Source organism: Streptomyces sp. NPDC102462, from assembly GCF_044765425.1.
Taxonomy (GTDB): Bacteria; Actinomycetota; Actinomycetes; order Streptomycetales; family Streptomycetaceae; genus Streptomyces.
Map to the genome: position 1 here is coordinate 1 of NZ_JBIWKB010000030.1, position 57,671 is coordinate 57,671.

The 57,671-nt window shown below is 70.6% G+C and carries 43 protein-coding genes (1 of these 43 running past the window's edge); 13 read left to right on the plus strand and 30 right to left on the minus strand.

Annotated features, from left to right (window positions below; genetic code table 11):
- Positions 1 to 94: 94 nt before the first annotated feature.
- Positions 95 to 1,261: a citrate synthase/methylcitrate synthase gene (locus ACIRFL_RS24655; RefSeq protein WP_404032157.1), complete on the minus strand. Its 1,167-nt coding sequence runs from the start codon at positions 1,259 to 1,261 to the stop codon at positions 95 to 97.
- Positions 1,262 to 1,371: 110 nt separating this feature from the next.
- On the opposite strand from ACIRFL_RS24655, the gene ACIRFL_RS24660 reads away from it, so the two are divergent.
- The 4 genes from ACIRFL_RS24660 (at position 1,372) to ACIRFL_RS24675 (ending at position 6,204) form a co-directional block, all read left to right on the plus strand.
- Positions 1,372 to 2,625, plus strand: coding sequence for a citrate/2-methylcitrate synthase (locus tag ACIRFL_RS24660; protein ID WP_404032160.1), 1,254 nt, complete (start codon positions 1,372 to 1,374; stop codon positions 2,623 to 2,625).
- Between the two features lie 64 nt (positions 2,626 to 2,689).
- A complete protein-coding gene (locus ACIRFL_RS24665) occupies positions 2,690 to 3,631 on the plus strand; it encodes a sucrase ferredoxin (protein WP_404032163.1) in 942 nt (313 codons plus the stop codon).
- A 201-nt stretch (positions 3,632 to 3,832) separates the two neighbouring features.
- Positions 3,833 to 5,527: an ATP-binding protein gene (locus ACIRFL_RS24670; RefSeq protein ID WP_404032165.1), complete on the plus strand. Its 1,695-nt coding sequence runs from the start codon at positions 3,833 to 3,835 to the stop codon at positions 5,525 to 5,527.
- Positions 5,524 to 6,204 (plus strand): response regulator, encoded by a 681-nt coding sequence (locus ACIRFL_RS24675; RefSeq protein WP_404032167.1) that lies wholly within the window; start codon positions 5,524 to 5,526, stop codon positions 6,202 to 6,204. The genes ACIRFL_RS24670 and ACIRFL_RS24675 overlap by 4 nt, the downstream gene beginning before the upstream one ends.
- Before the next feature lie 19 nt (positions 6,205 to 6,223).
- Here the strand turns inward: ACIRFL_RS24675 and ACIRFL_RS24680 are convergent, their stop codons facing one another.
- The 3 genes from ACIRFL_RS24680 to ACIRFL_RS24690 are packed head-to-tail and all read right to left on the minus strand — an operon-like array spanning position 6,224 to position 9,026.
- Positions 6,224 to 7,297 carry an ABC transporter substrate-binding protein gene (locus tag ACIRFL_RS24680; protein WP_404032169.1) on the minus strand — a complete coding sequence of 358 codons (1,074 nt, stop codon included), beginning with the start codon at positions 7,295 to 7,297 and terminating at the stop codon, positions 6,224 to 6,226.
- Between the two features lie 60 nt (positions 7,298 to 7,357).
- Positions 7,358 to 8,221 (minus strand): ABC transporter permease, encoded by an 864-nt coding sequence (locus tag ACIRFL_RS24685; protein ID WP_404032172.1) that lies wholly within the window; start codon positions 8,219 to 8,221, stop codon positions 7,358 to 7,360.
- Positions 8,211 to 9,026: an ABC transporter ATP-binding protein gene (locus tag ACIRFL_RS24690; RefSeq protein ID WP_404032174.1), complete on the minus strand. Its 816-nt coding sequence runs from the start codon at positions 9,024 to 9,026 to the stop codon at positions 8,211 to 8,213. The genes ACIRFL_RS24685 and ACIRFL_RS24690 overlap by 11 nt, the downstream gene beginning before the upstream one ends.
- Positions 9,027 to 9,186: 160 nt before the next feature.
- Between ACIRFL_RS24690 and ACIRFL_RS24695 the strand changes: the two genes are divergently transcribed.
- Complete coding sequence (locus ACIRFL_RS24695) at positions 9,187 to 9,879, plus strand: response regulator (RefSeq protein WP_404032177.1); 693 nt, start codon at positions 9,187 to 9,189, stop codon at positions 9,877 to 9,879.
- A gap of 44 nt (positions 9,880 to 9,923) precedes the next feature.
- On the opposite strand, the gene ACIRFL_RS24700 is transcribed toward ACIRFL_RS24695, so the two are convergent.
- The 6 genes from ACIRFL_RS24700 to ACIRFL_RS24725 form a co-directional block, all read right to left on the minus strand.
- Positions 9,924 to 11,516 carry a cation acetate symporter gene (locus tag ACIRFL_RS24700; protein ID WP_404032179.1) on the minus strand — a complete coding sequence of 531 codons (1,593 nt, stop codon included), beginning with the start codon at positions 11,514 to 11,516 and terminating at the stop codon, positions 9,924 to 9,926.
- Positions 11,513 to 12,061 carry a DUF485 domain-containing protein gene (locus ACIRFL_RS24705; protein WP_404032181.1) on the minus strand — a complete coding sequence of 183 codons (549 nt, stop codon included), beginning with the start codon at positions 12,059 to 12,061 and terminating at the stop codon, positions 11,513 to 11,515. Before ACIRFL_RS24705 ends, ACIRFL_RS24700 begins: the two co-directional genes overlap by 4 nt.
- Before the next feature lie 69 nt (positions 12,062 to 12,130).
- Entirely contained in the window at positions 12,131 to 12,811 is a 681-nt protein-coding gene (locus ACIRFL_RS24710) for a response regulator (protein WP_404032184.1), read from the minus strand.
- Positions 12,808 to 13,959, minus strand: a complete 1,152-nt coding sequence (locus ACIRFL_RS24715) for a sensor histidine kinase (protein WP_404032187.1) — start codon at positions 13,957 to 13,959, stop codon at positions 12,808 to 12,810. The genes ACIRFL_RS24710 and ACIRFL_RS24715 overlap by 4 nt, the downstream gene beginning before the upstream one ends.
- Positions 13,956 to 14,480 carry a DUF1453 domain-containing protein gene (locus ACIRFL_RS24720; RefSeq protein WP_404032189.1) on the minus strand — a complete coding sequence of 175 codons (525 nt, stop codon included), beginning with the start codon at positions 14,478 to 14,480 and terminating at the stop codon, positions 13,956 to 13,958. Before ACIRFL_RS24720 ends, ACIRFL_RS24715 begins: the two co-directional genes overlap by 4 nt.
- Before the next feature lie 594 nt (positions 14,481 to 15,074).
- Positions 15,075 to 17,198, minus strand: a complete 2,124-nt coding sequence (locus ACIRFL_RS24725) for a type IIA DNA topoisomerase subunit B (RefSeq protein WP_404032191.1) — start codon at positions 17,196 to 17,198, stop codon at positions 15,075 to 15,077.
- 440 nt (positions 17,199 to 17,638) lie between these two features.
- Here ACIRFL_RS24725 and ACIRFL_RS24730 point away from each other — a divergent pair, with 440 nt between their 5' ends.
- Complete coding sequence (locus ACIRFL_RS24730) at positions 17,639 to 17,869, plus strand: hypothetical protein (protein ID WP_404032193.1); 231 nt, start codon at positions 17,639 to 17,641, stop codon at positions 17,867 to 17,869.
- A gap of 108 nt (positions 17,870 to 17,977) precedes the next feature.
- Here the strand turns inward: ACIRFL_RS24730 and ACIRFL_RS24735 are convergent, their stop codons facing one another.
- The 6 genes from ACIRFL_RS24735 to ACIRFL_RS24760 form a co-directional block, all read right to left on the minus strand.
- Entirely contained in the window at positions 17,978 to 18,835 is an 858-nt protein-coding gene (locus ACIRFL_RS24735) for a serine protease (RefSeq protein WP_404032196.1), read from the minus strand.
- A 196-nt stretch (positions 18,836 to 19,031) separates the two neighbouring features.
- Positions 19,032 to 20,576 carry an RNA polymerase sigma factor gene (locus ACIRFL_RS24740; protein ID WP_404032198.1) on the minus strand — a complete coding sequence of 515 codons (1,545 nt, stop codon included), beginning with the start codon at positions 20,574 to 20,576 and terminating at the stop codon, positions 19,032 to 19,034.
- Between the two features lie 444 nt (positions 20,577 to 21,020).
- Positions 21,021 to 21,908: a FadR/GntR family transcriptional regulator gene (locus ACIRFL_RS24745; RefSeq protein ID WP_404032201.1), complete on the minus strand. Its 888-nt coding sequence runs from the start codon at positions 21,906 to 21,908 to the stop codon at positions 21,021 to 21,023.
- 163 nt (positions 21,909 to 22,071) lie between these two features.
- Positions 22,072 to 24,282, minus strand: a complete 2,211-nt coding sequence (locus ACIRFL_RS24750; RefSeq protein ID WP_404032204.1) for an ATP-binding cassette domain-containing protein — start codon at positions 24,280 to 24,282, stop codon at positions 22,072 to 22,074.
- Between the two features lie 159 nt (positions 24,283 to 24,441).
- Positions 24,442 to 25,200, minus strand: coding sequence for an NUDIX domain-containing protein (locus tag ACIRFL_RS24755; RefSeq protein WP_404032207.1), 759 nt, complete (start codon positions 25,198 to 25,200; stop codon positions 24,442 to 24,444).
- 259 nt (positions 25,201 to 25,459) lie between these two features.
- Complete coding sequence (locus ACIRFL_RS24760) at positions 25,460 to 26,968, minus strand: DUF4192 domain-containing protein (protein WP_404032210.1); 1,509 nt, start codon at positions 26,966 to 26,968, stop codon at positions 25,460 to 25,462.
- Positions 26,969 to 27,109: 141 nt separating this feature from the next.
- Here ACIRFL_RS24760 and ACIRFL_RS24765 point away from each other — a divergent pair, with 141 nt between their 5' ends.
- Both ACIRFL_RS24765 and ACIRFL_RS24770 read left to right on the plus strand, forming a co-directional pair.
- Positions 27,110 to 29,275, plus strand: coding sequence for a RecQ family ATP-dependent DNA helicase (locus tag ACIRFL_RS24765; protein WP_404032213.1), 2,166 nt, complete (start codon positions 27,110 to 27,112; stop codon positions 29,273 to 29,275).
- Positions 29,276 to 29,555: 280 nt separating this feature from the next.
- The gene (locus ACIRFL_RS24770) at positions 29,556 to 30,176 is read left to right on the plus strand and encodes a hypothetical protein (protein ID WP_404032215.1); all 621 of its coding nucleotides are present in this window, start codon (positions 29,556 to 29,558) and stop codon (positions 30,174 to 30,176) included.
- Between the two features lie 283 nt (positions 30,177 to 30,459).
- Here ACIRFL_RS24770 and ACIRFL_RS24775 read toward each other — a convergent pair whose 3' ends face one another.
- The 3 genes from ACIRFL_RS24775 to ACIRFL_RS24785 all read right to left on the minus strand — a co-directional run bounded on the left by ACIRFL_RS24775 (position 30,460) and on the right by ACIRFL_RS24785 (position 32,568).
- Positions 30,460 to 31,092, minus strand: coding sequence for a hypothetical protein (locus tag ACIRFL_RS24775; RefSeq protein WP_404032217.1), 633 nt, complete (start codon positions 31,090 to 31,092; stop codon positions 30,460 to 30,462).
- Between the two features lie 68 nt (positions 31,093 to 31,160).
- Positions 31,161 to 31,862 carry a ribonuclease HII gene (locus ACIRFL_RS24780; RefSeq protein ID WP_404032220.1) on the minus strand — a complete coding sequence of 234 codons (702 nt, stop codon included), beginning with the start codon at positions 31,860 to 31,862 and terminating at the stop codon, positions 31,161 to 31,163.
- A gap of 82 nt (positions 31,863 to 31,944) precedes the next feature.
- Positions 31,945 to 32,568 carry a TetR/AcrR family transcriptional regulator gene (locus ACIRFL_RS24785; protein WP_404032222.1) on the minus strand — a complete coding sequence of 208 codons (624 nt, stop codon included), beginning with the start codon at positions 32,566 to 32,568 and terminating at the stop codon, positions 31,945 to 31,947.
- A 187-nt stretch (positions 32,569 to 32,755) separates the two neighbouring features.
- Here ACIRFL_RS24785 and ACIRFL_RS24790 point away from each other — a divergent pair, with 187 nt between their 5' ends.
- Entirely contained in the window at positions 32,756 to 34,303 is a 1,548-nt protein-coding gene (locus ACIRFL_RS24790) for an MFS transporter (protein WP_404032225.1), read from the plus strand.
- Positions 34,304 to 34,590: 287 nt separating this feature from the next.
- Here ACIRFL_RS24790 and ACIRFL_RS24795 read toward each other — a convergent pair whose 3' ends face one another.
- The 3 genes from ACIRFL_RS24795 to ACIRFL_RS24805 all read right to left on the minus strand — a co-directional run bounded on the left by ACIRFL_RS24795 (position 34,591) and on the right by ACIRFL_RS24805 (position 36,889).
- Positions 34,591 to 35,493: an ADP-ribosylglycohydrolase family protein gene (locus ACIRFL_RS24795; protein ID WP_404032228.1), complete on the minus strand. Its 903-nt coding sequence runs from the start codon at positions 35,491 to 35,493 to the stop codon at positions 34,591 to 34,593.
- Between the two features lie 12 nt (positions 35,494 to 35,505).
- Positions 35,506 to 36,165 (minus strand): histidine phosphatase family protein, encoded by a 660-nt coding sequence (locus tag ACIRFL_RS24800; RefSeq protein WP_404032231.1) that lies wholly within the window; start codon positions 36,163 to 36,165, stop codon positions 35,506 to 35,508.
- 118 nt (positions 36,166 to 36,283) lie between these two features.
- Positions 36,284 to 36,889, minus strand: coding sequence for a YdbC family protein (locus tag ACIRFL_RS24805; RefSeq protein ID WP_351741681.1), 606 nt, complete (start codon positions 36,887 to 36,889; stop codon positions 36,284 to 36,286).
- A gap of 147 nt (positions 36,890 to 37,036) precedes the next feature.
- Between ACIRFL_RS24805 and ACIRFL_RS24810 the strand changes: the two genes are divergently transcribed.
- On the plus strand, positions 37,037 to 37,585 hold the full coding sequence (locus tag ACIRFL_RS24810; RefSeq protein WP_404032234.1) for a TerD family protein: 549 nt from the start codon (positions 37,037 to 37,039) through the stop codon (positions 37,583 to 37,585).
- Positions 37,586 to 38,148: 563 nt separating this feature from the next.
- On the opposite strand, the gene ACIRFL_RS24815 is transcribed toward ACIRFL_RS24810, so the two are convergent.
- Together ACIRFL_RS24815 and nrdR are read right to left on the minus strand one after the other, a co-directional pair.
- Entirely contained in the window at positions 38,149 to 41,034 is a 2,886-nt protein-coding gene (locus ACIRFL_RS24815; RefSeq protein ID WP_404032236.1) for a vitamin B12-dependent ribonucleotide reductase, read from the minus strand.
- Positions 41,035 to 41,198: 164 nt separating this feature from the next.
- Positions 41,199 to 41,750 (minus strand): transcriptional regulator NrdR, encoded by a 552-nt coding sequence (nrdR, locus tag ACIRFL_RS24820; RefSeq protein WP_404032239.1) that lies wholly within the window; start codon positions 41,748 to 41,750, stop codon positions 41,199 to 41,201.
- Positions 41,751 to 42,255: 505 nt separating this feature from the next.
- Between nrdR and lexA the strand changes: the two genes are divergently transcribed.
- Positions 42,256 to 43,035, plus strand: coding sequence for a transcriptional repressor LexA (gene lexA / locus ACIRFL_RS24825; RefSeq protein WP_404032241.1), 780 nt, complete (start codon positions 42,256 to 42,258; stop codon positions 43,033 to 43,035).
- Positions 43,036 to 43,183: 148 nt separating this feature from the next.
- Here lexA and ACIRFL_RS24830 read toward each other — a convergent pair whose 3' ends face one another.
- The 3 genes from ACIRFL_RS24830 to ACIRFL_RS24840 form a co-directional block, all read right to left on the minus strand.
- Positions 43,184 to 45,160 (minus strand): ATP-dependent DNA helicase, encoded by a 1,977-nt coding sequence (locus tag ACIRFL_RS24830; protein ID WP_404032244.1) that lies wholly within the window; start codon positions 45,158 to 45,160, stop codon positions 43,184 to 43,186.
- A gap of 684 nt (positions 45,161 to 45,844) precedes the next feature.
- Complete coding sequence (locus ACIRFL_RS24835; protein ID WP_404032247.1) at positions 45,845 to 46,807, minus strand: GNAT family N-acetyltransferase; 963 nt, start codon at positions 46,805 to 46,807, stop codon at positions 45,845 to 45,847.
- Between the two features lie 66 nt (positions 46,808 to 46,873).
- Positions 46,874 to 48,871 carry an IucA/IucC family protein gene (locus tag ACIRFL_RS24840; protein WP_404032250.1) on the minus strand — a complete coding sequence of 666 codons (1,998 nt, stop codon included), beginning with the start codon at positions 48,869 to 48,871 and terminating at the stop codon, positions 46,874 to 46,876.
- A gap of 1,283 nt (positions 48,872 to 50,154) precedes the next feature.
- Here ACIRFL_RS24840 and ACIRFL_RS24845 point away from each other — a divergent pair.
- On the plus strand, positions 50,155 to 51,378 hold the full coding sequence (locus ACIRFL_RS24845; RefSeq protein WP_404032253.1) for a trypsin-like serine peptidase: 1,224 nt from the start codon (positions 50,155 to 50,157) through the stop codon (positions 51,376 to 51,378).
- Positions 51,379 to 51,512: 134 nt separating this feature from the next.
- Positions 51,513 to 52,718 (plus strand): trypsin-like serine peptidase, encoded by a 1,206-nt coding sequence (locus ACIRFL_RS24850; RefSeq protein ID WP_404032256.1) that lies wholly within the window; start codon positions 51,513 to 51,515, stop codon positions 52,716 to 52,718.
- 67 nt (positions 52,719 to 52,785) lie between these two features.
- Here the strand turns inward: ACIRFL_RS24850 and hflX are convergent, their stop codons facing one another.
- From hflX to ACIRFL_RS24865, 3 genes are all read right to left on the minus strand, one after another.
- A complete protein-coding gene (gene hflX / locus ACIRFL_RS24855; protein WP_404032259.1) occupies positions 52,786 to 54,279 on the minus strand; it encodes a GTPase HflX in 1,494 nt (497 codons plus the stop codon).
- Positions 54,280 to 54,425: 146 nt separating this feature from the next.
- Positions 54,426 to 56,105, minus strand: a complete 1,680-nt coding sequence (locus ACIRFL_RS24860; RefSeq protein ID WP_404032261.1) for a M1 family metallopeptidase — start codon at positions 56,103 to 56,105, stop codon at positions 54,426 to 54,428.
- 727 nt (positions 56,106 to 56,832) lie between these two features.
- Positions 56,833 to 57,671, minus strand: the end of a protein-coding gene (locus ACIRFL_RS24865; protein ID WP_404032264.1) for a RelA/SpoT family protein. The gene runs 1,456 nt beyond the window's last position; the window shows 839 of its 2,295 coding nt (coding positions 1,457-2,295); its start codon lies beyond the right edge, outside the window; the stop codon is at positions 56,833 to 56,835.

Here is a 57,671-nt window from a genome sequence, read left to right on the forward strand (position 1 = left end):
ACCTCCACGGACGCACCGGATCTACCTCACCCGCCCCGGCATCACGCCTGACCAGCGCAAACCCAGCCACCACATTCGGTTTCGAGAAGCCCTCTCAGGCCATCGCCGGGACCGCCACGGGCGGGGGCGGTCCGACATACCGGGCCACCGGCCTGATGATCTTGGAGTCGGCGGCCTGTTCCAGGATGTTGGCGCTCCAGCCGACCACACGCGCCGCCGCGAACGTGGGCGTGAACATCTCACGCGGCAGTCCGCACAGTTCCATGACCACGCCCGCGTAGAACTCGACGTTGGTGTGCAGTTCGCGGCCGGGCTTCAGCTCGGCGAGGATCGCCTCGATGCGGCGCTCCACCTCCACGGCGAAGGACACGCGGGGGCCGCCGAAGCCCTCGGCGATCTCACGGAGCATCCGCGAACGGGGGTCCTCCGTACGGTAGATCGCGTGGCCGAAGCCCATGATGCGATCACCCGCCAGGACGCGTTCGCGGACCCAGCCGTCGATCCGGTCGGGGGTGCCGATCGCGTCCAGGGTGTCCAGGGCACGGCTGGGCGCACCGCCGTGCAACGGACCGGACAGCGCTCCCAGGGCACCTACGAGACATGCCGCCACATCGGCGCCGGTGGACGCGATGACCCGTGCGGTGAAGGTTGATGCATTGAATCCATGGTCAATGGTTGAGATCAGGTATTGCTCGACGGCACGGGCCCGCCGCTCGTCCGGCTCCTGCCCGGTCACCATGTACAGGTAGTTGGCCGCGTACGAGAGGTCGTCGCGCGGTTCCACCGGCTCCTGGCCCCGCCCTAGCCGGTACAGGGCGGTGAGCAGGGTCGGTACTGCCGCGCAGGCGGCGACGGCATCCGCGCGGCGCCGGTCGGTGTCGATGTCGTACACGGGCCGGAAGCCCTGGGCCGCGCCGAGCAGCGACAGCGCGGTGCGCGCCCCGGCCGGCGGACCCGAGGCGCGGCTCGCGGCGGCGACGGCGGGCAGGGCGGCGCGGACCTCGGCGGGCAGCCGGCGCGCCGCCACGGTCTCGGCGAGGAAGGCGGCGTGCCGCTCCGCGTCGGGGAGTTCGCCGTACGCGAGGAGGTGCCAGACGTCCTCGAAGCCGCGGGTCCGCGCGAGTTCGACAGCCGAGTACTGACGGTAGTGGTAGAAGCCCTCGGTCCCCCGGACGTCGCCGATCTCGGTGTCGGCGACGACGACGCCCGCGAGCCCGCGCGGCACATCGACAAGGGTGGATGCGGACCTATTGATGGACATGATTTCCTCCCTGGACTTGATCCGACTGTCCATGCTTGACTATTTCTCTGTCAATATTGATTGAATCAATGTCCAGTCCATACGCCACCAAGGCGACTACGGTGACCCCCATGCGCGATCAAGAACCCGCTCCCCACGGCCCCGAGCGGAGGCTGAGCACCAAGGAGACCGCCGAACTGCTCGGCGTGAAGCCGGAGACCGTGTACGCGTACGTGAGCCGCGGTCAGCTCAGCAGCCGGCGCGAGCCCGGCGGCCGGGGCAGTACCTTCGACGCCGCGGAGGTGGACGCCCTCGCCCGGCGCCACAGGCGGGAGAGCCAGGTCACCCAGGCCGTCGGCGCGGAGATGTCCGTCCGTACCGGCGTCACCCTGATCGACCAGGACCGGTACTACTTCCGCGGTGTCGACGCCGCGGAACTCGCCGCGCTCCACTCCTACGAGGAGGTCGCCGAGTGGCTGTGGACCGGGCGGCTGAGCCCAGGTGTCACGTTCACCGCCCCCGAGGCCACGGCCGAAGTCGCCCGTCGGGCGGTGGCCGCCCTGCCCGAGCATGCCGAGCCCACCGACCGGCTGCGGGTCGCGGCGGTCGCCGCCGCCACCGAGGACCCGCTGCGCTTCGACCTGTCCGAGGAGGCCGTCCTCGCGACGGCGCGGATCCTCATCCCGACGCTCGTCGCCGCCCTGCCGCCCCGCCCGCACGCCCGGGACGAGGGCCCGCTCGCCCTGCGCCTGTGGGGCCGGCTGACCGGCCGTGAGCCCGACGAGGCGTCACTGCGCGCCCTGGATACGGCGCTTGCCCTGCTGGTCGACCACGACTTGGCCGCCTCGACGCTCGCGGTGCGGGTCGCCGCATCGGCCCGGGCCCATGTGTACGCGGCCGTCTCGGCCGGACTGGGCGTAATCGAGGGCCCGTTGCACGGCGCCGCCAGCGGACTGGCCCACCGGCTGCTGCTCGACGTGCTGGACGAGGGCAGCGCCGTTCCGGTGATCGCGGCCGAACTCCGCGCCGGCCGCCGCATTCCCGGCCTCGGCCACCGGCTCTACCCGGGCGAGGACCCACGCGCGCGTGCCCTGTTCGCCCTCCTGGAGCACGTCCCGCGCGCGGAACCCGCCCTCCTCGCGGCCCGCGACATCGTCGCCACCACGGCCCGGCACACCCCGCTGCACGCCAATGTCGACCTGGCCCTCGCGGTGCTCACCGTCGCCTGCGGCATGCCCGCGACCGCGGGCGAGACGGTCTTCGCCGTCGCCCGGACGGCGGGCTGGATCGCGCACGCCCTGGAGGAGTACGGCGAGCGCCCGCTGCGGATGCGCCCCAGCGGCCACTACGTGGGCCCGCGACCGCCGCAACCCGCGCCGCAGTAGCACACGGGCAGCAGACGACCGGGCCGGAAGTCGCCCCGGGCAAAGTCAGGTTAGGCTCACCTCTGTGAGTAGGTGCGCAACCGTCTCCCGGAACCTCGACGAGCCCGTATCCGGTACGGCGGCCACAGCGACGACATGGCTGCTGCTCGAACAGCCCGGCCCCTGGGGTGCCAAGGCGCTCACGTCGAGCCACCTGGACCGCGCGCTCGGCCGCGCCCTGGAACTCGCCGCCGACGGCACCGGCGTACGGATCGCGCTCATCCGGCGCCCCGGGCGCCACGCAGACCCCGGGACCCCCGCCGAGCGGCAGGTGTACGCAGCGCACACCGTTCCGGGAAAGGTATGGCTGCGCGCCGCCACCACCCGCGACCCGCGCACGCTCCTCGACCTCGACTACGCCGCCCTCGGCGCGGGCGACCACCGTACGTTCGACACGGCGCTCGGCGCTCGCGCGCACGAGGCGGGCCCGCTCGCGCTCGTCTGCACCAACGGCAAGCGCGACCGCTGCTGCGCGCTGCTCGGCCGGCCCCTCGCGGCCGAGCTCGCCGCCTCCGGCGTACCGGGCGTCTGGGAGGTCACCCATTTGGGTGGACATCGCTTCTCGCCGACGGTGCTCGTCCTGCCGTACGGCTACGCGTACGGACGGGCCGAGGCGCACACCGTCAAGGAGGTCCTGCAGGGCGTCCGGGAGGGACGCGTCGTCGTGCAGGGCTGCCGCGGGAACTCGGCCTGGGACAAGCCCGGTCAGGCGGCCGAACTGGCCGTGCGCACGGCGGCGGGCGAGTACGCGGCAGGCGTGCTGAGCGTCGTGCGCACCGACGGTGCGGCGCCCCGCTGGGAGGTGACCGTGGCCCACGCCGACGGCCGCCGCTGGCGCGTCATCGTGGCCCGGGGCGCCTCGCTCCCGCCGCGCCCGGAGAGTTGCGGCGCCTCTGTGCTGGGGGCGCCGGCGCGGATGGACGTGGTGTCCGTGCGCGAACTGACAGCCGCGGTCCTGGCGGGCTGACCCCGTCGCCCGCCGAGAGGCGGGCCCGTCGGCCCGGGAGCCGCCAGCCCCATCCGCCGAGAAGCGGCCGACACCGTTCCGCCGAGAACCGCCAGACGCCGATCCACCGGGAGCCCGTCGGCCCGTTCGCCAAGAATCGGTCAAGAGATCCGCGCCACACCCCCTACGGCTCGGTCCGCCCGCCCACGTACCGTCATGGGCATGAGCCCCAGTCCCCCCGCACGCCGTCTGCGTCTCGGTCTGCCGCGGCGGGTGTTCTCGCAGGTTCTGCTGATGCAGGTGGCGATCGCCGCCGGAGTCGCGGTGCTCGCCACCGGGCTGTTCCTGGCACCGTTGAGCAAGCAGCTCGACGAGGAGGCGATGCGCCGGGCGCTGGCGATCGCGGAGACCACGGCGCAGGATCCGCAGATCGCCGAGGGCGTGCAGCACACGCGGCCGTCCATCGACGGCCCGGTGCAGGTGGAGGCCGAGCGGATCCGGCACGCCACGAACGCCGAGTACATCGTGGTGATGGACCTGCGCGGCGTGCGCTGGTCGCACACCACGCGCTCGGAGATCGGCGGCCTCGTCTCCACCGACCCGAGCGCGGCCCTGGCCGGACGACAGGTCATGGAGATCGACAACGGCACCCTGGGCCGCTCCGCGCGCGGCAAGGTGCCGCTGTACGACGCCGACCACCGGATCATCGGGGCCGTCTCCGTGGGCATCGCCTACGACAGCGTGCGGGCCCGGCTGCTCAGCGCGATCCCGGGGCTGTTCGCCTACGCCGGCGGCGCCCTCGCGGTCGGCGCCCTGGCCGCCTGGCTGATCTCCCGCCGGGTGCAGCGGCAGACCCAGGACCTGGCCTTCTCCGACATCTCGGCCCTGCTCGCGGAGCGGGAGGCGATGCTGCACGGCATCCGGGAGGGTGTCGTCGCCCTCGACCGCACCGGCCGTGTACGTCTGCTCAACGACGAGGCGCGGCGCCTGCTGGGCATCGGCGACGAGTCCGTCGGACGGACCCCGGACGAGGCGCTGGGCGAGGGACGCACGACCGATGTCCTGGCCGGCCGGGTGACCGGCACCGATCTGCTCACCGTCCGCGGCCAGCGGGTCCTGGTCGCCAACCGGATGCCCACCGGCGACGGCGGCGCGGTGGCCACCCTGCGCGACCGCACCGAGCTTGAGCAGCTGGGCCGCGAACTGGACTCCACGCGGGGCCTGATCGACGCCCTGCGCGCCCAGGACCACGAGCACGCCAACCGCATGCACACGCTGCTCGGCCTGCTCGAACTGGAGATGTACGACGACGCGGTGGAGTTCGTCGGAGAGGTCGTCGGCGATCACCGGGTCACCGCGGAGCAGGTCACCGAGAAGATCCAGGACCCGCTGCTCGCCGCCCTGCTGGTCGGCAAGGCGACGGTCGCGGCCGAGCGCGGGGTCGCCCTGTGGGTCTCGGACCGCACCCGGCTCCCGGACCGGCTGATCGAGCCGAGGGGCCTGGTCACGGTCGTGGGCAACCTGGTCGACAACGCCCTCGACGCCGTCGCCGGAACCCCGCACGCGCGCGTGGAGGTCGAACTGCGCGCCGAGGGACGCACGGCCGTGCTCAGGGTGCGCGACACGGGACCCGGTGTCCCGGCGGACCGGCGCGAGCTGGTCTTCACCGAGGGGTGGTCGACCAAGGAGCCGCCCGCGCACGGCAAACGCGGTCTCGGGCTGTCCCTGGTGCGCAGGTTCGCCGAGCGGCAGGGCGGGAGCGCGACGGTGGGCGAAGCGGGCGGCGGGGGCGCGGAGTTCACGGTCGTACTGCCCGAGGCCCTGGCCGAGCCGGAACTCGAACCGGGGCCGCAGCCGCAGCCCGCACCGGCGCTGACGGCGCCCGCGCGGACCGCCACCGAGGAGGATGCCCGATGATCGAGGTCCTGGTCGTGGACGACGACACCCGGGTCGCCCGGGTCAACGCCGCCTACGTGCAGAAGGTGCCCGGCTTCCGCGTGGCCGGCGAGGCGCACAACGCGGCCGAGGCGCTGCGCCAGGTGGAGGCGCTGCCGCGGCTCGACCTGGTCCTCCTGGACCACTATCTGCCCGACGAGACCGGACTTGCGGTCGTCCAGGAGATGCGCAGGCGCGGCCACCAGACCGACGTCATCATGGTGACCGCGGCCCGGGACGTGTCCACGGTGCAGGCGGCGATGCGCCACGGCGCCCTGCAGTACCTGGTGAAGCCGTTCGCCTTCGCGGGGCTGCGCACCAAGCTGGAGGCGTACGCGCGGCTGCGCCGCACGCTGGACGGCGGCGGGGAGGCGGAACAGACAGAGGTGGACCGGATCTTCGGGGCGCTGTCCGCACCGTCGGAGCCGGAGCTGCCCAAGGGACACTCCCCCACCACGGCGGAACTGGTGCGCCAGTGCCTGATGAACGCCCAGGGCCCGCTGTCGGCCCAGGAGATCGCCGAGCGGACCGGGGTGAGCCGGCAGACCGCCCAGCGCTATCTGAAGCTCCTGGAGCGCACGGGGCGGGCCCGGTTGACGCTCAAGTACGGCGACGCGGGCCGCCCCGAACACCGTTACGTGTGGGCGACCCGCGCCTGACGGCTCCCGGTCCGGGCGGTCAGCCGGCCGACTTGGCGGCCTTCTCGACGAACTCCGTCGTGTAGGTCTTGCTCAGGTCGACCTTGGCGTTCTTGATGTTGGGGTTGAACGACTTGAGGACCTTCTCGACGGTCTCCGGGCCGTTCTTCGGCATCACGCCGTCGTCCGTGAACATCGGCAGCGTGCTCTTGATCGCCTCCGCGTAGAGGGCTTTGTTGCCCTGGGAGTAGTCGGCGGGCATCTTGGCGGCGATCTCGTCGGCGCTGTGTGTGGACATCCACGTGAGCGTCTTGACGAATGCATTGACCAGCTTCTGCACGGTGTCCTTGTGGCCGTTCACCCAGTCCGTCTGCATGTACAGACTTGACGATGGGTACGGGCCGCCGAGCGCCTCCTGCGAGCCCTCGGGGGTGCGCATGTCGAGGAGGATCTTGCCGGCCTTCTTGTCCAGGATCGTCGCCACGGTCGGGTCGGTCGTCATACCGCCGTCGATGGAGCCCTGTTCCAGCGCGGAGATGAACGTCGGGCCGGCGCCCACCGCGACGGGCGTGAACTCATGGACGTTCACGCCGTTCTTGACGGCGAGGTACTTGGTGAGGAAGTCGGTGGAGGAACCGAGACCGGTCACGCCGAGCTTCTTGCCCTTGAAGTCCTTGGGCGAGGTGATGTCGCCGGCCGCCTTGTTGGAGACGACCTCCACCTCGCCGGGCGCGTGCGAGAACTGCACGACGGACTCGACGGACTTGCCCTTCACCTGGAGGTCGAGCGTGTGGTCGTAGAAGCCGACCGTCCCCTGGACCTGGCCGGCGACGAGCGCGGTCTCGGCCTGGACTCCGGCGGGCTCGCTCAGGAGCTGCACGTTCAGTCCCTCGGCGTCGAAGTAGCCGAGCCGCTGGGTGAGCATCGCGGGCAGGTAGATGACCTTGTCCAGGCCACCGACCATGATCTTGACCTTCTCCCCCTTGCCCTTGCCGCCGCCTCCGCTGCCGCTGTCGGCGGTCGTGCTGGCCGCTTCGTTGGCGCAGGCGGTGAGCGAGGAGAGGGCGAGCAGGCCGGCGGCGGAGAGCGCCGCGAGTCTGACGGTCTTGCGCATGGCGGTTCACGTCCTTGTGAGAATGCGGTGCGGGGAACGGGGGGTGGCTCTTGGGGGGCGTCAGTGCTCGGAGTCGGCCGGCTTCCAGCGGAAGATGCGCCGTTCCGCGAAGGTCAGCAGCCCTTCGGCGACGAGCGCGACGACGGCGAGGATGACCATCGCGGCGTACACACCGGCCGAGTTGAAGGTGCCCTGCGACTGTGCGACGAGTAGGCCGATGCCCTTGGTGGCGCCGATGTACTCGCCGACGATGGCGCCGATCAGGGCGAAGCCGAAGCTGACGTGGAGGCTGGTGAAGATCCACGAGGTGGCCGACGGGATGACGACCTGAAGGGTCACCCTGCGGTCGCTGGCGCCCAGGATGCGGGCGTTGGCGACCAGGTTGCGGTCGACCTCACGAGCGCCCTGGAAGGCGTTGAAGAAAACCGGGAAGAACACGAGCACCACGGCGGACGCGACCTTGGAGGCGGGGCCGAGACCGAACCAGATCACGAAGATCGGGGCGAGCACGATCCTCGGTATGGAGTTGAGCACCTTGATGTATGGACCAAGGACATCGGCGAGGAAGGCAATCCGCCCGAGGGCGATACCGAGGACGACACCGGCGACGACACCGATGACCCAGCCCAGCAGCGCCTCGTACAGCGTGTACCAGATCTGCTCGCCCAGTGAGCCGAGCGCCGTGCCGTGGGTGACCCAGGTGTAGATCTGGTCCCAGATCTTCGACGGCATCGAGAAGTTGAACGGATCGATGACCTTCGCGCGCGACAGCGACTCCCACAGGCCGAGCACGGCGACCAGCAGCAGCGCCCGGCCGCCCATGACGACGGCTTTGCGTCTGCGGGCCGCTCTGGCCCGGCTCTGTGTGCGGTCCGTGGTCTTGCCCGTGCCGGCGACGGGGGCGCTGAGGACGTCATGCGACATGAGCGGCACCCCTCTCGCGGGTGATGCGGACCTCTTCGCCGAGGGACTCCCAGATCTCGCGGTAGATCTCGATGAACCGCGGTTCCAGGCGCACCGACTCGACCTTGCGCGGCCGGGGCAGGTCGATGTCGAAGACGTGCTTCACAGTGGCGGGCCCCGCGGTCATCACGACGACCTTGTCGGCCAGCGCGATGGACTCCTCCAGGTCGTGGGTGACGAAGACGACCGAGGCGCCCGTGCCCTCCCACAGCTCCAGGAGTTCGTCCGACATCAGTGCCCGGGTCTGCACGTCGAGCGCGGAGAACGGCTCGTCCATGAGCAGGATCTCGGGGTCGTTGACGAAGGTCGCGGCGAGCGCGACGCGCTTGCGCTGGCCGCCGGAGAGCTGGTGCGGGTAGCGGTCCTCGAAGGCGGCGAGACCGACCCGGGCCAGCCACTCGCGGGCCTTCTCCTTGGCCTCCGCCTTCGGTACGCCGCGAAAGCGCGGGCCCGCCATGACGTTGGACAGGACCGTCCGCCAGGGGAAGGTCGCGTCCTGCTGGAAGACGAAGCCGACCTTGTCGCCGACGCCGGAGACCGGCTCCCCGGCCACCAGCACATCGCCCTCGGTGGGCTCCTCCAGGCCGCTGACCAGGGTCAGCGTGGTGGACTTGCCACAGCCGGTCGGTCCGACCACGGCGACGAACTCACCGCGCCCGATGGTGAGGTCCAGACCCCGGACAGCCGTGTGCAGACCCCCTGACGGGGTCCTGAAGATCTTGCTCGCGCCCCGCAGCTCGATGGCGGGGCTGGTGTCTGCGCTCATGGCCGGGACCGTAGATGTGGCCCCTGCCACAGCAGCAGTCTTCTGAGCGCAAGCCGTTCTTTTGCTCGCAGGAGCCTTTTGTGCTCGTTTTGCTCACGCTACAACTGCGGAGCCGAAACACGGGCTTAACGCCCGCCTGGCCTTGAGGAAATGAGGCCCCATGATTGACGTCCTGGTGGTGGACGACGACTTCCGTGTCGCCGAGATCAACGCCAAGTACGTGGGAAAGGTTCCCGGCTTCCGGGTGGCCGCCCGCGCGCACAATGCCGCCCAGGCCCTGGCCGCCGTGGAACGCGGAGCCATCGACCTGGTGCTGCTCGACCACTACCTGCCCGACCAGACGGGGCTTGAACTGGTCCACCGGATGCGCGAAGAGGGCCATGGCACCGACGTCATCATGATCACCGCGGCCAGTGACGTCACGACCGTGCAGAAGGCGATGCGCCTGGGCGCGCTGCACTATCTGGTCAAGCCGTTCACGTTCACCGCGCTGCGCACCCGCCTGGACTCGTACGCGGCCCTGCGCCGCACCGTCGACCGGGTCGGCGGGCGAGGTCTGACGGGCCAGGAGCAGGTCGACCGGATCTTCGGCGCGCTGCGCACCGCGCCCGCGCCGAGCTCGCCCGGCCTGCCGAGCGGCCACTCGGAGCCCACCACCGACCTCATCTGCGGTGTGCTGCACCGCGCCGACCATCCGCTGTCCGCGCACGAGGTGGCCGCCGAGACGGGCCTGAGCCGCTCCACGGCGCAACGCTATCTGCGCCATCTGGAACAGGCGGGCCGGTTGCATCTGTCCCTGAAGTACGGCGACACGGGACGCCCCGAGCACCGGTACGCCTGGGTGGCACCCTGACGGCGCTCGCCCGCGCCACCCGGACGCGGAGCAGCCCGCCGTTCCTACACGGCTCCCGCCCCGGTCAGCGACCGCACCTCGGTCTCCGCGTGCCTGGCCTCGTCCGGGACCTCGTCCGAGGTGACGGTGCCCAGCCAGCCCGCGAGGAAGCCCAGCGGGATGGAGACGATGCCGGGGTTCTCCAGCGGAAAGTACTGGAAGTCGACGGCCGGGAACAGCGACCCGGGACTGCCCGACACCACCGGGGACAGCACGACCAGCCCCAACGCCGGAACCAGCCCGCCGTATACGGCCCACACCGCGCCGCGCGTCGTGAAGCCGCGCCAGAAGAGCGAGTACAGCAGCACCGGCAGGTTCGCGGACGCGGCCACGGCGAAGGCGAGGCCCACCAGGAAGGCCACGTTGAGATCGCGGGCCAGCAGGCCGAGCGCGATGGCGATCACCCCGATGCCGACCGCCGCGACCCGCGCCACGGTCACTTCGCTGCGCGCCGGGCCGCGCCCCCTCCGCAGCGAGGCGTACAGGTCGTGGGCCACGGACGCCGAGGAGGCCAGCGTGATCCCGGCGACCACCGCGAGGATCGTGGCGAAGGCGACGGCCGCCACGATCGCGAACAGCACCGCCCCGCCGGTGGAGTCCGCTCCGCCGCCCAGGTCGAGGGCGAGCAGCGGAACCGCCGTGTTCCCCGCCGCGTTCGAGTCGCGCACGGCCTCCGGTCCGACGATCGCGGCCGCCCCGAAGCCGAGGACGAGCGTCATCAGATAGAAGCCGCCGATCAGCCCGATCGACCACACCACCGAGCGGCGGGCCGCCCGCGCGGTCGGCACCGTGTAGAAGCGGGACAGGATGTGCGGCAGTCCGGCCGTGCCCAGGACCAGTGCGAGCCCCAGGCTGATGAAGTCGAACCGGGCGGTCCAGTCCCCGCCGTACTTCAGTCCAGGCGCCAGGAACGCGTCCCCGTGCCCGCTGCGCTCCGCGGCGGTGAGCAGCAGCCGGTCGAGATCGCCGTGGAAACGCAGCAGCACCAGCACGGTCAGCGCGATGGTCCCACCGAGCAGCAGGACCGCCTTCACGATCTGGATCCAGGTCGTGGCCCGCATCCCTCCCAGCGACACATAGACCACCATGAGCGCTCCGACGCCGATCACCGTCCACGCCTGCGCGGCGGCACCCGTCCGTCCGAGCAGCAGCGCCACCAGGCTGCCCGCCCCCACCATCTGCGCCACCAGATACAGAACGGAGACGGTGACCGATGAGGTTCCCGCGGCGATCCGCACGGGGCGCTCGTTCATCCGCGCTGCCACGACGTCGGCCAGCGTGAACCGCCCGCAGTTGCGGACCAGTTCGGCGACCAGGAACAGCACCACCAGCCAGGCGACGAGGAAGCCCACCGCATACAGGAGCCCGTCGTAGCCGAACAGCGCGATGAGCCCCGTGACACCCAGGAACGACGCGGCCGACATGTAGTCCCCCGCGATGGCAAAACCGTTCTCCATCGGGGAGAAGAGCCGCCCGCCGGCGTAGAACTCCTCCGGGGATCCGTGCCGCCTGCGGCTCACCCACGTCGTGATCCCCAGCGTGACGGCCACGAAGGCGCTGAACAGCACGAACGCCAGCGTCTGATGCTGTCCCGTCACGATGCACCGCCCTGCGCGCTGCGCGCCAACTCCTGTGTGTCCCACCGCAGTTCCAGCGCCGCCCGGTCCCTGCGCAGCCGCGCGTGCCGGGCATAGGCCCAGGTGAGCAGGAAGGTGGTCAGAAACTGTCCCAGTCCGGCGAGCATGGCCACGTTCAGCGCGCCGGCCACGGGCCTGGCCATGAGACCGGGCGCGGTCGTCGCGACGATCACATAGCCCACGTACCAGGCGAAGAAGACCGCGACTCCCGGCACCACGAACCTGCGGTACCTGCTGCGCACTTCCTGGAAAGCCGCGCTGCGCTGCACCTCCAGGTAGATGTCACGGGTGCGAACAGCAGCCGTCTCCCTCGCCTCCCGCGCCGCCGGCACGGAGGGCGCGGGCGCGCCCATGCCGTCCGACTCCCCCCAGCCGGAGGCGAGCGCGTCGTACCAGGGATCGTCGTACCTCACCTCACGAGACGTCATGTCTGCCGCTTCGTGGTGCCCGGCCGAACTCTCTGGACCGCCCCTGTCCCCGCCGGGACGACCGTTGCTTGGCTGCATGCCCAAGGATGGACAGAACGGGAAGATCCCTGACTCTTCTTCCCTCCGCTCTTCACCCCATCAGGTGACTCAGTCCGCTGATGGCCGCACCAGCCCCTTCCCGTAGGCGTAACGCACCGCCTGAGCACGGTCCTTGACCCCGGTCTTGGCGAAGAGGTTGTTGATGTGGGTCTTCACCGTGGCGGTGGAGACATGCAGCCTGCGGGCGATCTCCTGGTTGCTCAGCCCCTCCGCGATCAGCACCAGCACCTCGGTCTCCCGCGCGGTCAGCCCGTCGGGCGGTTCGGAGCGCGCCGGCTGCGGTTCCGGCTGCGACAGCCGCTCCAGCAACCGCCGTTGAACACCGGGCGAAAGACCCGCGTCCCCGGACAGCACGCTCTCCACCGCGCGCACGATCTCGTCGCCGCCCGCGTCCTTGGTGAGATAGCCCCGTGCTCCCGCGCGCAGCGCCGGGAACAGCGACTCGTCGTCGGCGAAGGTGGTGAGCACCACGACCTGGGTCCCCGGGTGTTCCGCGCGGATACGGCGGGTGGCCTCGACCCCGTCGCAACGCGGCATCCGCAGATCCATCAGCACCACGTCCGGCGCGAGTTCTGCGACCAGCTTGACCGCCTCCTCCCCGTCGCCCGCCGCGCCTACGACCTCGATGCCGGGCAGGAGTCCGAGCAGCATCACAATGCCTTCGCGGACGACGGTCTGGTCATCGGCCACGACCACCCGCGCGGGCTTCCTCTCTGCCCCCTCCGTCATACCGGCACCTTCAACGTCACCGCGAACCCCTCCTTGTCCGGCCCGGCCTCCAGCGAGCCACCCAGCAGTTCGGCGCGCTCCCGCATACCCAGCAGACCGTACCCGCCGCCGGCCTCGGCGAGTTCGCCCGGCGTACCGCCCGAGTCCCTGACGTCCAGCCTGACCTCGTGCTCGCCGTACTCCAGCAACACACGGATCGTGGCTCCGTGCGCGTGCTTGCGGACGTTCGTCAGTGCCTCCTGCGCGACCCGGCGCACGGCCTGTGCCGCTTCGACGGGCACCGGTCTGCGATCGCCCGTGACGGTGACCTCGGCCCCGTCGCTCACCTTGACCAGATCGCTCAGGAAGTCCTCCAGCGGGGTCATCTCGCCACGCAGCGCGGACAGCGCCTGCCGGGTCTCCGCAAGTCCCTCCCGGGCCATGCCGCGCGCCGCCACCACCCGTTCGAGGATCCGCTCCCGGTCCGCGTCCCGTTCGATCAGCAGCCGGGCCGCCTCCAGGTGCACCAGCTGGGCCGAGAGACTGTGCGCGAGGACGTCGTGGATCTCCCGGGCGATCCTGGCCCGCTCCGCGAGCGCCGCCGACTCCGCCTCGGCGGCCCGGGCGGCACGCTCCTGGGCGAGCAGGCGCTGGGCGCCGCCGCGTGCCTCGGCGTCCAGACGCATGACGTATCCCGCCAGTGCCATGCCCGTCACGATGGCGGCGGTGGTCAGCCAGACATCGTTGTTGATCACGGAGAACGCGGCGAGGGCGGCCGCGGCCACGGGCAGCCCCGCTGCGAGCGGAAGCCGCTCCAGCGCGCCGATGGCACAGCCGCACCACACGACGAGCGCCGGACCCTGGAACCCCGTCGCCTGAGCGAGCGCGGCCACGCCCAGAAGGAGAACGATCAGCACCAGGGACGGCCACAGCCGGTGGTCGAAGGTGGTGCGGTAGAAGCCCCAGGACAGGGCCGCGGTCAGGAGAATCCCGCCCACCGCCGCTGCCGTGCCCCAGCCATGGACATGATTGGCGTCAAAGGCTCCCCACGCCAGCACACCGATCGCCACCACCCGCACCGACCAGGCGAGCAGGCGTCTCGGCCGGGTGATCCCCTCACGGCCCAGTGCTTCCCGTGAGGGCCAGCGCGTCCAGGCGTTCTGCGTCACACGCCCTCCTTCCACGCCGACCGGCGCATGGCGTCACCGTACGCCGCGCCGCGCCCGGTCGCCGCGGTGAGGGACCGCGCACGCCGGATCAGGATTCCGGAGCGGACGGCAAGTGTGCCGGCCAAGGCGAGGAGCAGGGCCGAGCTGTCCTGATGGATGCCCAGCACCGCGCCGAGACCGAAGAGGCCGACGCGCAGCGCTATGCCGGCCACCCAGACGGCCACGCTCGCCTTGGTGCTCTTCGTCCACACGACGCCGTCCGACTCGGTCCACATCCGTGTCGTCCAGGCCCAGCCGACGCCCATCGCCAGGCCTATGAGCATTTCGGTGCCGAGCAGCGCGATGGACTCGGTGCGGTGGTGGGCGTCGACGATGCCGGGCTCGCGCAGCGCGACGACCGCCAGGATGACGGGCAGGACCCACCAGCGCCGGTCGGTGTCGATCGCGCGGGCGCGGAACTGCCGTACCAGCACCAGCGCGACCACGGCCGCGATCACCAACGCGTTGACCAGCCCGGACATCAAAGCCTCCGTGAGCGGAAGGGGATGTCGACTGCGGGTGCTGCCGACGCCTACGACGCTACGGAAATGCGCAGGTCAGCGAATCGGAGCCGGGGTGGATCACGGGTGGATCCGCGGGGCGGGCCGATCTCCACCCGCGGGTGGAGAACCGGACCCTGTGCCCCGCCCGGGTCACTCGGCCGGGCAGGCGGAGACGCGGGGTGCGGGAGACGTGCGGTACGGGAGACGCGGGGTGCGGCCGTCGCCACGGCCGCCCGGGACGGCCCGGTCCGATGAGACGGCGGCGGCCGCGTGCGGGCACCTGCCACAGGCACAGGCACAGGCACGGGCACAGGCGGCTGTGACGGTCCGGTCCGGTGACGCGGTGAGCCGGTGTGCGGGTACCAGCGACCGTGCCGGTGCCCGACCGTGAACCTGCCCGGACCAGGTGTCCCGGCCCGCGGCGCGGCGATCCGGCGGGGACCACGGGTCCACTGTGCCGGCACACGGGAAGGGCGGGTGCGGCCGGCGTCAGCGTTGTACCGGGCCGAGGCCCGGCCCGTGCCGACCGCTGCCTGGTCCGCCGCGGCCCCGGCAAGGGCCGCGGCGCGGTCGCTAGGCGTCGATCCGCGAGCGGTCCAGGGTGGCCGCCGAGCTGGAGATGAACTCCTTGCGGGGGGCGACTTCGTTGCCCATGAGCAGATCGAAGACCTGCTCGGCGGCGTCCAGGTCGGACAGGTTGATCCGGCGCAGGGTGCGGTGGCGCGGGTCCATCGTCGTCTCGGCCAGCTGGTCGGCGTCCATCTCGCCCAGACCCTTGTAGCGCTGGATGGAGTCCTTGTACCGCACGCCCTTGCTCTGGAACTCCATGAGCTTGTCGCGCAGCTCACGGTCCGAGTAGGTGTAGACGTACTTGTCCTGGCCCTTCTTCGGCTGGACCAGCTCGATGCGGTGCAGCGGCGGCACCGCCGCGAACACCCGGCCGGCCTCGACCATGGGCCGCATGTACCGCTGGAACAGCGTCAGCAGCAGGCAGCGGATGTGGGAGCCGTCGACGTCAGCGTCCGTCATCATGATGATCTTGCCGTAGCGGGCCGCGTCGAGATCGAAGGTCCGGCCCGACCCCGCTCCTATGACCTGGATGATCGCACCGCACTCGGCGTTCTTCAGCATGTCGGTCACGGACGACTTCTGGACGTTGAGGATCTTTCCGCGGATCGGGAGCAGCGCCTGGAACTCGGAGTTCCGGGCGAGCTTCGCGGTGCCGAGCGCGGAGTCCCCCTCGACGATGAACAGCTCGCTGCGCTCCACGTCGTCGCTGCGGCAGTCGGCGAGCTTGGCGGGCAGGGACGAGGACTCCAGGGCCGTCTTGCGACGCTGTGCGTCCTTGTGCTGACGGGCCGCGATGCGCGTACGGGCAGCGGCGACCGCCTTCTCCAGGACCACCCGGGCCTGCGCGGCGGCGTCCCGCTTCGTGGAGGTCAGGAACGCCTTGAGTTCCTTGGAGACCACGTTGTTCACGATGCGGCGGGCCGCGGACGTGCCGAGAACCTCCTTGGTCTGGCCCTCGAACTGCGGCTCGGCCAGGCGCACGGTGACGACTGTGGTCAGCCCCTCCAGGGCGTCGTCCTTGACGACATCGTCCTCGGCGACGCGCAGCAGCTTCTTGGCGCGCAGCACCTCGTTCAGCGTCTTGGTGACGGCCTGCTCGAAGCCGGCGACATGGGTGCCGCCCTTGGGGGTGGCGATGATGTTGACGAACGACCTCAGGGTCGTGTCATAGCCGGTCCCCCAGCGCAGTGCGACGTCCACGCCCAGCTCGCGGGTGACCTCCGTCGGGGTCATCTGGCCGTGCTCGTCCAGCACGGGCACGGTCTCCTTGAAGGTGCCCTGACCGGAGAAGCGGAGGATGTCACAGACCGGCTTGTCGGTGGCCAGGTACTCGCAGAACTCGCTGATGCCGCCGTCGAAGCGGAAGGACTCCTCGCCCTTGCTGCCGCCCTCGCCGAGACCGAATTCGTCGCGCACGACGATGGTCAGGCCGGGCACCAGGAAGGCGGTCTGCCGGGCCCGCTGGTGCAGGGTCTCCAGGGCGAGCTTGGCGTCCTTGAGGAAGATCTGCCGGTCGGCCCAGTACCGCACGCGCGTGCCATTGCGGGTCTTGGGGATCTTCTTCGTCTTGCGCAGGCCGCTCTTGGCCTCGAACTTGGCACTCGGGCCGTTCGCCGCGAAGGCGCCCGGGACGCCGCGCCGGAAGCTGATCGCGTGGGTGTGGCCGCCGCGGTCCACCTCGACGTCGAGGCGGGCGGACAGCGCGTTGACGACGGACGCGCCGACGCCGTGCAGACCGCCGGAGGCCGCGTACGAGCCGCCGCCGAACTTGCCGCCGGCGTGCAGCTTGGTCATGACGACCTCGACGCCGGACAGACCGGTCTTGGGCTCGACGTCCACGGGGATGCCGCGGCCGTTGTCCCGCACCTCCACGGAGCCGTCGTCGTGGAGGATCACCTCGATGTGGTCGCAGTACCCGCCGAGGGCTTCGTCCACGGCGTTGTCGATGATCTCCCACAGGCAGTGCATCAGACCGCGGCTGTCGGTCGAGCCGATGTACATACCGGGACGCTTGCGTACGGCCTCAAGACCTTCGAGGACGAGCAGGTGCCGCGCGGTGTAGTTGGAGCCGTCCCGGTCTGCTCCTGCCAGCAGCGCAGTGGACGGCACGGACGTGTCGGCGGTCACGCGGTTCGCTCCTCGCTGAATTTCAGGTGAGCCCTTTTGGGTAAGGGCGCGGCTTCGGTCGCCGCCAAGAGGGTACCGAGGCCTGGTAGAGCCGTTGTAACGCCACCCTCGTCTGAACTCACACTAGTCCACAGTCGTATGGGTGTTCGATCCCTCCATGGAGTGAAGTACATATCACGTTCCCTTCGAGGCATGAACCATTTAGGCTCCGGGCACGTCCTCATTCACAACCGGCAAGCCAGCCGGGGGGACCGAAACCCGATAGACAGCGCGAACCCGTAAGACACATAGACACGCAATACGGCACATTCGCCGCCAACCGGCAGCAGACAGCCGCCCCGGAGAGATTTTTTCGAGGAAGAGCCACGAGCGGGAACGTTTTCGGGCTGGTTGGATGTTGACCCTGGTACGACAGCTCGTCGAGCTAGAGAAGAGGCGACGTGACTACTGTTCTGACCCCCGCGAGCCCGCTGACGGCCGCCGATCGCTGCGACCGCTGCGGCGCCCAGGCATACCTGCGCGTCGTCCTGCTGAGCGGCGGAGAACTGCTCTTCTGCGCCCACCATGGCCGCAAGTTCGAGCCGGAACTCAAGAAGATCGCCGCTGAGATACAGGACGAGACGGAGCGGCTGACGTCGGTTCCGGCATCCGCCACCGAAGAAGAGCGCTGAGGTCTCGCATCCACGACGAGCCAGTCCCGGCACGAGCCGGTGAACGGGCGGCCGCTCCTCTTGGAGCGGCCGCCCGTCGTCGTGTCCCTCAGCAACCGGTCCAGGGCCTCAGACGCCCTGGCGCGGCGTCTTCGCGCCGGCGCCGCTCGCGCCCGTCCTGACGACTTCGGAGACCCGGGTGTAGACACCGGGGCTCCCTGCCCGCCCGCAGCCGCTCCCCCACGACACGAGTCCGATGAGCCGCCCCTCGGCGACCAGCGGCCCCCCGCTGTCGCCCTGGCAGGCGTCGGGGCCGCCCTGGGTCTCTCCGGCGCACAGCATGGATTGGGCGCGGTACGCTCCGTCGGCACCGCCGGGATAGGCTCGCTCGCACTGGGTGTCCGGCAGCACGAGCACGCGTGCCGCCCGCAGCTGCCGCGGGTAGTCCCCGGCGCCGGTCGTATCGCCCCAGCCGTACACCGTGGCGCTCGTGCCCGGCGTGTAGGCCGGGTCGCCGGCTGCCGCCATGCCGATGACGTCGTTCTGGGGCAGGGACGCGGTGAGGGTGAGCACAGCGAAATCGCCGGCGTTGGTCGCCGCGTCGTAGCGCGGATTGATACGGACCTCGCGTACGGCGATCTCCTTCCCCTCAGTCGACAGGAGATCGGTACGACCCGCGATGACCTTGAGGTCGCGCGCCTCGTTCGGGCGCGTCCCGAGGACGTCCTCGGTCACGCAGTGGGCCGCGGTCAGCACGGTGGTCCGGCCGATCGCCACGCCACCGCAGAACTGTCCCGCCCGCGTACCCCCGAACCGGTCACGGCTGGACAGCGCGACCGTCCAGGGGCTCTGGGAGACATCGACGGGAAAGCCGCCGACGACAACGCTGCCGGCGGCCCCGGGGGCCGCGGCAGTCAGCGGTATGGCGGTCGCTGCAGCCGCCAGGACCAGCGGCCGGATCAGTGCTCGCGCGATAGGGCGTCGCATGCACGCTCCTCACTCTGAGTGCCTATGAGACACCCAGAGTCATGCAGGGCACGGCAACCCGCAGCACGAAGGCCCGGCGCCCCACTGCGGGGGACCAGGCCTTCGACGTCGTAGCAGGGCGATCAGACCTTGATCGGTCGCGACCCGGCCTCGCACGACCGGATGCCGGTCGAGACCGATCGGCGCGGTCGCGGGACTAGTCGAGGTAGTCGCGCAGGACCTGCGAACGCGAGGGGTGGCGCAGCTTCGACATCGTCTTGGACTCGATCTGGCGGATGCGTTCACGCGTCACGCCGTACACCTTGCCGATCTCGTCGAGGGTCTTCGGCTGACCGTCGGTGAGACCGAAGCGCATCGAGACGACCCCCGCCTCGCGCTCGGACAGGGTGTCGAGGACGGAGTGCAGCTGCTCCTGCAGGAGCGTGAAGCTGACCGCGTCGGCCGGAACGACGGCCTCGGAGTCCTCGATGAGGTCGCCGAACTCGCTGTCGCCGTCCTCGCCCAGCGGGGTGTGCAGCGAGATGGGCTCGCGGCCGTACTTCTGGACCTCGATGACCTTCTCGGGGGTCATGTCGAGTTCCTTGGCCAGTTCCTCCGGGGTGGGCTCGCGGCCCAGGTCCTGGAGCATCTGACGCTGCACGCGCGCGAGCTTGTTGATGACCTCGACCATGTGCACCGGGATGCGGATGGTGCGGGCCTGGTCGGCCATGGCGCGGGTGATCGCCTGCCGGATCCACCAGGTGGCGTACGTGGAGAACTTGTAGCCCTTGGTGTAGTCGAACTTCTCGACCGCGCGGATCAGGCCCAGGTTGCCTTCCTGGATGAGGTCCAGGAACAGCATGCCGCGGCCGGTGTAGCGCTTGGCCAGGGAGACCACCAGACGGAGGTTGGCCTCCAGGAGGTGGTTCTTGGCGCGGCGGCCGTCCTCGGCGATGATCTCCAGCTCGCGCTTGAGCTTGGGGGCCAGCTTGTCGGCGTTGGCCAGTTTGTCCTCGGCGAACAGGCCCGCCTCGATGCGCTTGGCCAGCTCGACCTCCTGCTCGGCGTTGAGCAGGGGGACCTTGCCGATCTGCTTGAGGTAGTCCTTGACCGGGTCGGCGGTGGCGCCGGCTGCGGCGACCTGCTGCGCGGGCGCGTCGTCCTCGTCCTCGTCGGACAGGACGAAGCCGGCACTCTCCGCGCCTTCGGGCTCCTCCGTCGCGCCCTTGGCGTCTTCGAGCACCTCTTCTTCGAGCAGCTCGACGTCGTCCTTCTTGGCGGTGGTCTTCTTGGCCGCCGTCTTCTTGGCCACGGCCTTCTTGGCGACCGTTTTCTTGGCGGTCGCCTTCTTGGCTGCTGCCTTCTTCGCGGGCGCGACTTCCTCGGCCGGGTCGACGCCGACGGGCTCGGCCGGCACGGCCGGTGCGGGCGTGGCGGCGGTGGCCTTCCTGGTGGTCACCGGCTTCGCCGCGACCGTCTTGGTGGCGGTGCGCTTGGCCGGACTCTTCGCTGCGACGCTCTTTCGGGTGCGCTTGGGCTCCGCGGCACTGACCATCAGCGTCACACCCTCTTCCTCGAGGATCTGGTTGAGGCTGCGCAGTACGTTCTTCCACTGAGTGGCCGGAATCTGGTCAGCTTCGAAGGCCCGACGCACGTCGTCGCCGGCGATCTGCCCCTCAGCCTTTCCCCGCTCAATGAGCGCCATGACAGAGACGGACTCGGCGATCTCCGGCGGGAGCGTACGGGATGTGCTGGCCGACACGAACAACCTCTCGGAACGTTGGAAAACGGCTTCCGGCCCCGTCCACGGCGGACAGGAGCCGACCACCGGCCTGGGGATGGGCCGACGGCGCGGGCGGGTGCCGGGAGAGGCACAGCGCCTTGCATGGCGTCCGTATTCCCTCCGCGGCTGTCACCTCTTAGGTCATCGCGCTGATCCCCCGAGCGTTACGCCCAATCTTCGTGGCCCGAGTCACACCCCGTAAGTGCCCAAAAACGGTCAGATACGGTCAGACGTGGTTGTCGGCGGTATCGGCCGGCGCCGCCGCCATCGGGCCGCATCACCCTGTCGCCGAGCCCCACCGAACCCCTCCGGACCGAGGAGGGCCCGGAGGGGTCCGGCGGGGTCCGGCGAGCGACGGCTCCCGGGCCCGGCACAGCCCTCACAGGGCGGTGCGCCTGCGACCGCAGCGCCCGCGGTCCGCGGTCAGTGCTCGCGCGGCGCGGGCACCACACGCTCCACCTCGGGGTGGACGGTGAGCAGTTGACGCATCGCTGCCTCGGCCGCGGCGCCGTCACCGGTGCCGAGCGCGTCGACGATGCGCGCGTGCTGGGCCAGGGAAGCGTCGTTCGGCCGGTCACAGCCGGTGACCGGGCCGCCGGAGACCTGGAGCGCGGCCGACACGATGCCCGACAGGTGCTCCAGCATGCGATTGCCCGCGATCTGGATGAGCAGGCTGTGGAACTCGGCGTCGGCACGGGAGAAGGTGAGGGCGTCACCCTGCGCCATGGAGTGGCTCATGATCTCCACCATGTCCGAAAGGCGCTGCTGGACGTCCTCACGGCCGTGCCCCGCGGCGAGGCGCGCGGCGAGCGGCTCGATCGTCCAGCGCAGCTCACTCAGTTCGCGGCGCTGGTCGTCGCGCTGCGGCCCGAACGCGCGCCATTCGATGATGTCCGGGTCCAGAAGGTTCCAGTCACTGACGGGACGCACACGCGTGCCGACGTTCGGGCGGGCGCTGACCAGGCCCTTGGCCTCCAGGACACGGAGGGATTCGCGGACGACGGTACGGGACACCTCGAAGCGTTGGCCGATCTCCTCGGGTACGAGCGGGCGGTCCGCGCCCAGGTCACCCGAAACGATCATCTGGCCCAACTGCTGGACGAGTTGGCCGTGCAGGCCGCGCCCGCGGCTGCCCGCGGCGCGCCGTCCCACCCGGCCCAGGTCATGGTCCGCGCCCTCCCAGGCGGGCGTTCCGAGCCGGTCGGCGGCGGGGCCCTCGGCGTAGGGGTAGCGGTCGAGTTCGCCCGGTCCGACCAGACCTGAGTCGGTGGAGCGGGCGGCGGTCATCATGGTGTGCGCAAGGGTACTCACGGATCCTTTGTCGGCGCTGTCTCCAACTGCCTTGAGGTCTTTGGTGAAAAGCACACGAAAGGGTGATCGCTCACCCCGTCGCAATTGACGCCTTATCGGAAAGAAATGGGCGCGCTCCGGGGGAGTTGTGCACACAGCCGGATCGGAAGCGCGCGGACGGTCGTCATCTGACCCTGCTGCGCAGCGTCGTGAGCAGATACGCACAGAGCAGGGCGGTCAGCGACAACGTCAGCGCGCCGCCCACGGGTTGGACGAGTACCCGGGCCACCACGGCCAGGTACCGCTCTCCCCCGAAGGGCCACTGGAGCAGGAAGACCTCCCGCATCCGGACCGGGAGTCCCGCCGCGGTCCGCACGGCCGGGCCGCCCACCATCTTCTGTACGACGGGGACGACCACGACCGGTACGGCCAGCACCGCGGCGAGCCCGGCCGTCGTGGACCGGAAGACGCCGGCCGCCAGCACCCCGGCCCAGGCGCACCCGACCACAAGACCGAACCAACTCGCACTCAACGCAAGCCAGTCAGCGGGAACTTTCGCGAGCTCCCGCCCGTAGACGACATAGAGGACTTCGGCGTCGCAGCCCACGGTGAGGAAGGCCAGCATCAGCGCCGTGGCCCCGGAGACGAGCAGTTTCGCGGTGAGCAGGCCCAGCCGGCGGGGCACCGAACCGCGGTCCGCCGCCAGGGCGGGGTGGCGGAACTCGTCCCCGAAGGCCAGCGCGCCGAGCAGTCCCGCTCCGAGCGCCGCGGGCGGCAGCGGCGCCTCCCGGGGCCATGCGGCGAACAGGCGCGCCTGCGGGGTGTGACCGATGCGGGCGAGCAGAACGGCAGTGACCGCGGAGACGACGAGCACGACACCGCAGGTGAGGAAGCCCGTGCCGATCCCGGTGGCGCGGCGCAGTTCGTAGCGCAGGGGGTGGAGGGGGCTGGGGGTGGAGCGGACGGAGATGGGGGGAGGGAGGGGGGACAGGGCGCCGGGGCTGAGCGATCCGGTGCCGCGACGCGAAGGTCCGGCCCCGGGTCGAGCGGTGGGTACGCGGCCGGTGGCCGGCCCCGTGGGACCGGCTGAGGTCGGTGTGGCCTCCGGGGTCTGAGCGGGTGATGGGGTCGGGGGCTCGGCACCTGGAGTGGGTGCGGCCGGTTCCGGGCCGCCGGTCGTGTGGGCGTCGGATTCCAGGGGGTGGCCGTCGGCGGGGGCCGGTGCGTCCTCGGCGGGAGGCGTGCCGGGCAGGTCGGGGGAGGTCGCCGCCGAGGGCGCGCCCACGGCGAGTGGAACCTCAGGATCGTCCGGGGCCTCCGTCACCAGGGGTGATTCATGATCCGCCCGCTGTCGTCTCAGGACGGACAGACCACGGCCCGGTCGCAGTCGGACTCCTTCCGGACTCCCTTGGCTCTGTTCTTGTCCGCCGGCCGGTGTTTCGTGCGCGGGCTTCGGCCAACCCGGCAGCTCCGGCCCGTCGACCGGGCGCTCCCCGTCATGCGGGCGGGTTCCCGCGCCCGGTCCCATGTCGCCCACCTCGTCCGCGAGTCGGTGGACGAGGATGCCGTGCCGGAAGGCGACGTCGCCGATGTCCGCGGTGGTACTGCCGTACACAGAAAGACGGTTGCCCTCTTCCCGAACGATCTCGACGGACCGCCGGTCGGTGCGGGCCTCCTTGGCGAGCAGGGCGGCCAGGCGGGCGGCGTGCGGGGTACGGACCGCCACACGGGCACGCAGCCGTGTGCGGGCGAACTCGACGGCCTCCTGGTCGGCGACGAGTCTGCCCTTTTCCAGGGTGACGACCCGGTCCGCGTTGCGTGCCGCCTCCTTGGGGTCGGCGGTGGTGAACAGGACCGTGCCGCCCTGGGCCGCATGCACCCTGAGCATGCCGTGCAGCCAACGGGCTTCACGGGCGGACAGTCCCTCCACGGGGGCGTCCAGCACCAGGGTGTGCGGATCGGGCAGCAGGACGCAGGCCAGTCCGAGCCGACGGTCCATGCCGCGCGAGAGCGTGCCCAGGCGCTCCTCCCGCAGGCCGACGAGGTCGACGGCTTCCAGAACTTCGTCGGCGCGCCGGGCCGGGACCCCCGCCGCGGCGCACAGCATGCGCAGATGCCCGCGCACCGAGCGCGCCGGATGCCCGGGTACGTCGCCGAGGAGGACGCCCACCTCGCGCGACGGGTGGGCGATCCGGTGCAGCGGGCGCCCTCTGAAGTGGGTGATCCCCCGGCCCTGTTGGAGTTCGAGCATCAGCCTGAGGGCCGTTGTCTTGCCGGCGCGGGGCGCACCCAGGAGTGCCGTGACACGGCCCGCGTGCGCCTCGAAGGAGACATCGTTGACGGCGGGCGGGTGCGCCTTACGGGGGTTGCTGGTCAGTCCGAAGGCCTGGATCACCTGCAGCAAGATAGCGCGCCGAGTCCTTTTTTTCGGGTATCGCCCGCTCTGACCAGTACTGGGGGTCTTCCTCCTGATGCTTGTGCCGGCGGTTCTCCGGTCCGGGCCGGTGCGAGGTGCGGAAAGAGGGGCCTGCGCGCGCCGTCCGGCCCTGTCCGCTCAGACCTCGGGGCGCAGCATCGGAGGGTTGAGCAGCGTGGCACCGCCGGCCCGGAAGAGCTGGGCAGGACGGCCGCCCTGGCGTGTGGTCGTGCCTCCGGTGGGGACGAGGAATCCGGGGGTTCCGGTCACCTTACGGTGGAAGTTGCGTGGGTCGAGGGCCACTCCCCACACCGCTTCGTAGACACGGCGCAGCTCACCGACGGTGAACTCGGGCGTGCAGAACGCGGTCGCCAGGGAGGAGTACTCGATCTTGGAACGGGCCCGTTCCACCCCGTCGGCCAGGATCTGGGCGTGATCGAAGGCGAGCGGTGCCAGGGGTTCGCCGTCGCGGCCGTACCCGCCCTGCTGCAGCAGTTCCTCCACCGGAGCCCAGCGCGCGTTGCTCGCGTCGCCGCCCGCGCGGGGCGCAGGCAGGTCGGGGGCGAGCGCCAGGTGAGCGACGCTGACCACACGCATGCGCGGGTCCCGCTTGGGATCGCCGTACGTCGCGAGCTGTTCGAGGTGGGCACCGTTGTCCTGGGCCGGGGCGGACGGCTCATGGGCGCACAGGCCCGTCTCTTCGGCCAGCTCGCGCGCCGCGGCCTGCGCAAGATCCTCGTCGGCCCTGACGAAGCCGCCGGGCAGTGCCCATCGCCCCTGGAACGGTGCCTCGCCCCTGCGCACCGCCAGCGCGCACAGGGCGTGGCGGCGCACGGTCAGCACGACCAGGTCCACGGTGACGGCGAAGGGCGGGAACGCTGACGGGTCGTAGGGCATGCCGCGATCATAGTCGTCTGCCTGACGATAAACACTCCCTTCGCCGACCCCATCGCGGCCGAGCCGCTCGGATCCGGTGCCGGAAGCGCGAGCGGTTTCCGCTTCTTCGTCCGAATGGCATCGTGCGAGGTCACACTCCCGGTCGCCGGTCGTCAACAGACTTCTCGATCATGGCGGACCCTTGGCGGGCGCCCCATACGGAACACGGTGGTCCGCGGCCTCCTCGGGGCTCTCTCCCAGGGGTACGCGTTGCGCCCGCTCACGAGTCCTCCGCGGCGCCATCGCCACCGGGCCGTGGGCCTGCCGCGGATGCGCGTCCCGCGTCGTTCCTGTCCGCGGCACGCGCACGTGCACCACCCGCGGCCGGCACGCCGGGACGTGTGGAGCCCTCACCCCGGGAAGGGCGCCGGGGGGCGAGCCGCGAACGCCGTCCCTCCGCTCGTACCGGACGGGCGTCTCCGTCGGCGCCTGCCCGGACGCGTACGCGGCGCCGACGGCGCGCTCCGGGCTCCGAGCAGTCCTCACTCGCCGCCGGTGCCGTCTTCTTCCGGCCCGTCGTCTCTGTCGCTTCGGTCCGTGCCTCCGCGCGGTCGGCGCGATCCGCGCGCAGACAGCGACGGACCGCCTCCGGGTCCAGGCCCTCGTTGCATGCCTGGTGCAGCAGACGCGCGAACAGGTAGTCGGGGTCAGCGCCGAGGGCCATGGCCAGCGCTTCCCTGGCCTCCAGGTCGTCGCCGATGGACCAGGCGACCCAGCCCGCGAGAGTGAGCGGCGCGGCGGCGTGTTCGCCATACGGTCCGACGCAGCGGCGGGCCAGGGCGCGCCACAGGCGCAGGGCGGGGCCGGCGTCGTCGCCCTCCATCCATGCGGCGGCCCGGTCACGGGTGGTGCGGTCCTGGAGGCCGAGGATCAACTGCGCGGCTTCGTCGTGGCTGAGCAGTGCGTCGTCGCGTAGGTCGGCCGGGAGTGTGCCGGGCACCGGGGCCGCCGCCGCGAACCTGGTGAGCATGCGCTCGGCGAGGCTCAGTGTTTCCTCCGCCACGTCTGCGCGGGACGCGTCGTCGAGAAGCCGGGGCACCAGGGCGGCGCCCGCCGTGTCCAGGGCGATCTCCTGTTCCAGTGCGGCAGAGGTCTCCGAGGGCAGCAGCCGGGCCCGCAGCTCGCGCAGCGTGCCGCGTACCTGGAGGCCGGCGTAGGTCGCGGCGGCGGCCAGCACGGAGGTGCCGGGCAGGCCCATGGGCGTTCCGTCGTCCGGGCAGCAGCCCACGTTCGGGCAGCAGTACGACCAGAAACGGCCGCCCGAAATACACAGGGCCTCGATGACGGGTACGTCCAGGGCGCCGCATTCGGTGCGCAGCAGTTGGGCGAGCGGCTGAAGGCGTTGCATGACCTCGCGGCCGGTCTCCCCCTTCGCCGGTTCCTGGCAGACGTAGGCGACGATCTGCGCGGGCCGGGATCCCCGGCGTTCGCTGCCTGCCACCAGGCCGTGGGCCAGTTGCCGGGCGGCCGACGCCCAGTCGTCCCTGCTCGCGGGGATGCCGAGCCTTGCCCGGCCGCCGAACCGGCCGCGTCCGTCCCGGTCGTGGAGAGCCACCAGCACGATGCTGTCCTCGGGGCGGTATCCGAGCAGATACGGCAGGGCGTCGGCCAGTTCGGCCGGGGTGCGCAGGGTGACCTGCGCATCGTGGGCGGCGCGGCGGTCGAGTTCCTTTTGTTCCGTGACGTCGCTGTTTTCGGCGGGTCCAGTCGATTCGCTGTGATTCGTCATGTGCCGACGATCTCGCGGATCGTGAAGTTCCGCTTGCGCCTGTGGATAAGTCGAGGCAGGGTCACGACAATCAGCCGGTCGGGCCGTCGTCTGTCCACAGGAGCCGTCCGGCTGTCGCCGGTGTCCTGTTGGATGGGACGCATGGAGCACACGAGCAACACGGATCTGCGTGCACAGGCCGACATCGTCCTCGCCCGGCTGGTCGGGGACGCCACGGGCGCCGCCCGGCTGCGCGAGGACCAGTGGCGGGCGATCGAGGCGCTGGTCGCCGACCGCCGCAGAGCCCTTGTCGTCCAGCGCACGGGATGGGGCAAGTCCGCGGTCTATTTCGTGGCGACCTCGCTGCTGCGTGCCCAAGGCAGCGGCCCCACCGTGATCGTCTCGCCACTCCTCGCGCTGATGCGCAACCAGGTGGATGCCGCTGCCCGGGCCGGCATCCACGCCCGGACCATCAACTCATCCAACACCGAGGAGTGGGACGCGATCCAGACGGAGATCGCGGCGGGCACCGTCGATGTCCTGCTCGTCAGCCCGGAACGCCTGAACAACCCGGACTTCCGCGACCAGGTCCTGCCCAAGCTGGCCGCCGCCACCGGGCTGCTCGTCGTGGACGAGGCCCACTGCATCTCCGACTGGGGCCACGACTTCCGGCCCGACTACCGCCGGCTGCGCACCATGCTCGCCGACCTCCCGCCCGGCGTGCCCGTGCTGGCCACCACCGCCACGGCCAATGCGCGGGTGACCGCCGATGTCGCCGAGCAGCTCGGTACGGGAGGCTCGTCGGACGCGCTGGTCCTGCGCGGCCCGCTGGACCGGGACAGCCTGAGTCTGGGCGTGCTGCGGCTGTCGGACGCCGCGCACCGCATGGCCTGGCTCGCCGACCACCTCGACGATCTTCCGGGTTCGGGCATCGTCTACACGCTGACGGTGGCTGCGGCCGAGGAGGTGACCGCCTTCCTCCGGCAGCGCGGGCACAGCGTCGCCTCGTACACGGGCAAGACGGAGAACGCCGACCGGCAACAGGCCGAGGAGGATCTGCTCGCCAACCGGGTCAAGGCACTGGTCGCGACCTCCGCACTCGGTATGGGCTTCGACAAGCCCGACCTCGGGTTCGTGGTGCACCTGGGCTCGCCGTCCTCTCCCATCGCCTACTACCAGCAGGTGGGGCGGGCCGGCCGAGGCGTGGAGCATGCCGAGGTGCTCCTGTTGCCGGGTCGGGAGGACGAGGCCATCTGGGAGTACTTCGCGTCGCTCGCCTTCCCGCCGGAGGATCTGGTACGCCGCACGCTCGATGCCCTCGCCGGATCGGACCGCCCGCTGTCGCTGCCCGCCCTGGAGCCCCTGGTGGAGCTGCGGCGCTCACGCCTGGAGACCATGCTGAAGGTCCTCGACGTGGACGGGGCGGTCAGGCGGGTCAAGGGCGGCTGGGTCGCCACCGGGCAGCCGTGGACGTACGAGGCCGAGCGGTACGACTGGGTGGCCCGCCAGCGCAAGGCCGAGCAGCAGGCCATGCGTGAGTACGCCGACACCGCGGGCTGCCGGATGGAGTTCCTGCAGCGGCAGTTGGACGACGAGGGGGCGAAACCGTGCGGCCGCTGCGACAACTGCGCCGGTAGCAGGTTCTCGGCGGACACGACGGTGGCCGCGCTGGACGCCGCGCGCGTCGATCTGGGGCGCGCGGGCGTCGAGGTCGAGCCCCGGCGCATGTGGCCGACGGGGCTGCCGGCGATCGGCATCGACCTCAAGGGGCGGATTCCTGCCGGTGAACAGGCGGCGCCGGGGCGTGCGTTGGGGCGTTTGTCGGACATCGGCTGGGGCAATCGGCTGCGGCCGACGCTCGCGCCCTCGGCCCCGGACGCACCCGTCCCGGACGACGTGGCGCGGGCCGTGGTGGACGTGCTGGCCGACTGGGCCAAGGGTCCCGGCGGCTGGGCCACGGGGGCCGCCGACGCGCAGCCGCGGCCGGTCGGTGTGGTCACCGTCGCCTCACGCACCCGTCCGCAGCTGATCCATTCCCTGGGCGCGCGCATCGCGGAGGTCGGCCGCCTGCCGCTGCTCGGGGCGCTGGAGTACGCGGGAGAGGCGCCGCGGTTGTCCCGCAGCAACAGCGCGCAGCGGCTGCACGCACTGGACGGCGCGCTGGTCGTGCCCCCCGCACTGGCCTCCGCGCTGCTGGCGGCGAGCGGTCCGGTCCTGCTCGTGGACGACTACACCGAGACCGGCTGGACCTTGGCGGTCGCGGCCCGCCTTCTCAGGAGAGCGGGAGCGCAGGGCGTGCTGCCGATGGTCCTGGCCGTCCAGGGCTGACACCCGCCACACCGGCGCGCGCCCGGCGCACGGCGTCCGAAAACGGCACGACCGCCGGTCCCATGAATCGCCGGACGACTCAGCGGGTAGGGATATAAGCCACAGATCACTGGATAAGGGTCGGTGGCCCCAATTGCTCGTTGCCGCATTCCAGTTCGACAGGAAGAATTGAAGTCCGCTCCCCGCACGGTTCGTCCGTGATCCGGTTGGGCCTTGCTGCGGTGCGCGTGCTCCAGTCCGACCCCGCCCGCAGTGTGGGCGCGTAGCCGAAGGGAGAAACGTGACCTTCGGATTCGCTCCGTCCTCGGCGGCACCCTTCTCGACGCCCGCGTCCGCCGCTTCCACCAGCCGGCTGCTTGAACCCGCGGAGTGGGCCGCTGCCGGGATCCCGCTGCTGCGCAACCCCCGTGAGGTCGTCAGCGGGCTGCACACCCGGCACCGTCCCAAGGCGACGACCGCGGTCGTCGCGGTCCTGGACCCCGAGGAAAGACTGCTGGCGAGCGCATCGTTCACCCGCCGCCCGGTACCGGCCGACGGATGGATGTTCCGCAATGCGCTGCTGTCCCAACTGCGCCGGGTCATCCCGCACGACCTGCGGCGCCGCACGCCCGTGCGCACGGCAGTGCTGCTCTACTGCCGTGAGGGGGACGCGCGTTGGACGGAGGAGGACGGCGCATGGATGTGGGGCCTGCGTGACGCCTGCACCCTGCACGGATTGCGCTGCGGGGCGTACATCACGCTGACCCGGGACGGCTGGCAGGTACTCGGCGAAGCCCGCGGCGGCCGTCGCCCGAACGTGGACTCGACACCGGAACCCTTCGCCACCGCGGACGCCCCGGCCCCCTCGCTCCGCACCGGCGGCGGCGTTTCGGAGGTATTGCGCCGCGCGGCGGCCCGTTGAGCGGTACGGTCCTCTGACCAAGCAGATCCGCTCCGTGCTCGGCGGAGCCGGCCGGTCTCGTGCCGGCCTGTGTGCCCGACGCCGGTACGAGATCCGCGATGGGTCGCTAGAGACCCCGGGCCATCGCGGTCCCATGCCCGGTACCGGTGTGGCGCTTCCCCGGGAGAAAGGGCCGTTCTCCGGTTTCCGGGCATGCCAAAAGCATCACCGTGCTTGTGCCGCCGAAGCGATACCTTCGACGTCCTCGCCGCTCTCGGTGTTCCGGCCGGGTACCGGACCCGGCTCAGACGCCCGTACCCAGAACCGCGTTGATCTGTTGCGGGTCGCCGCAGACGATCAACAGGGCACCGGCCCGGGCATGGGCCAGCGGAAGGGCGGCGGCAGCGGCCGTGTCCGGACCGCCGTTGACCGCGACCACGACCACCGGACGGGATGCGGCACGGGAGGCGACGGTGGCGTCCGCGTAGAAGACGTCGTCGCCGGCATCGTGCTGCGCCCAGTAGGAGGCGTCGCCGAAGGACAGCTCGTGCTCGGCCCACGGGTGCGGCCGGCCGGTGGTGATCACCAGCACGTCCCCGGGAGAGCGGCCTGACTCCAGGAGCAGGTCCACCGCCTCGTCGGCGGCATCGAGCGCTCCCTCAGCAGAGGCCGGAATCAGTTGGATCTGCGGGTTCGCCGCCGAGGCGGCGGAGGCGGCCGGACCCGACGGGCTCGGCTTGCTGGCGGCCACGTCACGCGGCGTACGTTGCATCGGCGGCGCGGGCCGGAGAGGGCCTGGGCGACCGGGACGCGACGGAGCCGCGGGGCGGGGGCCGGGTACGGGACGGGGGGTCGGCGCGGTGCGGCCGCTGGACGGCGTGGCGCGGGGACCCTGGGCACTCTCGTGAATCTGAGGCTCCTCGGGAATGAGAGGCATGAGCTGATATTTATCAAACGCCGGTCTGGTACGCATGACCGGGTGGCACAACAGTGCGAGTGGAATCGTCAGAAGTCGAAGCCGAGCTGGCCCTCGATCTCCGGAACGCTTCCATCCGCCCAGCTGCGGACCTTCTTGAGATGCCGCCACTGGGGCAGCGCATCAAGATACGCCCACGACAACCGGTGGTACGGGGTGGGGCCCCGATCCTCCAGTGCGGCCTTGTGCACGGGGGACGGATACCCCGCGTTGTCCGCAAAACCGAAGTCTGCATGGTCGATACCCAGTTCGGCCATCATTTTGTCGCGCTGAACCTTGGCGATCACCGAGGCCGCCGCCACAGCCACGCAGGACCGGTCGCCCTTGATCACCGTCCGGACCTTCCAGGGCGTGCCGAGGTAGTCGTACTTCCCGTCGAGGATCACCGCGTCGGGGCGGACCGGAAGCGCCTCCAGGGCGCGCCCGGCCGCGAGCCGCAAGGCCGCCGTCATCCCCAATTCGTCGATCTCCTGCGGGGAGGAGTGCCCCAGAGCGTAGGAGGTCACCCAGGTCCGCAGCGTCTCGGCCAGCTCCGTGCGCCGTTTGACGGTGAGCAGCTTGGAGTCGGTGAGACCCTCGGGGGGCCGGCGAAGTCCGGTGACGGCCGCACAGACGGTGACGGGTCCGGCCCACGCGCCGCGCCCCACCTCGTCGACACCGGCAATGACCTTCGCTCCGGTCGTGGCGCGGAGGGAGCGCTCGACGGTGTGAGTAGGCGGTTCGTACGGCATGGCGCCCTTAGCGTACGCCGCCCGGATCCCCCGGCGACACCCCGGCCCACCACTCCGGCCGAGGTGCGGCCACACCCCGCAGTCAGGTCCCCTCGGGCCGGAGGAGCGGCAGCATCAACTGGTCGATCATCTCCTGGATGTCACGATCCGACCATTCACTGGCGCACATCTTGGTGCGGTACATCATCATCGCCGGAATGGCGTCGCAGACATAGCCGTTCGCTGCGTCGTGACGCACCTCTCCGCGCTGGATTCCGCGGGTGATGATCTCGTGCAGCAGCTTGATCGTCGGTTCCACGACGCCCCCGATGATCACACTGTGGAAGCGCTCCGCCTGCATCGTGTCGCATTCGTGAATCACCGAGCGCAAAGCCAAGCCAGGACGGGAGAACATCGCGTCGCGCGCCTGGAGGCACAGGGCCAGCAGATCCTCGCGCACGCTCCCGAGGTCGGGGGCCTCCTCCATCCGCGGCAGCCCGGCCTGCAGGGCGTCGACGACAAGATCCTCCTTGGACGGCCAGCGGCGGTAGACCGCGGCCTTGCCGGTCTGGGCACCGGCCGCGACCCCCTCCATCGTGAGGCCGTTCCAGCCGACGGTGCTGAGCTGTTCCAGGGCGGCATCGAGGATCGCGCTTTCGAGTACGGCGCCGCGCCGGCGAAGGGATGCCGCCTGAGCGGGGGCGGCACTCCAGTGCGAGGTAACCATCTGGACTTCTCCAACAGACAAGGGGAGGTGGGGATTCCGGCACGGGGGGCGCATCACGCGGCGGCAACGGGGGACGCGACGCGCGACGAAGGATTAAGTGAACGCTTGCGTTCTCTGTTGGGGACTCACTACCGTTGGCGCGACAGTGAACGCGAGCGTTCACTAAAGCCTTCGTGGGGGACCCATAGTGACAACCTCTCAGCTCATTCAGGACAAAACACCAGGAGCAACCGACCGGAAGGGGCACTCCGGTATCGCGCTCACTGTCATCGCGGCCTGCCAACTCATGGTGGTACTCGACGCGACGATTGTGAACATCGCGCTCCCGCACATTCAAGACGCGCTCAAGTTCAGCACCACAGATCTCACCTGGGTGGTCAGCGCCTACACGCTCACCTTCGGCGGCCTGCTGCTGCTCGGCGCCCGGGCCGGTGACATCCTCGGCCGCCGCCGGGTGTTCATGGCCGGCATCCTGCTGTTCACCTTCGCCTCGCTGCTCGGCGGTCTCGCCCAGGAACCCTGGCAACTGCTCGCCGCGCGTGCCTTGCAAGGCGTGGGCGGCGCGATCGCTTCGCCCACCTCGCTGGCCCTCATCACCACCACGTTTCCCGAGGGGCCGGAACGGAACCGGGCGTTCGGAGTCTTCGCCGCCGTGTCCGCGGGCGGCGGCGCCATCGGTCTGCTCGCCGGAGGCATGCTCACCGACTGGCTCGACTGGCGGTGGGTGCTCTTCGTCAACGTGCCGATCGGCATCCTGATCGCCGCGCTCACACCGCGGTTCATCAACGAGTCCGAACGGCATCCGGGACGCTTCGACATCGCGGGCGCGCTGACCTCGACCCTGGGCATGGCCTCTCTCGTGTACGGCTTCATCCGCGCCTCGGAGGGCGGCTGGCGCGACGGCATGACCCTGGCGTCCTTCGGTGCGGCCGTGGTTCTGCTGGTGGCGTTCGTCTTCACCGAGATGCGGGCCAAGGAACCCATCACGCCGCTGAAGATGTTCGCCGACCGCAACCGCTCGGGCACGTACGTGATCATGTTGAGCCTGGCCGCGGCGATGTTCGGCATGTTCTTCTACATCGTGCTGTTCGTGCAGAACGTGCTGGGCTACAGCCCGATCAAGGCCGGGCTCGCCTTCCTGCCCGTGACGGTCGCGATCGCCGTCGGGGCCGGTCTGTCGCAGCGGTTCCTGCCCTCGCTCGGCCCCAAGCCGTTCATGCTCACCGGTGCCACGTTCGTGGTCGTCGGGCTCACCTGGCAGACCTTCATCAGCCCCGACAGCTCCTATCTCGGCGGGGTGCTGGGCCCGATGCTGGTGTTCGGCTTCGGCATGGGTCTCAACTTCGTGACGGTGACGGTCACGGCCGTCTCCGGCGTCGCCCAGCACGAGGCGGGCGCGGCGTCCGGGCTGCTCAACGCCACACAGCAGGTGGGCGGTTCGCTCGGACTGTCCATCCTGACCACGGTCTTCGGCTCGGCGAGCAAGGACGAGGCGGCGAAGCAGCTGCCGAAGTTCCTCGCCGACGGCTCGCCCGCGCAGAAGGCGGAGTTCGCGAAGACCCATCAGTTGCCGGCGCCTTGGGGGCACGAAGTGCTCGCGCACGGCATCTCGACCGCGTTCATACCCGCCGCCGCGATGGCCGTTCTCGCTCTGGCCACGGCCTGGTTCGTGATCAGGGTGCGCAAGAGCGACCTCGAAGCCCTTTCCGGAGTCGCGGGCCCCGGAATCGGCTGAGCCGGAAGGCTCCCCGCAAGACCGCGGATGGCCGGACCCGGCCCGGGGGACGAACGGCGAGGGCGACGGTCCGGCCATCCGCATCACGGCGACCAAGGCCGAGACGAAGACCAACCCCACCAGCATCAGCACGACGAACGCCATCACCACACCCCCTGCCCCACACGGAATCTCCCGACCGCGCATACCCGCACGTCGCACAGCCGATGTCAGAACAACGCGCAGGCATCACGCAGAGTTCCCGGCAATCACGCAGGGTTTCCATCGGTCGGGGCCGACCGCGGGTGTCAGGCCGCCGCCGCCCAGTCCGGAAGCGTCTCCGCTCGCTCCAGCCACTCGGGCGGCGGCGTCCCCGCCTTTCCGGCCGCCAGCACGCCGCCCACGATGGCGCAGGTGGTATCGACATCCCCGCCGACCTGGGCGGTCGTCCAGAACGCCGTCTCGTAGTCATCGAGCGCGCGAGCCGCCGACCACAGAGCGAAGGGGACGGTGTCATGGGCGGAGGTGCGCCGTCCGCAGCCCAGGACGGCGGCGACGGTGCTCGCGTCTGCGTAGTCGAGCATGTCACGGGCGCGCCGCAGCCCCGCGCTCACGGCGCTCTTCGGCACGAGCGCCAGGACCCCGTCGAGGAGAGCGCCGGGACCGGGCGGGCCGCCGGGGGCGGCGGCCAGGGCTGCGGCCGCGGCGACGGCCATGGCGCCGGCGACGGCCTCGCGGTGCTGGTGTGTGGTGTACGCCGAGATCTCCGCCTGGTGGGTCGCCTGTTCCGGGTCGTCCGCGTACCAGGCCCCCAGGGGTGCGATCCGCATCGCCGCGCCGTTGCCCCAGGAGCCCTGACCGTTGAAGAGCCCGGCGGCCAGCTCACGCCATTCGTGGCCCTCCCGGACAAGCCGCAGCAGGCGGTTGACCGCCGGCCCGTAACCGCGGTCGAAGTCGTGGTGCTCGGCGAAGGAACGGGCGAGCGCGTCCTGGTCGATGCGGTGGTGCGCGGCGAGGACGGCGACCACCGAGCAGGCCATCTCCGTGTCGTCCGTCCACGGCCAGGGGCCGGGCGGCAGCGCACGGCGCTTCAGCAGCGGGTAGTTCGCCGGGACGAAGAACTGGGAACCGAGCGCGTCCCCCACGGCCAGCCCGCGCAGGCTTGTCAGGGCACGGTCCAGGCGCTCCAGGCGAGAGGAAGCAGCGGTCATCGCCCAGCCACTCTATCCGGTGGTCCAGTGCGGCAGCGGGTCCCGCCAACGTTCGAAGGGCCGGTCGAGCGTGTACTTGCCGTCGTCACCGAGAACGAGCATGCGCATCTCCGCGTTCCCGGGGTTCGACAGGGATTCGAATTCCGCGACCGTCCAGTGGAACCAGCGCATGCAGAACAACCGCATCGCCAGGCCATGGGTCACCAGGAGCACGTTGGGCGGATGGTCCGGCGCCTCGAAGCTGCGGAACAGGCTTTCCAGGAAGCCCCCGACCCGGTCGTACACATCGGCGCCCGACTCGCCCTGCGGGAAGCGGAAGAAGAAGTGCCCGTACGCGTCGCGGTAGGTCTTCTGGAGGCGCACGTCGTCACAGTCCTGCCAGTTCCCCCAGTCCTGCTCGCGCAGTCGCGGTTCCTCGCGCACCCGTATCAGCTCGGGGTCCAGGTGGAAGGCGCGGAGCGTCTCGTGCGTACGCCGGTACGGGGAGACGTACACGCTCACCCGCTCCCGGTCGAACACCTCCCGGAGCCGTTTTCCAGTCTCCGCTGCCTGCTGCCAGCCACGCTCGGTGAGTGCGAGGGCGTGGTCGGGTTCCCGCTCGTAGACGGAGTCATCGACATTGCCCGTCGACTCGCCGTGCCGGACCAGTACGATGCGCCGTGGTCGTGCCATGCCAAAACCCTAGATCGGGTGACGCTCCACCGGACAATCCTGAGCGCCCCATACGGCGTAGATCACACGAATCCGGCACCGAGGGCCACTGAAAGCACACATTTCACAGGCTCGCACGTCAGACCGTCCACGTAGGCTCCAGTTCCACGATGTCACCGGTGAGCGCCGCGACGTCCGCCTCGGTCTGTGCCCGCAGGGCCAGCCGTTCCACCCGTTCGGTGCGGTACTTGCCGTGCTCGGCGGCCGAGCGCCACATCGAAAGGATCAGGAACTCGTGCTCGGGGGCCTCGGCGAACATGCCGCGGATCATGCCGGGCGAGCCGGCCATGGCGGGGTTCCAGACCTTCTCCTGCATCAGAGTGAAGTTCTCCACTCGCTCTTCGTGGATGCGGCAGTGGGCGACGCGGATCAGGTCGGAGTCCGCGAACCTCGGTTCGAAGCCGGTCTTCACGTCGAAGCGGTACTCGAACAGCTTGGCCTGGCTGTCCTTGAAGGTGCCCGCCTGCGACGCCGCGAGACGGTCGTGGGAGCGGGCCATGAAGGAGTCATAGAAGGCGCGGCTCTCCCAGAAGGCGAAGATGTGCGCCACGCCGGGCCGCTGCCGACTCCAGCCGCCGCCCTGCCCGCGAAACCCTGGCTCCCCCAGAAGCCCCGCCCACTTTCGCTGCCCCCGCTCGAACCCGCGGCGGTCCACCACGGTGCAGCGAATCCACTTGACCAGCACCGCGCCATCGTAAGGCCATCGAGCGTGGCCCCGGTCACGCTCCGCGAGAGATCACCCACGCACCGGCCCGCAGCGCGTGGCACGATGGACAACGAACCTTGGACACCGGGAAGTTGGGCAGGGCCCAGAGGGGGAAGGGGAAGCCTGGTGAACGGCTTGAGCAAGGGGATCCGCAAGGTCGAGGTCGCGTTGAAGTGGGATCCGAGCCCCATGGGGCAGCAACCCACCGATCTCGACCTCATCGCCGCCACATACGGGAGGGACGACCCGTACGGCACCCCGGATTACCTGGTGCACTTCGACAGCCGCTCCCCCGATGGAACGATCTACCTCAACCGGGACAGCGCGGACGGGAAGGGCTTCGGTTCGGACGAAGTCATGACGCTGGAACTCGACCGGCTCCACGACCGGTACGCGCGCGTGGTCGTCGGTGTCGTCGTCCAGCAGCAATCCGACGAGCGCAGGTTCGCCGGCGTCCTCAATCCGGCGGTGCGCATACGCGAGGGCTACACCGTCCTCGCCGAGGACGACTTCGCATCGGTTCCCGGGGCGACCGCGGCGACCGTCGCCGAGTTCGTCCGCGACGAGTCCGGCGGGTGGCGGTTCCATCCCGGCGTCCATGGCTTCGAGGACGACCCCGCGGCCTTCAGCAGGACCATGGGCCGGCGCGGCGGCCCCGAAGGCCGACCCGAGTAGGGGCGACGGTCGCGGGAGTCCACGCCGACGGGTCCGCAGCCGCCCCCGCGGTGGGGTGACGCCACGCGGCGGCTCATCCAGGGCGCGGGTGCCGGCGCCGTGATCCGTCAGGACATGGACCGGACGCTGCCTGCACAGTGTGTTGAACGCCCCGAGCGGGCGGGTCCGGCCCGATTCGGGAAGGCTCGGACGACGGGTGCCCGCCTCCATGTCGAGCGGCCTCTGTATGGCTGGGGATGGCACAGGGCCCGGCGGATGTCGGGCGCAGTGGCATGGGCCCGAAGACGGTCTCTGCGGCGGGCGCTGCCGGCGGGCGCCGAGGCGTGGTCCTCGGCCGCGTCCAGACGCGCACCCACCGGACTGTCGTGGGGTGGGCGGACGTGCGGCGGCGCCGGTTCCCGTAGCCAGGTTCGCCCGGAGGGCGCCCGTCGATGGGGACGGCGCGGCGCGCGCTGGACGGCACACGACGCCGGCGCCCCGGCGCGGCGACGGGTGGGGCCGCGCGTATTCCGTGGGCGGCGAAGGGGTGCCGGCCCCCGGCCGGCACCCCTCACCTCACGGGATCAGCTGCAGCCGCTCGTCGAGCCGCAGCCCTCGCAGATGTAGCAGGATCCGGCCCGCTGCATCTTCGTGCCGCAGGAGAAGCACAGCGGGGCGTCGGCCTGGATGCCCAACTGCATCTCCACCAGCTCGGCACTGGTGTGCGCCTGCTTCGGGGCGGGCTTGGCCGCCTCGCCGCCGGCCTGCGGGGTGGACACGGCCTTCAGGTCGGTCTGGCGCGGCGCCGACTGGGCCAGTCCCTCGACGTCGACCTCGTCCTCGGACGACTCGTAGGAGCCGGTCTCCAGGTGGCGCTGCCGCTCCTCGGCGGAGTGGATGCCGAGCGCGGAACGCGTCTCGAAGGGCAGGAAGTCCAGCGCCAGACGGCGGAAGATGTAGTCGACGATCGACTGGGCCATCCGCACGTCCGGGTCGTCGGTCATGCCGGCCGGCTCGAAGCGCATGTTGGTGAACTTCGAGACGTACGTCTCCAGGGGCACGCCGTACTGAAGGCCGACGGAGACGGCGATGGAGAACGCGTCCATCATGCCCGCGAGGGTCGAGCCCTGCTTGGACATCTTCAGGAAGACCTCCCCGAGACCGTCGTCCGGGTAGGAATTGGCGGTCATGTAGCCCTCGGCGCCGCCGACGGTGAAGGACGTGGTGATGCCGGGACGTCCCTTCGGGAGGCGCTTGCGGACCGGGCGGTACTCGACGACCTTCTCGACCTTGGGGGCCTCCTCGGCCTTGGCCTCGGTCTTCTTGTCGTCGCCCTTCTTCTTCGCGGAGAGCGGCTGGCCGACCTTGCAGTTGTCGCGGTAGATGGCGAGCGCCTTGACGCCCATCTTCCACGCCTCGAAGTAGATCTCCTCGACCTCCTCGACGGTCGCCGACTCCGGCATGTTGACCGTCTTGGACAGGGCACCGGAGATCCACGGCTGGATCGCGGCCATCATGCGGACGTGACCCATCGGGGAGATCGCCCGCTCGCCCATGGCGCAGTCGAACACTTCGTAGTGCTGCTGCTTGAGGCCGGGAGCGTCGATCACGTTGCCGTGCTCGGCGATGTGGGCGACGATCGCCTCGATCTGCTCCTCCTGGTAGCCCAGGCGGCGCAGGGCCTGCGGGACGGTGCCGTTGACGATCTGCATCGAGCCGCCGCCGACCAGCTTCTTGAACTTGACCAGGGCGAGGTCGGGCTCCAGGCCGGTGGTGTCGCAGGACATCGCGAGACCGATGGTGCCGGTCGGGGCGATGACGGACGCCTGGGAGTTGCGGAATCCGTTCTTCTCACCGAGGCGCAGCACGTCCTGCCAGGCCTCCGTGGCGGCGGCCCAGACCGGGGTGTCCAGGTCGTCCATGCGCACGGCCGCGCCGTTGGCGTCGGCGTGCTGCTTCATGACGCGCTTGTGGGCGTCGGCGTTGCGGGCGTACCCGTCGTACGGGCCGACGACCGCGGCCAGTTCGGCGGAGCGACGGTACGACGTGCCGGTCATCAGGGAGGTGATGGCGCCGGCCAGGGCGCGGCCGCCGTCGGAGTCGTAGGCGTGGCCGGTGGCCATCAGCAGGGCGCCCAGGTTGGCGTAGCCGATGCCGAGCTGGCGGAACGCACGCGTGTTCTCGCCGATCTTCTGGGTCGGGAAGTCGGCGAAGCAGATGGAGATGTCCATCGCGGTGATGACGAGTTCGACGACCTTCGCGAAGCGCTCGACCTCGAACGACTGCTTGCCCTTGCCGTCGTCCTTCAGGAACTTCATCAGGTTCAGCGAGGCGAGGTTGCAGGACGTGTTGTCCAGGTGCATGTACTCGCTGCAGGGGTTCGAGCCGTTGATCCGGCCGGACTCCGGGCAGGTGTGCCAGTGGTTGATGGTGTCGTCGTACTGGATGCCGGGGTCGGCGCAGGCCCAGGCGGCCTCGGCCATCTTGCGGAACAGGGCCTTGGCCTCGACCTCTTCGATGACCTCGCCGGTCATCCGCGCGCGGAGGCCGAACTTTCCGCCCTGCTCGACGGCCTTCATGAAGTCGTCGTTCACGCGGACCGAGTTGTTGGCGTTCTGGTACTGGACGGAGGTGATGTCGTCGCCGCCCAGGTCCATGTCGAAGCCCGCGTCGCGCAGGGCGCGGATCTTTTCCTCCTCCTTCACCTTGGTCTCGATGAAGTCCTCGATGTCGGGGTGGTCGACGTCGAGAATGACCATCTTGGCGGCGCGGCGGGTGGCTCCGCCGGACTTGATGGTGCCCGCCGAGGCGTCGGCGCCACGCATGAAGGAGACCGGACCGGAGGCGTTGCCCCCGGAGGACAGCAGTTCCTTGGAGGAACGGATGCGGGAGAGGTTCAGGCCGGCTCCGGAGCCGCCCTTGAAGATCATGCCCTCTTCCTTGTACCAGTCGAGAATCGACTCCATGGAGTCGTCGACGGACAGGATGAAGCAGGCGGAGACCTGCTGGGGCTGGGGCGTGCCGACGTTGAACCAGACGGGGCTGTTGAAGCTGAAGATCTGGTGCAGGAGGGCGTACGCCAGCTCGTGCTCGAAGATCTCGGCGTCGGCGGGCGAGGCGAAGTACTTGTAGTCCTCTCCGGCCTTCCGGTACGTCTTCACGATGCGGTCGATCAGCTGCCTGAGGCTGGTCTCGCGCTGCGGGGTGCCCACGGCACCACGGAAGTACTTGCTGGTGACGATGTTGACCGCGTTCACCGACCAGGAGTCGGGGAACTCGACGCCACGCTGCTCGAAATTGACCGAGCCGTCGCGCCAGTTGGTCATGACGACGTCACGGCGCGCCCACTCGACCTCGTCGTACGGATGCACGCCGGGGGTGGTGTGGATGCGCTCGATACGCAGTCCCTTGGTGGCCTTGGTCCCCTTGGCTCGGGAACCTCGTGCCGGACCACTCGCCGTCTCTGTCATGCCGCCTCCCTGTACGGGCTAAAACGCCCTGAAGTGCCCCGATGTTCCCGTGGCACGGTGTTCTGTCTTGTGTTGCGGGCTCCCAAAACGCTGCCGCCCGCAACGGGTCTTCACTCGCCGCCGTCCGGCCGGATCCCGGACCCCCGTCCGCTCCGGCGCGCCCTTCAGTCGGCGGCGTGGGCGGGCACGGGGACCTCCGCAGTCCCCCCGCGCCCGCGCTCGTCCTCCTGGCTCCCCGCTGTCGCGTCATCGTCGTCCGCGGCGGGGACTCGCCTCGCTTCCCTGAGTTCGGCGATGGCGGCCTCGAAGTCCTCAAGCGAGTCGAACGCCCGGTAGACGGAGGCGAATCGCAGATAGGCGACGAGGTCGAGCTCCTGCAACGGACCGAGTATGGCCAGCCCCACGTCGTGGGTGGTCAGCTCGGCGCTCCCGGTCGCCCGCACCGCCTCCTCGACCCGCTGGCCGAGCTGGGCGAGAGCGTCCTCGGTGACCGGCCGCCCCTGGCATGCCTTGCGCACGCCGTTGATGACCTTGGTACGGCTGAACGGCTCGGTGACCCCGGACCGCTTGATCACCATGAGTGAGCACGTCTCCACGGTCGTGAAGCGGCGGGTGCAGTCCGGGCACTGACGGCGCCTGCGGATCGACGTGCCGTCGTCGGTCGTCCGACTGTCCACGACACGGCTGTCGGGGTGCCTGCAGAAGGGGCAGTGCATGATCTCCAACCCTCCTCACAGCAGACTCAATGGCCCCAAGAGACCTCCTGGGCCCCTCGAAGCAGCCCCCAGCATAGGCGATCTCTCGGACATCGAAGACCCGGGGACCACAACTTGTGGGCAGCTGTAGCAATCCAACCACTAGATGTGGTGCCTGGCTCAATACATCGACACGCGCGCGTGTCGCATGCGTACCGTGACGGGGGATACGGAGATACCGTGGACGCCACGCGGAGGACGCGTGCGACTCCGGCACGGAAGGGGACCGGCTCCCGGCCGGCGGGGCTCCGGATGGCAGACTGGGCGCGCAACCCACGAGGTCGTCGGCCCGGCGGTGAAGAGTACAACAATGAACCCTTTTATCCGCCAGGCGCAGCGTTAGCCATACACCCAGAGACGTGATCACGCTAAGCGAACCGCGTTTTTTCACTCGAACGTGTGTTTGGCGCAACCTTTCGAAAGCAACTACCGTTGTCCAGCAGGGAGACCATCGAGAGGGGCCGACGTGACCACCACCGCAGACACAGCCACCATCACTGCCCAGGACCGCTCCCAGGGCCGACTTGAGCCGGTGCATGCGATGAACGAAGCCGCGAATCCAGAAGGGCACAAGCGCTCTCTGCCCGGCCGACCTCCAGGCATCCGGGCCGACAGTTCGGGACTCACCGACCGGCAGCGTCGGGTGATCGAGGTCATCAGGGACTCGGTGCAGCGGCGTGGCTACCCGCCGTCGATGCGGGAGATCGGCCAGGCCGTCGGCCTGTCCAGCACCTCTTCGGTCGCACACCAGCTGATGGCGCTCGAACGCAAGGGCTTCCTGCGCCGCGACCCGCACCGCCCGCGCGCGTACGAGGTCCGCGGCTCCGACCAGGCGGTGACCGTGCAGCCCACGGACACTGCCGGCAAGCCCGCCGCGTCCTACGTCCCGCTCGTCGGCCGCATCGCCGCCGGTGGCCCGATCCTCGCCGAGGAGTCGGTCGAGGACGTCTTCCCCCTTCCCCGGCAGCTCGTCGGCGACGGCGAACTGTTCGTCCTGAAGGTCGTCGGCGACTCCATGATCGAGGCCGCGATCTGCGACGGAGACTGGGTCACCGTCCGCCGCCAGCCGGTCGCGGAGAACGGCGACATCGTGGCCGCGATGCTCGACGGCGAAGCCACCGTCAAGCGCTTCAAGCGCGAAGACGGCCATGTCTGGCTCCTCCCGCACAACTCCGCGTACGAGCCCATCCCCGGTGACGACGCGACCATCCTGGGCAAGGTCGTCGCGGTCCTGCGCCGCGTCTGACGGCCCGACGACGAGCGTCGGCTCTTCCCCTGACCGGGCCCCGGAACCTCTGCGCCGGTTCCGGGGCCCTGTGCTGCACGGCCCCGGTGACCGGCGGCGTCGCATCGCGGGTTAGCCTGTCCCGGCGCCGGGACAGGCTAACCCGCGATCACTTCGCCTCCCCCTGCCGCGCGGCGGCGTCGATGGCCGCGAGCGACTTCCGCACCTGGTTGCGGTCCGTGGTGTACCAGAAGTCGGGCAGTGACGCCTTGAGGTAACCGCCGTACCGCGCAGTGGCCAGCCGCTGGTCGAGCACGGCGACCACACCCCGGTCCCCCGACGCCCGGACGAGCCGGCCGGCGCCCTGCGCCATCAGCAGCGCGGCATGAGTGGCGGCGACCGCCATGAAGCCGTTGCCGCCCGCATCCTCCACCGCCTTCTGGCGAGCGCTCATCAACGGGTCGTCCGGACGCGGGAAGGGGATCTTGTCCATGACGACCAGCTGACAGCTGGGCCCCGGGACGTCGACGCCCTGCCACAGCGACAGAGTGCCGAACAGACACGTCTTGGCATCAGCGGCGAAGTTCTTGATCAACTCGCCTAGGGTCTCCTCGCCCTGGAGCAGGATCGGGAACTCAGGGATCCGCGAGCGCAGCTCTTCGGCGGCAAGCTGAGCCGCCCGCATGGAGGAGAAGAGGCCGAGCGTACGGCCGCCAGCCGCCTGGATCAGTTCGGTCAGTTCGTCGAGCATGTCCACTCGGTCGCCGTCCCGCGCCGGACGGGACAGATGCTTGGCCACATACAAGATGCCCTGTTTGCGATAGTCGAAGGGCGAGCCGACGTCCAGGCCCTTCCACTGAGGGAGATCCTCGCCCTCGGTGCCCTCCGGGGCCAGGCCCAGGGAGGCCCCCACACCGTTGAAGTCGCCGCCCAGTTTGAGCGTGGCGGACGTGAGGACGACGGAGCGGTCCGCGAACAGCTTCTCCCTGAGGAGACCTGAGACGGACATGGGTGCGACACGGAGGGAAGCGCCGAAGCGGTCGTGGCGTTCGTACCAGACGACGTCCCACTCGGAGCCGTTCACCACGCGCTCCGCCACGTCATGCACCGTCTCCACGGACGCCAGCGCCTGCTTGCGGACCGCGTCCTCGTCCTGAACCGACTTGTCACGGGTCGCACCGATCGCGGAGATGACGGTGCGGGCGGCGTCCCGCAGGGCCATCAAGGCATAGGAGAGGTCTTCCGGGATCTCCTCCAGGCGGCCCGGAAGGGCCAGCTCCATCAGCCGCTCGAAGCCCTCGGCCGCGGTCTGGAGCTGGTCCGCGGCCTTCTCGTTCACCAGTTTCGCGGCGCGGCGCACCGCTCGGTTGACCTGGCCGGGCGTCAGCTCCCCTGTCGCGACGCCGGTGACCCGCGACACCAGTTCGTGCGCCTCGTCCACGATCAGTACCTCGTGCTGCGGAAGCACCGGAGCGCCCTCGATGGCATCGATCGCGAGCAGCGCGTGGTTGGTGACGACGACCTCGGCGAGCTTGGCCCGCTCCCGGGCCATCTCGGCGAAGCACTCGGCGCCATAGGCGCACTTCGAGGCACCCAGGCACTCCCGGGAGGAGACCGACACCTGCGCCCAGGCGCGGTCGGACACACCAGGTGTCAGGTCGTCCCGGTCCCCGCTCTCGGTCTCGTCCGCCCAGTCACGCAGCCGCAGCAGGTCCTGGCCCAGCTTGCTGGCCGGCGCAGCCGCCTCGAACTGGTCGAAGAGCCCATCCTCCTCGTCCTGCGGTACGCCCTCGTGCAGACGGTGCAGGCACAGATAGTTGGACCGTCCCTTGAGCATGGCGAACTCCGGGCGGCGGCGCAGCAGGGGGTGCAGCGCCTCCACCGTGCGCGGCAGATCGCGCTCCACGAGTTGGCGCTGCAGGGCGAGAGTGGCCGTCGCGACGACGACACGCTCCCCGTGTGCGAGCGCGGGCACGAGGTAGCCCAGCGACTTACCGGTGCCGGTACCGGCCTGGACCAGCAGGTGGGATCCGTCGTCGATCGCTTCGGCGACCGATTCGGCCATGGTCACCTGGCCGGGGCGCTCCGTGCCGCCGACGGCTGTGACAGCGGCATGCAGGAGTTCGGGGAGTGAGGGCTTCGTCATAGCCCGACCACCCTACGGCCAGGCACCGACAAACGTGGGATCACGGCGGGGAGGGGAGGTCGGACGGGGCCGGCGCCGGTGGACGGGCCGACCGGCGGGTCCGTGGGCGGTGCCTTTCGGCTGCCGCGGGTATCAGGGTCGAGGGACTGGGTGCCAGGGTCACGGGATTGGCCGAGAAGCCACGGGCGGGACCGGTGAAGGCCGGGGCGGATCACGGTACGGACTCCTCGGCGGTGTCGAACGGGGGGCGGGGCGGAGCGGGTTGAGGGGGGACGAGGCGCGGTATCAAGACGGGGCGGCGCCGGAGCGCGACCGGGCAAGGGCCGGGGCGGCACCGGGAGCCAGGGATGCCGTAGGCGAGGCGCGGGGGGCTGCCGGACTGCCGAGGCGGGGCGCCGGGGGAGCTGCCGGAAATCAGCAGAGCGTGTCACGTCCGGCGGAATCGACAGGCCGCGGCCCGGTCGGCTGCGGCGGCAGAAGGCAGGAGGCTTTCGGCCGGTGACAGGCAGCGCGGGTCGGCCCGCGTCCGGATTGCTCGGCTCGCGGCGGTGCGCGAGGCGGCCGGCGAACCAGCCGCCTTGCTGAATATGACCCGGCTGCCCCGCTCGATGAATTCGTTTCGGCCGACCCGGAACCCCAGCGGCCCGAGCGGTGTACCACATGTGAACGCATCGTCACTCGGCGCTACAGCACATCACGCAGTGACCGGTCCCGAATCATGAGGGCGGCCCGCTTGGCGGGCAGGTCCACCTCGGCGGCGAACCGGAAGCCTGCAGAAAGGAAGGCGGCAATGGACGGCGTATTGCGAAGGTCGGGCTCGGCGACGACTCGTGAACAGGCGGGCCGGCGGCTCAGGACCAGGTCGGCGACTGCTCTGAGCAGGGCCGATCCAAGACCCCGCCCTCGGTCGGCGACGCCGCCGACAAGCAGATGGACTCCGGTGTCGTGCGGGCGGGCCGGGTAGTGGCGTGCCAGCGGGTCCAGATCCGCCCGGTAGATCTCCCAGTAGCTCATCGGGGTGCCGTCCAGCGTGCCGAGGCACGGCACGCTACGGCCGTCACCGGTGAGCTGGGTGGACAGGTGTTCCTCGGTCCTGTCCGGGCTACCGGCCAGTTCCCAGAAGGCGGCGACCGCCGGGTCGTTCATCCAGCGGCTGATGAGCGGGAGGTCGTGGTCGAGGCGGACGGGAACCAACTCGAACAGGCCCGCGGGTGTGTCGGTCGGGCCCCAGCCGACGACATGGTCGAGCAGATCATCGTCCGCGGCGGAGAAGCCGACCGCCGCAGCGGACGTCGGGCCGGCTTTCGCAGCAGACGGCGAGCCGGAGTGTGCCGCGAAGGGATAGGAGGTGTCCCACTCCGAGCGCCGAACGGTATCCGTCCCGGAGCCCGGATGGGCCCCCACCGGAGACGGTCCCCGCTCGTCCCCCACGGCGAGCTGACCGGCACCGGTGCCAGCGGTGCCGCTGCGACCATCGGCACCGGCAGTGGGTCGGTGATCGGAGTCCTCCGGTTCCGCGGCGAAGAGGGCCATGAGTTCGTCGGGGAGGCGCAGGTCCAGCGTGTCCTCGCTGTCCCCTCCGGGATCGGGGGGACCCGGGCGAACGGGCACGGGCCCGCTGTCGGTGCTCGCGTCGGCAGGGGACATGGCGCGCTCCTGTCAGAGGCCGAGGTGGGTGAATTCAGAGGGTGAATGAAGTGGGCGTTGTCCGCTTCAGGAATGAAGGGGGTTGGCGATGGTGACGTAGACGGACTGGGTGTCGACCGGACCGACGAGTTCGTCGAGGCCGTGCAACCGCGTGAGCAGGTTGGCTTTGCAGCGCAGGACGGGTGAGTCCAGCAGGCGGGCTGGCAGGGAGGTCCGCAGCGGTGTGGGCCCCGCGGCGACACCGGCGAGGAAGCGGCGGAACGCGGCCAGCAGCAGGCGCTCGTCGGCGAGGTGTTGCGAGCCGAACGCACCGATCAGGCCGAGCACGTTGTTGATGGCGAGGTAGTAGCCGAACCGCTCGTCGGTGACCTCGTCGGAGACGAACGTGTCGCTGCGCTCGCCGATGCCGGGCAGGCGTGCGTCGAGTTCAGCTCGGCGGGACTCGCGGAAGTAGTAGCCCTGATTGTCGCGGTAGCGGCCGCCCGCAGGCCAACCCTCGCCGTCCAGGACGAGCAGCGTGTTCTGCTGGTGCGCCTCCAGCGCGATCCCCGCCTCGCTGTCCAGCCACAGCACGGGACGCACGACCGCTTCCAGGTAGCGCAGGAACCACTCCGCGGCGACCGTTCCACGGGGACGACCGGTCCGCTCGGCGAGGCGCGTGACGACGTGGGCCAGGCGGGACTGCAGGGGCCATGCCCCCGCAGCCGTGGGGTGCCCGTCGGCGGCGGGGACGGCCATGGGGCGAGGCTCGACGAGACCGGCGATGCAGGAGACATCGTCGGTGGGTGCGAAGGGGTTGTGCCGGATCACCACATCGAGTCCCCGGACGGGCAGGCCCTCCCGGTCGTCGACGGCCAGCCAGGCGGGATCGCGGACGATGTCGAAGCCCGGGTGCACGGCCTGCCACTGCCGCCACAGGCCGGAGCGCAACAGCCGGTGCACCTCGACGCCGCGGTGGAGTTCCTTACGGAGGTTCTCCCGGCGGGAGTTGGTGATCCTCAGGCCCAACGACAGCTTGAGCATCGCGGAAGCACCGGATTGATGGACGGTGCGTACGGAGGAGGTGGGATTCCACGGGGTACCGAAGGGACCGAGTTCACGGAGCAGTCCCGCGTCGAGGAGGGCGGCGATGTCGTCTCGGTGCCGGACCTCCCGTGACTGCCAAGGGTGCAGGGGAAGGGCGGCGAACCCGTCGGGCAGGGGCAGCCCGGAGCCGGCAAGCCGTGCCGTGAGGTGTTCCGCTCGCACGGGGCGTCCGCGCTCGGTCCAGGCAGAGTCGGTAGCGAGCAGGGAGGGTGATACGGCCATCCAGTGCAGCGGGAAGGAGCCGCGCAGTTCCGGTGAGTACGGGCGGGCTTCGGCTTCGGTCAGGCACTCTCGGCTCTTCGGGGCCGGGTGCAGCGGGTGTCCGAGCAGGAGTGCCTGTTCGGCACTGAGAAACAGGTCGGGTCCGTCGGCGGGGTGGGAGCGACGGTCGCTGATGAAGCCGGCGGTGCGGAGGATCGAGTCAGCCACTCGTGCGGCCAGGTCTCCCCCGTTGGTGGTCACGGCGGTGCCTGGACCGGTGGGGGTGTCAGTGCCGCCGGGTGTCTCCCTGGCGATCAGCGCCGCGAGGGTCACGGCGTCGACCGGCGCGGCGTCGACGGGGGCGTCGGCCAAGCGCGGGCGGCCGAAGCGGTGCCAGCCGGTCGGAGACCAGTAGTGGATGGGCGCCGTCAGGGCCGTGCCGCTGTGGGGTAGTGGGATACGGAGCGAGCCGTAGCGGGTGTCCCTGCCGGCGTCGGTGTCGGAATCGGAGCCGGCGTGGGGGTCGGCGTCGGGGGCGAGGTTCGTCTCGCGGACCCAGCAGCGGAGCAAGTTCTCCACGGCCGCGCTCTGGGCGGCCGTGTGGGGGTCCGGATGTTCCAAGGGGTCGTCGGATGCGTTCCACGGGCGGTCCGCTTCCGGGGTCCTGGGTCTCTGTTCGGGCACCCGGCCGGCCGTCGGCGACGCCGGGGACCGTGTGGCATCGAAGGTGGTGTCAGGAGTGCGGGAACGGCCGCTGGAGGTGAGGCTGACGTTCAAGACTGTTCCTAGGAGCGTGCGGAGCAGGGGGGCGATGGCCTGAGGGTCATCGCTCGGTCTCATACGACGAGGGGGCGGGTCGAGGGCCGGACAGTGAGGGGAGGTGGTTCGGGCGGGGAGGGCGGAGCCGAGCCGGCCGCAGGTGCCAAAGGGGCAGCCGTGGTCCCAGGGTGGGACAGGCGGGCGATCCGTTCGGCGCAGACGTTGCCGGGCGGGCCGGGGTGTCCGTGACCGCTGCTGGGGTGAGTGCCGGTGACGGCGAGGTTCGAAGGTTTCCGGTGGTGACACACGCCTTTGCGAGGGCTGCCGCGCCTGCGTCCGTGCCGGCCCGTGCGTAGCGCCGTACGCGAGCTCGGTCTCGGTTGGCGACGGCAAGCAGCGGGGCGCGGGGCGGTTCGGGGGCGGCGGCGTCCTTGACGGGCGTGGGCAGGTCAAGGGTGACGCGGTGGCCGGGCCGAGTATGGGGAAGAGGGTGCCTGGCGCAAGGGCCTCGCGGATGGCCGCCAGGGCGGTGGGGGCGCGGTGGCCCGCGGTGCCGGTCCCGGTCCCGGTTCCGGTGCCTCTTCCGGTTCGGCTGCCGGTGCCGGTCCCGGTGCCGGTCCTGGTTCGGGTACCGATGCCGGTACGAGTACCGGTCCCGGTTCGGGTGCCGACGCCGGTGGGGGCACCGGTCCCAGTTCGGGCGCTGGTCCTAGTGCGTGCGCCGATCCCGGTTCGGGAGCCGATCCCCGCGCCGGTACCGGTGCCGATTCCGGTGCGGCTGCCGATTCCGGTGCGGGAGCCGGTGCCGGTGTAGGGGTCGCGGGGGCTTTGGGTGTCGGGGGTCTTGTCGGTTGGGGCGGGCGTTCGGAGGGGGGTGGTCACGAGGGCGTGGGCGTCGCTGCGTACTGTCGGTCCGCGTGTCGGCGGGGTCGCCGGGGTGCCCGTGTGGGTGGCGTGCGCTTGCTCGGACGGCTCCAGGGTCCTGGGATCGGTCACCGAATCGGTCACGGCCACGGCTTGGAGTCCTCCCGCTGTCCAGAGGCGAGTTGATCCGCGGGACCGGGCACGGGCAGCAGGCCCCTCACGGCTACAACCCCGGACCGCCCACCGGGTTACGGGTTGCCTCAAGATCCTTGCCGTGACGCAACTGTTGCTGTTCCGTGGGAAGTCCCCCACAGCCAACGCATAGTGTGTGGTGCCGTTCCCAGAGGGCCGTGAGAGCGGCGTGAACTGCCCATAGGTTCCGCCTGACATCACGGTCGTAGCACCGCGTTTCCTTACCACCAGGGGGAGTCAAGAGCATGCGATCCATACGGCCGTCCTTCACCGTTCGCCGCGGGAGGAGTGCGGGCCGCAGAACCTCCCCCGTGCTGGCCGCCGTCGCCCTCGTCTCGGCGCTGGCGCTCACCGCCACCGCGTGCAACGGCGATGGCGACGACAACGCGGACGGCCAGGCCACCGCCTCCGCGGCCGCTGACGACGGAAAGATCAAGATCCCGGAGGACATCAAGGACCGGCTCAAGGAGCACGGGATCGACCTCGACCAGTGGAAGAACGGCGCATGGAAGAACTGGAACAAGGACGACTGGCTGCGTGAGGCGAACGACTTCATCAACCCGATCATCAAGGGCCTGTGGGACCCGGACCGCATGCGGGACGCCGACGACCCCGACCGGGGCGTGGACGACAACGACCTCTCCGGTGACCAGGGTGTGACCGATCCGACGCCGACGCCGGTGAAGGCGCAGGCGGTGCAGCCGCCGTACCACACCAACGCCGCCACCGCCGGCAAGGTGTTCTTCGACTCCCCTGAGGGCACGATGGTCTGCTCGGCGACGGTGGTGCAGGACCCGGCGAACCCCGGCAAGTCCAACATGGTGTGGACCGCCGGCCACTGTGTGCACGCCGGTGAGAAGGGCGGCTGGTACCGCAACATCGCGTTCGTGCCGTCGTACAACGACAAGGGCATGACGAACGAGGAGTTGCAGAGCGCCACCAAGGAGCAGATCGCTCCGTACGGGATCTGGTGGGGTGACTGGGCGCAGACCTCTCAGCAGTGGATCGAGCAGGGTGGTGAGACGGGCGGGGACGGTGCCTCGTACGACTTCGCCGTCATCCATGTGACGCCCGAGGAGGGCGGCAGCGGCAAGTCGTTGGAGGAGACGGTCGGTTCGGCACTTCCGGTGGACTTCGACGCCCCGGCCGTGCCGAAGGTCGCGAGCATCACGGCGACCGGTTATCCGGCGGCGGCGCCGTTCGACGGTCAGTCGCTGTACCAGTGCCAGGACAAGCCGGGCAGGCTGTCGCTCAGCAAGTCGGACCCGACGATGTACCGCATCGGCTGCACGATGACGGGTGGTTCGTCCGGCGGCGGCTGGGTGGAGTCCGGTTCCGACGGCAAGCCGGCGCTGGTGTCCAACACGTCCATCGGCCCGGTGAGTTCGGGCTGGCTGGCCGGTCCGCGGCTGGGTGATGTGGCCGAGGGTGTGTACAGCGCGGTCAGCAAGAAGTTCGCCGGGCAGTAGGAGCCGGCGGGCACAGCCAGGTCAGGGACGGCGGCGGGGTGTCACGGGAACCTTCACCTGCTCGCCGCCGTTCGTCCCCAGCCCCACGGGCATAGTGGGGTGTCATCACACGTTTCAACGGGGGTCATCGCACCATGCGTTCCATACGTACGCCCTTCACGCATCGCCGTGGACGGCGGCGCACCGTCCTCGCGGCCACCGGTCTGGTCGCGGCACTGGCGCTCACGGCGACGGCCTGCGGCGGCTCCGGCGAGGAGAAGGCGAGCGACAAGTCCGGCGCCTCTCCGGCGGCGGGGGCCGATGACGGCAAGGCCGGTATCCCGGCCGACATCGCGGGCAGGCTCAAGGAGCACGGCATCGATGTCGACCAGTGGGCCGGCGGCGGCTGGAAGGACTGGGACAAGGACAAGTGGCTCAGTGAGGCCAAGGACTTCGTCAACCCGGTGATCGAGGGCCTGTGGAAACCGGAGCGGATGCAGTCCGCGAAGGAGGCCGACAAGACGATCTCGACGCAGGACGCCTCCGCGGACCAGGGCGTCAGCGACCCGGAGCCGCAGCCCGTGCAGGCGCAGGCGGAGAAGACGCCGTACCACGAGAACGCGGCCCCGGTCGGCAAGGTCTTCTTCGACTCCCCCGAGGGCTCGATGGTCTGCTCCGGCACGGTCGTCAAGGACGTCAACCATCCGGGCAGGTCCAACCTGGTGTGGACGGCCGGTCACTGTGTGCACGCCGGTCAGAACGGCGGCTGGTACCGCAACATCGCCTTCGTGCCGTCGTACAACGACCTCGGCGCTTCCGAGGCGGAGCTGTCGGGGGCGACGGCCTCGCAGATCGCCCCGTACGGCACCTGGTGGGCGGACTGGGCCTCCACCTCGAACGAGTGGATCCAGGGCGGTTCGGAGACGGGCGGCGCGGGTGCCGCACACGACTACGCCGTGCTGCATGTGAAGCCGGAGAACGGGTCGAAGTCCCTGGAGGAGACCGTCGGCGCGGCGCTCGACGTGGACTTCTCCGCGCCGTCCGCAGCCGAGGTGGCCAGCATGGGCGCCTGGGGGTATCCGGCGGCGCCGCCGTACAACGGGCTGAAGATGTTCAAGTGCATCGACCGGCCGGGGCGGCTGTCGCTGAGCCCGTCGCTGCCGACCATGTACCGCATCGGCTGCACCATGACCGGCGGATCGTCGGGCGGCGGCTGGTTCCGGGTGGCGGGCGGCAAGACCGTGCTGGTCTCGAACACGTCGATCGGCCCGACGGACAGCACCTGGCTGGCGGGTCCGCAGCTCGGCCAGGAGGCCGAGGCGCTGTACCAGAACATGAGCAGGACGTACGGCGGTCAGTAGACCCCGCAGGCCGAAGGCCCGCTCCCGCGGTCGGCGGGGGCGGGCCTTCGGACTGTGCGGCGGTGGCTCAGGCGAGCGGCGCGGGAACGTACGGCGCGAGGTCGGCCGCCAGTTCCTCGTGCACCCGGGCCTTGAGCAGCGTGCCCTCCGCGGTGTGCTCCTCGGAGATCACCTCGCCCTCGGTGTGGGCGCGGGCGACCAGCTTGCCGTGCGTGTACGGCACCAGGGCCTCGATCTCGACGGAGGGCCTGGGCAGTTCGTTGTCGATGAGCGCGAGCAGTTCGTCGATGCCCCGGCCGGTGCGGGCCGAGACGGCGATGGACCGCTTCTCGACGCGCAGCAGCCGCTGGAGCACCAGCGGGTCGGCCGCGTCCGCCTTGTTGATCACGACGATCTCGGGCACGTCGGTGGCTCCGACATCCCTGATCACCTCGCGCACGGCGGCCAGCTGCTCCTCCGGGGTGGGGTGCGAGCCGTCCACCACGTGCAGGATCAGGTCGGAGTCGCCGACCTCCTCCATGGTGGAGCGGAACGCCTCGACCAGGTGGTGCGGCAGGTGCCGGACGAAGCCGACGGTGTCGGCGAGCGTGTACACCCGGCCGCTCGGGGTCTCGGCCCGGCGGACGGTCGGGTCCAGGGTCGCGAACAGGGCGTTCTCGACCAGGACGCCCGCGCCCGTGAGGCGGTTGAGCAGCGAGGACTTGCCTGCGTTGGTGTAGCCCGCGATGGCGACGGACGGTACCTTGTTCCGCTTGCGTTCCTGGCGCTTGATCTCGCGGCCGGTCTTCATCTCCGCGATCTCCCGGCGCATCTTCGCCATCTTCTCGCGGATCCGTCGCCGGTCCGTCTCGATCTTGGTCTCACCGGGGCCACGGGTGGCGAGGCCGCCGCCCTTGCCGCCGCCCATCTGGCGGGACAGCGACTGGCCCCAGCCGCGCAGCCTGGGCAGCATGTACTGCATCTGCGCGAGCGCCACCTGTGCCTTGCCCTCTCGGGACTTGGCGTGCTGGGCGAAGATGTCGAGGATCAGGGCCGTACGGTCGATGACCTTGACCTTGACGACGTCCTCCAGGTGGATCAGCTGGCCCGGGCTCAGTTCACCGTCGCAGATGACGGTGTCCGCGCCCGTTTCGAGGACGATGTCGCGCAGTTCGTCGGCCTTGCCGGAGCCGATGTAGGTGGCCGCGTCCGGCTTGTCCCGGCGCTGGACCACGCCGTCGAGCACGAGCGCGCCCGCGGTCTCGGCGAGGGCGGCCAGCTCGGCAAGGGAGTTCTCGGCGTCCTGCACGGTCCCGGAGGTCCACACCCCGACGAGCACGACCCGCTCCAAGCGGAGCTGTCGGTACTCGACCTCGGTGACGTCCTCAAGCTCGGTGGAGAGGCCGATCACGCGGCGCAGCGCCGCGCGCTCGGAGCGGTCGAACTGGTCGCCGTCCCGCTCTCCGTCGCTCTGGTGGCTCCAGGCGACGTCCTCCTCCATCAGGGCATCGGCCCGAAGACCCTCGGGGTAGTCGTGCGCAAGGCGCTTGGTGTCCTGGGAAAAGGAAGAAGAGGAGGTCATTGGGTCCTTACGTCGCAGAGGATTCCGTTACGGCGGTCATTGTGGACAACGCACGAGGACGGCGGGAGATTCCCGTGTCCCGTGCCGCGCCGACCTGACGATGGTCGCACGGCACGGGCCGTCTCGTCACCGGCTTATTCCGGGTCTCACCCCGCGGCTGTGTTCGCACGCGGTGCGGCGCCCTCCTTGGCGGACGCTCCCTGTCCCTTCTTCGCGGACGCCCGCTTTGCCCCCTTGGGGGACGCCGCCGTGTCCTTCTTCGTGGACGCCGCCGTGCCCTTCTTCCCGGTCGTTCCCGTGCCCTCCTTGGCGGGCGCTCCCGCGGTGGTCTGCGCGGGGGAAGCCCCGGTCTTCTGCTCGGGGGGCGTGGACTTCCAGTCCGGGTGTCCGGGCATCGGCGGGGTCTTCTCGCCGTACAGCCAGCCCTTGAAGAACCCGCCCAGATCGCGTCCCGCGACCGATGAGGCGAGGCTTACGAAGTCGGCCGTGGTCGCGGTGGCGTCCCGGTGCTTCTGCACCCAGAGCCGTTCCAGCCGCTCGAAGGCGGCGCGTCCGATCTCCTGGCGCAGGGCGTACAGGACCAGCGCGGCGCCGTCGTAGACGTTCGACCGGAAGATCCCGATCTTCTGACCCGGCTGAGGCGGCTTGGGGGCGGCGGGCGGGCCGCCGGAGGCACGCCAGCGGTCGGAGGCGCCGTAGGCCGCCTTCATCCGGTCGACCATGGGCCGGTCCGCCTTCTCCTGTGCGTACAGGGCCTCGTACCAGGTGGCGTGCCCCTCGTTGAGCCACAGGTCGGACCAGGTACGCGGGCTGACGCTGTCCCCGAACCACTGGTGCGACAGCTCATGCACCATGATCGACTCGACGTACCACTTGGGGTAGGCGGGCTCGGTGAACAGTTCCTTCTCGAAGAGGGAGAGGGTCTGTGTCTCCAGTTCGAAGCCGGTGGCGGCCTGGGCCATGAGCAGGCCGTACGTCTCGAAGGGATAGGACCCGACCTTGCCCTCCATCCAGGCGATCTGGTCGGGGGTCTTCGCCAGCCACGGTTCGAGGGCCTTGCGGTCGGCGCTCGGCACGACGTCGCGCACCGGCAGTCCGTGCGGTCCGGAGCGGTGCAGCACGCTGGAGCGGCCGATGGACACCTGGGCGAGTTCGGTGGCCATGGGGTGCTGGGTGCGGTACGTCCAGGTAGTGGCGGAGCCGACCCGGTCCACGCCGGTCGGCAGTCCGTTGGCGACGGCCGTGTAGTCGTTCGGGGCGGTGATCCGGAAGGTGAACATCGCCTTGTCGGAGGGGTGGTCGTTGCACGGGAAGACCAGGTGCGCGGCGTCGGCCTGGTTGGCCAGGGCGAGGCCGTCCGTGGTGCGCACCCAGCCGCCGTCCCGGTCCTTGGCGGGCATCGGGTCGCTGGTGTGCCGCACGGTGATCCGCGTCCAGCTGCCCCGGGGCAGCGGCCTGTCCGGGGTGACCACCAGGTCGTCGCCGGCCCGGGCGAAACCGGCCGACCTGCCGTCGACCTCCACGGACTCGACCTTGCCGTGCGCGAAGTCGAGGTTGAGCCGGTCCAGGGTGCTGGTGGTCCAGGCGTCGATGGTGGTGACGGCCTTGAGGGGTTTGTCGTTGCTGCCGGGATAGGTGAGGTCGAGGTCGTACGACGCCACGTCGTATCCGGGGTTGCCGAGGTACGGGAAGAGCCGGTCGCCGACGCCCAGCGGGGCGGCGGGTGCGCTCGCGGACAGGAGGCACACGGAGACGGCGGCGGCCAGGAGGGCGGCCTTCCGGCGCCGGGTGGCCCGGCGCGGCCGGGTTTGGGGGGTGAGCAGCATGCACCACGGCTACCAGCGCGCCCGTGCGCCGCCGTGGCGACGCGCGCGCCGCCCACTCGAACGGATTGGTCCGGCCGACGCCGCCGGGAGTCCGAGGCCCGACACCGAACGCCACCGGCGAGACCGACACCGGGCCCGAACCGCCGCCGCCCAGGAGCCAACACCGGTACGGACAGCTGCCGCCCAGGCGCCAACGCCGGTGCCGAATGCCGGCTACGAGGCACGTCCGTGGTGCTGAACACCGCCCCGACGCCAGCGCCAGGAGGACAAGCGCCGGGGAACAAGGGCCCGAGCCTGAGGAAGCCCGGCAGACCAAGATCTGGCGCCGTGCGCCGCTCGGGGGCGCGAGGTTCGGCGGCGGGCGCAGTTCGTGCGACGAACGGCCCGGCGCCGGGCGCAACTCGGGGCGCGAAGCCTGCTGCCGGGCGCCGCTCGGGAGACACCAAGCCCGGCGCTGAACGCGGCGCAAAGCCTGCTGCCGGGCGCAGCTTGAAGGCGCACGCGGCTTGATAGGGGCGCCGTTCGGGGCGGCAGGTTCGGTACCGGGCGCCGCTTGCGAGAGGCCGAGCCCGGCGTCCGGCGCAGATCGGGGTGCGAAGTCTGCTGGCAGACGCGGCTCGGGGCGCGGGAGGTGGTGGGCAGCGCTCGGGCGGCGCCAAGGGGTGGGCGGCGCTGGGGAGCGCGGGGGTGGTGGGGAGAGTTCGGCGCGCCTGAGGGTGGATGTTGGTCAGGGGGTTGAGGGCTCGTGTTGTGCTCGACTCACGTCGTACACGCCGGGGACGTTGCGCATGGCACGCATCAGGGCGGGGAGGCCGGCCGCGTCGGCCAGTTGGAGGGTGTAGGTGTGGCGGACCCGCTGTTCGCTGGGCGGTTCGACGGTGGCGGAGACGATTTCGGCGCCCTCCAGGGCGATCACTTCGGTGAGGTCGGCGAGCAGGTGGGGTCGTCCGAAGGATTCCGCGACGAGTGTGACCCGGCATGCGGCGCTGTCGCCCCACCGCACGCCGACCTCCGCGCGCCCCCCGCTCTTCATGCGCGTCACCGCGGCGCAGCGCAGGCGGTGCACGGTCACCACGCCGCCGCGCACGGAGAAGCCGGTGATCTCGTCGGGCGGCACCGGCGTACAGCATCCGGCGAGGCGTACGCCGGCGCCCGGCCCCTCGACGAGGAGGTCGGCGCCCGCGCGTCTGGGGTCGACGCCGGGGCGCGCCCGGTGACCGCCGGAGCGCGCGCCCGGAGCGTGGAGGACGGGGGCGCCCCCCGCGCGCCCGGGGCCGTCGTCGGCGCCCGTGCGGGCGTCGGCCGCCGGCGCGGGCGGGTCACTCGCCACCGGAGTCCGCGGGCCGGACGCCGACCCGGCGCCGCTCCCGGCGCCGGCGGGGCGCTCGCCGAACCGCGTGCTCTCGGCCGCCGGGGCGTCCGCCGGATCTTCGGGATGCGCGGCGAGCCACCGCTGGATGGCAATGCGCGCGGCCGGTGTGTGGGCGTGCTCCAGCCATTCCCGGGAGGGTTCGGAGGCCGGGTCCTGGCCCATGAGGAGCTGGACGGAGTCGCCGTCCCTGAGGA

What these genes read in the sequence shown, in the direction of transcription:
- ACIRFL_RS24655 (WP_404032157.1), bottom strand. Translation starts at nt 1,261, where the DNA reads ATGTCCATCAATAGGTCCGCATCCACCCTTGTCGATGTGCCGCGCGGG.
- ACIRFL_RS24660 (WP_404032160.1), top strand. Translation starts at nt 1,372, where the DNA reads ATGCGCGATCAAGAACCCGCTCCCCACGGCCCCGAGCGGAGGCTGAGC.
- ACIRFL_RS24670 (WP_404032165.1), top strand. Translation starts at nt 3,833, where the DNA reads ATGAGCCCCAGTCCCCCCGCACGCCGTCTGCGTCTCGGTCTGCCGCGG.
- ACIRFL_RS24675 (WP_404032167.1), top strand. Translation starts at nt 5,524, where the DNA reads ATGATCGAGGTCCTGGTCGTGGACGACGACACCCGGGTCGCCCGGGTC.
- ACIRFL_RS24680 (WP_404032169.1), bottom strand. Translation starts at nt 7,297, where the DNA reads ATGCGCAAGACCGTCAGACTCGCGGCGCTCTCCGCCGCCGGCCTGCTC.
- ACIRFL_RS24685 (WP_404032172.1), bottom strand. Translation starts at nt 8,221, where the DNA reads ATGTCGCATGACGTCCTCAGCGCCCCCGTCGCCGGCACGGGCAAGACC.
- ACIRFL_RS24690 (WP_404032174.1), bottom strand. Translation starts at nt 9,026, where the DNA reads ATGAGCGCAGACACCAGCCCCGCCATCGAGCTGCGGGGCGCGAGCAAG.
- ACIRFL_RS24695 (WP_404032177.1), top strand. Translation starts at nt 9,187, where the DNA reads ATGATTGACGTCCTGGTGGTGGACGACGACTTCCGTGTCGCCGAGATC.
- ACIRFL_RS24705 (WP_404032181.1), bottom strand. Translation starts at nt 12,061, where the DNA reads ATGCAGCCAAGCAACGGTCGTCCCGGCGGGGACAGGGGCGGTCCAGAG.
- ACIRFL_RS24710 (WP_404032184.1), bottom strand. Translation starts at nt 12,811, where the DNA reads ATGACGGAGGGGGCAGAGAGGAAGCCCGCGCGGGTGGTCGTGGCCGAT.
- ACIRFL_RS24720 (WP_404032189.1), bottom strand. Translation starts at nt 14,480, where the DNA reads ATGTCCGGGCTGGTCAACGCGTTGGTGATCGCGGCCGTGGTCGCGCTG.
- ACIRFL_RS24735 (WP_404032196.1), bottom strand. Translation starts at nt 18,835, where the DNA reads ATGCGACGCCCTATCGCGCGAGCACTGATCCGGCCGCTGGTCCTGGCG.
- ACIRFL_RS24755 (WP_404032207.1), bottom strand. Translation starts at nt 25,200, where the DNA reads ATGCCCTACGACCCGTCAGCGTTCCCGCCCTTCGCCGTCACCGTGGAC.
- ACIRFL_RS24760 (WP_404032210.1), bottom strand. Translation starts at nt 26,968, where the DNA reads ATGACGAATCACAGCGAATCGACTGGACCCGCCGAAAACAGCGACGTC.
- ACIRFL_RS24765 (WP_404032213.1), top strand. Translation starts at nt 27,110, where the DNA reads ATGGAGCACACGAGCAACACGGATCTGCGTGCACAGGCCGACATCGTC.
- ACIRFL_RS24775 (WP_404032217.1), bottom strand. Translation starts at nt 31,092, where the DNA reads ATGCCTCTCATTCCCGAGGAGCCTCAGATTCACGAGAGTGCCCAGGGT.
- ACIRFL_RS24780 (WP_404032220.1), bottom strand. Translation starts at nt 31,862, where the DNA reads ATGCCGTACGAACCGCCTACTCACACCGTCGAGCGCTCCCTCCGCGCC.
- ACIRFL_RS24785 (WP_404032222.1), bottom strand. Translation starts at nt 32,568, where the DNA reads ATGGTTACCTCGCACTGGAGTGCCGCCCCCGCTCAGGCGGCATCCCTT.
- ACIRFL_RS24795 (WP_404032228.1), bottom strand. Translation starts at nt 35,493, where the DNA reads ATGACCGCTGCTTCCTCTCGCCTGGAGCGCCTGGACCGTGCCCTGACA.
- ACIRFL_RS24800 (WP_404032231.1), bottom strand. Translation starts at nt 36,165, where the DNA reads ATGGCACGACCACGGCGCATCGTACTGGTCCGGCACGGCGAGTCGACG.
- ACIRFL_RS24815 (WP_404032236.1), bottom strand. Translation starts at nt 41,034, where the DNA reads ATGACAGAGACGGCGAGTGGTCCGGCACGAGGTTCCCGAGCCAAGGGG.
- nrdR (WP_404032239.1), bottom strand. Translation starts at nt 41,750, where the DNA reads ATGCACTGCCCCTTCTGCAGGCACCCCGACAGCCGTGTCGTGGACAGT.
- ACIRFL_RS24830 (WP_404032244.1), bottom strand. Translation starts at nt 45,160, where the DNA reads ATGACGAAGCCCTCACTCCCCGAACTCCTGCATGCCGCTGTCACAGCC.
- ACIRFL_RS24835 (WP_404032247.1), bottom strand. Translation starts at nt 46,807, where the DNA reads ATGTCCCCTGCCGACGCGAGCACCGACAGCGGGCCCGTGCCCGTTCGC.
- ACIRFL_RS24845 (WP_404032253.1), top strand. Translation starts at nt 50,155, where the DNA reads ATGCGATCCATACGGCCGTCCTTCACCGTTCGCCGCGGGAGGAGTGCG.
- ACIRFL_RS24850 (WP_404032256.1), top strand. Translation starts at nt 51,513, where the DNA reads ATGCGTTCCATACGTACGCCCTTCACGCATCGCCGTGGACGGCGGCGC.
- hflX (WP_404032259.1), bottom strand. Translation starts at nt 54,279, where the DNA reads ATGACCTCCTCTTCTTCCTTTTCCCAGGACACCAAGCGCCTTGCGCAC.
- ACIRFL_RS24860 (WP_404032261.1), bottom strand. Translation starts at nt 56,105, where the DNA reads ATGCTGCTCACCCCCCAAACCCGGCCGCGCCGGGCCACCCGGCGCCGG.